Source organism: Umezawaea sp. (assembly GCF_036375055.1).
Taxonomy (GTDB): Bacteria; Actinomycetota; Actinomycetes; order Mycobacteriales; family Pseudonocardiaceae; genus Umezawaea.
In genome coordinates, this window is sequence record NZ_DASUSQ010000038.1 from 114,066 (window position 1) to 158,376 (window position 44,311).

Annotated in this window: 46 protein-coding genes (1 of these 46 running past the window's edge); 15 read left to right on the top strand and 31 right to left on the bottom strand. The window is 71.4% G+C overall.

Annotated features, from left to right (window positions below; genetic code table 11):
• A protein-coding gene (locus VFZ92_RS11880) for an efflux RND transporter permease subunit (RefSeq protein ID WP_330875913.1) crosses the window boundary here: on the bottom strand, positions 1–2,149 show its 5' portion. Its footprint begins 917 nt before the window's first position; the window shows 2,149 of its 3,066 coding nt (coding positions 1–2,149); its start codon is at positions 2,147–2,149; the stop codon falls past the left edge of the window.
• 92 nt (positions 2,150–2,241) lie between these two features.
• On the opposite strand from VFZ92_RS11880, the gene VFZ92_RS11885 reads away from it, so the two are divergent.
• Positions 2,242–2,700 carry a MarR family transcriptional regulator gene (locus VFZ92_RS11885; protein ID WP_330875914.1) on the top strand — a complete coding sequence of 153 codons (459 nt, stop codon included), beginning with the start codon at positions 2,242–2,244 and terminating at the stop codon, positions 2,698–2,700.
• A 246-nt stretch (positions 2,701–2,946) separates the two neighbouring features.
• Here the strand turns inward: VFZ92_RS11885 and VFZ92_RS11890 are convergent, their stop codons facing one another.
• From VFZ92_RS11890 to thyX, 6 genes are all read right to left on the bottom strand, one after another.
• Positions 2,947–4,626, bottom strand: coding sequence for a ribonuclease J (locus VFZ92_RS11890; protein WP_330875915.1), 1,680 nt, complete (start codon positions 4,624–4,626; stop codon positions 2,947–2,949).
• Entirely contained in the window at positions 4,623–5,540 is a 918-nt protein-coding gene (gene dapA / locus VFZ92_RS11895) for a 4-hydroxy-tetrahydrodipicolinate synthase (RefSeq protein ID WP_330875916.1), read from the bottom strand. The genes VFZ92_RS11890 and dapA overlap by 4 nt, the downstream gene beginning before the upstream one ends.
• Before the next feature lie 94 nt (positions 5,541–5,634).
• Entirely contained in the window at positions 5,635–6,255 is a 621-nt protein-coding gene (locus VFZ92_RS11900) for a TIGR03085 family metal-binding protein (protein ID WP_330875917.1), read from the bottom strand.
• A gap of 28 nt (positions 6,256–6,283) precedes the next feature.
• On the bottom strand, positions 6,284–7,738 hold the full coding sequence (locus VFZ92_RS11905; protein ID WP_330875918.1) for a serine/threonine-protein kinase: 1,455 nt from the start codon (positions 7,736–7,738) through the stop codon (positions 6,284–6,286).
• 120 nt (positions 7,739–7,858) lie between these two features.
• Complete coding sequence (locus VFZ92_RS11910) at positions 7,859–8,248, bottom strand: ACT domain-containing protein (protein WP_330875919.1); 390 nt, start codon at positions 8,246–8,248, stop codon at positions 7,859–7,861.
• An 8-nt stretch (positions 8,249–8,256) separates the two neighbouring features.
• Positions 8,257–9,009 carry an FAD-dependent thymidylate synthase gene (gene thyX, locus VFZ92_RS11915; protein WP_330875920.1) on the bottom strand — a complete coding sequence of 251 codons (753 nt, stop codon included), beginning with the start codon at positions 9,007–9,009 and terminating at the stop codon, positions 8,257–8,259.
• 151 nt (positions 9,010–9,160) lie between these two features.
• On the opposite strand from thyX, the gene VFZ92_RS11920 reads away from it, so the two are divergent.
• Positions 9,161–9,736 carry a toxin-antitoxin system HicB family antitoxin gene (locus tag VFZ92_RS11920; RefSeq protein ID WP_330875921.1) on the top strand — a complete coding sequence of 192 codons (576 nt, stop codon included), beginning with the start codon at positions 9,161–9,163 and terminating at the stop codon, positions 9,734–9,736.
• Positions 9,737–9,753: 17 nt separating this feature from the next.
• Positions 9,754–10,647 carry a DUF4097 family beta strand repeat-containing protein gene (locus tag VFZ92_RS11925; protein WP_330875922.1) on the top strand — a complete coding sequence of 298 codons (894 nt, stop codon included), beginning with the start codon at positions 9,754–9,756 and terminating at the stop codon, positions 10,645–10,647.
• A gap of 296 nt (positions 10,648–10,943) precedes the next feature.
• Here VFZ92_RS11925 and VFZ92_RS11930 read toward each other — a convergent pair whose 3' ends face one another.
• Positions 10,944–12,146: a winged helix-turn-helix domain-containing protein gene (locus VFZ92_RS11930; protein ID WP_330875923.1), complete on the bottom strand. Its 1,203-nt coding sequence runs from the start codon at positions 12,144–12,146 to the stop codon at positions 10,944–10,946.
• Positions 12,147–12,307: 161 nt separating this feature from the next.
• On the bottom strand, positions 12,308–13,228 hold the full coding sequence (locus VFZ92_RS11935; RefSeq protein ID WP_330875924.1) for an EamA family transporter: 921 nt from the start codon (positions 13,226–13,228) through the stop codon (positions 12,308–12,310).
• A gap of 64 nt (positions 13,229–13,292) precedes the next feature.
• On the opposite strand from VFZ92_RS11935, the gene VFZ92_RS11940 reads away from it, so the two are divergent.
• The 3 genes from VFZ92_RS11940 (at position 13,293) to VFZ92_RS11950 (ending at position 15,371) form a co-directional block, all read left to right on the top strand.
• Positions 13,293–13,847 carry a GNAT family N-acetyltransferase gene (locus VFZ92_RS11940; protein ID WP_330875925.1) on the top strand — a complete coding sequence of 185 codons (555 nt, stop codon included), beginning with the start codon at positions 13,293–13,295 and terminating at the stop codon, positions 13,845–13,847.
• 21 nt (positions 13,848–13,868) lie between these two features.
• Positions 13,869–14,369 carry a hypothetical protein gene (locus tag VFZ92_RS11945; RefSeq protein WP_330875926.1) on the top strand — a complete coding sequence of 167 codons (501 nt, stop codon included), beginning with the start codon at positions 13,869–13,871 and terminating at the stop codon, positions 14,367–14,369.
• 102 nt (positions 14,370–14,471) lie between these two features.
• Positions 14,472–15,371 carry a helix-turn-helix transcriptional regulator gene (locus tag VFZ92_RS11950; RefSeq protein ID WP_330875927.1) on the top strand — a complete coding sequence of 300 codons (900 nt, stop codon included), beginning with the start codon at positions 14,472–14,474 and terminating at the stop codon, positions 15,369–15,371.
• Positions 15,372–15,779: 408 nt separating this feature from the next.
• Here the strand turns inward: VFZ92_RS11950 and VFZ92_RS11955 are convergent, their stop codons facing one another.
• From VFZ92_RS11955 to rimP, 18 genes are all read right to left on the bottom strand, one after another.
• Positions 15,780–16,217, bottom strand: a complete 438-nt coding sequence (locus tag VFZ92_RS11955; protein ID WP_330875928.1) for a tetratricopeptide repeat protein — start codon at positions 16,215–16,217, stop codon at positions 15,780–15,782.
• A gap of 7 nt (positions 16,218–16,224) precedes the next feature.
• Complete coding sequence (gene dapB, locus VFZ92_RS11960; protein ID WP_330875929.1) at positions 16,225–16,995, bottom strand: 4-hydroxy-tetrahydrodipicolinate reductase; 771 nt, start codon at positions 16,993–16,995, stop codon at positions 16,225–16,227.
• Positions 16,992–18,383 (bottom strand): pitrilysin family protein, encoded by a 1,392-nt coding sequence (locus VFZ92_RS11965; protein WP_330875961.1) that lies wholly within the window; start codon positions 18,381–18,383, stop codon positions 16,992–16,994. Before VFZ92_RS11965 ends, dapB begins: the two co-directional genes overlap by 4 nt.
• An 11-nt stretch (positions 18,384–18,394) precedes the next feature.
• Complete coding sequence (locus tag VFZ92_RS11970) at positions 18,395–20,635, bottom strand: polyribonucleotide nucleotidyltransferase (RefSeq protein WP_330875930.1); 2,241 nt, start codon at positions 20,633–20,635, stop codon at positions 18,395–18,397.
• A 305-nt stretch (positions 20,636–20,940) separates the two neighbouring features.
• Positions 20,941–21,210, bottom strand: a complete 270-nt coding sequence (rpsO, locus tag VFZ92_RS11975) for a 30S ribosomal protein S15 (RefSeq protein ID WP_106187937.1) — start codon at positions 21,208–21,210, stop codon at positions 20,941–20,943.
• A gap of 214 nt (positions 21,211–21,424) precedes the next feature.
• A complete protein-coding gene (locus VFZ92_RS11980; protein ID WP_330875962.1) occupies positions 21,425–21,904 on the bottom strand; it encodes a helix-turn-helix transcriptional regulator in 480 nt (159 codons plus the stop codon).
• A gap of 83 nt (positions 21,905–21,987) precedes the next feature.
• Positions 21,988–22,947, bottom strand: a complete 960-nt coding sequence (locus VFZ92_RS11985; RefSeq protein ID WP_330875931.1) for a bifunctional riboflavin kinase/FAD synthetase — start codon at positions 22,945–22,947, stop codon at positions 21,988–21,990.
• Between the two features lie 464 nt (positions 22,948–23,411).
• Positions 23,412–23,759: a hypothetical protein gene (locus VFZ92_RS11990; protein ID WP_330875932.1), complete on the bottom strand. Its 348-nt coding sequence runs from the start codon at positions 23,757–23,759 to the stop codon at positions 23,412–23,414.
• 15 nt (positions 23,760–23,774) lie between these two features.
• A complete protein-coding gene (gene truB / locus VFZ92_RS11995; protein ID WP_330875933.1) occupies positions 23,775–24,683 on the bottom strand; it encodes a tRNA pseudouridine(55) synthase TruB in 909 nt (302 codons plus the stop codon).
• A gap of 11 nt (positions 24,684–24,694) precedes the next feature.
• Entirely contained in the window at positions 24,695–26,050 is a 1,356-nt protein-coding gene (locus tag VFZ92_RS12000; RefSeq protein WP_330875934.1) for an MFS transporter, read from the bottom strand.
• 56 nt (positions 26,051–26,106) lie between these two features.
• On the bottom strand, positions 26,107–27,411 hold the full coding sequence (locus tag VFZ92_RS12005; RefSeq protein WP_330875935.1) for an MATE family efflux transporter: 1,305 nt from the start codon (positions 27,409–27,411) through the stop codon (positions 26,107–26,109).
• On the bottom strand, positions 27,408–28,397 hold the full coding sequence (locus VFZ92_RS12010) for a DHH family phosphoesterase (RefSeq protein ID WP_330875936.1): 990 nt from the start codon (positions 28,395–28,397) through the stop codon (positions 27,408–27,410). Before VFZ92_RS12010 ends, VFZ92_RS12005 begins: the two co-directional genes overlap by 4 nt.
• A 111-nt stretch (positions 28,398–28,508) precedes the next feature.
• The gene (rbfA, locus tag VFZ92_RS12015) at positions 28,509–28,985 is read right to left on the bottom strand and encodes a 30S ribosome-binding factor RbfA (protein ID WP_330875937.1); all 477 of its coding nucleotides are present in this window, start codon (positions 28,983–28,985) and stop codon (positions 28,509–28,511) included.
• 14 nt (positions 28,986–28,999) lie between these two features.
• Positions 29,000–29,296 (bottom strand): DUF503 domain-containing protein, encoded by a 297-nt coding sequence (locus tag VFZ92_RS12020; RefSeq protein WP_330875963.1) that lies wholly within the window; start codon positions 29,294–29,296, stop codon positions 29,000–29,002.
• An 83-nt stretch (positions 29,297–29,379) separates the two neighbouring features.
• Positions 29,380–32,502, bottom strand: coding sequence for a translation initiation factor IF-2 (gene infB / locus VFZ92_RS12025; RefSeq protein WP_330875938.1), 3,123 nt, complete (start codon positions 32,500–32,502; stop codon positions 29,380–29,382).
• 109 nt (positions 32,503–32,611) lie between these two features.
• A complete protein-coding gene (locus VFZ92_RS12030; RefSeq protein WP_330875939.1) occupies positions 32,612–33,013 on the bottom strand; it encodes a YlxR family protein in 402 nt (133 codons plus the stop codon).
• Positions 32,955–33,977: a transcription termination factor NusA gene (gene nusA, locus VFZ92_RS12035; protein ID WP_330875940.1), complete on the bottom strand. Its 1,023-nt coding sequence runs from the start codon at positions 33,975–33,977 to the stop codon at positions 32,955–32,957. Before nusA ends, VFZ92_RS12030 begins: the two co-directional genes overlap by 59 nt.
• Positions 33,974–34,516: a ribosome maturation factor RimP gene (rimP, locus tag VFZ92_RS12040; protein WP_330875941.1), complete on the bottom strand. Its 543-nt coding sequence runs from the start codon at positions 34,514–34,516 to the stop codon at positions 33,974–33,976. Before rimP ends, nusA begins: the two co-directional genes overlap by 4 nt.
• Before the next feature lie 151 nt (positions 34,517–34,667).
• Between rimP and VFZ92_RS12045 the strand changes: the two genes are divergently transcribed.
• Both VFZ92_RS12045 and VFZ92_RS12050 read left to right on the top strand, forming a co-directional pair.
• A complete protein-coding gene (locus VFZ92_RS12045; RefSeq protein WP_330875942.1) occupies positions 34,668–35,120 on the top strand; it encodes a hypothetical protein in 453 nt (150 codons plus the stop codon).
• Positions 35,117–35,593 carry a ferritin-like domain-containing protein gene (locus VFZ92_RS12050; RefSeq protein ID WP_330875943.1) on the top strand — a complete coding sequence of 159 codons (477 nt, stop codon included), beginning with the start codon at positions 35,117–35,119 and terminating at the stop codon, positions 35,591–35,593. Before VFZ92_RS12045 ends, VFZ92_RS12050 begins: the two co-directional genes overlap by 4 nt.
• Here the strand turns inward: VFZ92_RS12050 and VFZ92_RS12055 are convergent.
• The 3 genes from VFZ92_RS12055 to VFZ92_RS12065 are packed head-to-tail and all read right to left on the bottom strand — an operon-like array spanning position 35,590 to position 38,196.
• Entirely contained in the window at positions 35,590–36,333 is a 744-nt protein-coding gene (locus VFZ92_RS12055) for a hypothetical protein (RefSeq protein ID WP_330875944.1), read from the bottom strand. The two genes, VFZ92_RS12050 and VFZ92_RS12055, sit on opposite strands and share 4 nt — an antisense overlap.
• A 55-nt stretch (positions 36,334–36,388) precedes the next feature.
• Entirely contained in the window at positions 36,389–37,396 is a 1,008-nt protein-coding gene (locus VFZ92_RS12060) for an aminotransferase class V-fold PLP-dependent enzyme (RefSeq protein WP_330875945.1), read from the bottom strand.
• 23 nt (positions 37,397–37,419) lie between these two features.
• The gene (locus tag VFZ92_RS12065) at positions 37,420–38,196 is read right to left on the bottom strand and encodes an SDR family NAD(P)-dependent oxidoreductase (protein ID WP_330875946.1); all 777 of its coding nucleotides are present in this window, start codon (positions 38,194–38,196) and stop codon (positions 37,420–37,422) included.
• A 59-nt stretch (positions 38,197–38,255) separates the two neighbouring features.
• On the opposite strand from VFZ92_RS12065, the gene VFZ92_RS12070 reads away from it, so the two are divergent.
• From VFZ92_RS12070 to VFZ92_RS12090, 5 genes are read left to right on the top strand one after another with little or no spacing between them, the layout of a single operon-like run.
• Positions 38,256–38,663, top strand: coding sequence for a YjbQ family protein (locus VFZ92_RS12070; RefSeq protein ID WP_330875947.1), 408 nt, complete (start codon positions 38,256–38,258; stop codon positions 38,661–38,663).
• Positions 38,664–38,717: 54 nt separating this feature from the next.
• Positions 38,718–39,599: a hypothetical protein gene (locus tag VFZ92_RS12075; protein WP_330875948.1), complete on the top strand. Its 882-nt coding sequence runs from the start codon at positions 38,718–38,720 to the stop codon at positions 39,597–39,599.
• A gap of 2 nt (positions 39,600–39,601) precedes the next feature.
• The gene (locus VFZ92_RS12080; protein WP_330875949.1) at positions 39,602–40,294 is read left to right on the top strand and encodes an HAD family hydrolase; all 693 of its coding nucleotides are present in this window, start codon (positions 39,602–39,604) and stop codon (positions 40,292–40,294) included.
• Positions 40,291–41,067 (top strand): class I SAM-dependent methyltransferase, encoded by a 777-nt coding sequence (locus VFZ92_RS12085; protein WP_330875950.1) that lies wholly within the window; start codon positions 40,291–40,293, stop codon positions 41,065–41,067. Before VFZ92_RS12080 ends, VFZ92_RS12085 begins: the two co-directional genes overlap by 4 nt.
• A gap of 13 nt (positions 41,068–41,080) precedes the next feature.
• Positions 41,081–41,560, top strand: a complete 480-nt coding sequence (locus VFZ92_RS12090; RefSeq protein ID WP_330875951.1) for a DinB family protein — start codon at positions 41,081–41,083, stop codon at positions 41,558–41,560.
• 43 nt (positions 41,561–41,603) lie between these two features.
• Here VFZ92_RS12090 and VFZ92_RS12095 read toward each other — a convergent pair whose 3' ends face one another.
• Positions 41,604–43,355: a proline--tRNA ligase gene (locus tag VFZ92_RS12095; RefSeq protein ID WP_330875952.1), complete on the bottom strand. Its 1,752-nt coding sequence runs from the start codon at positions 43,353–43,355 to the stop codon at positions 41,604–41,606.
• Positions 43,356–43,516: 161 nt separating this feature from the next.
• Between VFZ92_RS12095 and VFZ92_RS12100 the strand changes: the two genes are divergently transcribed.
• Positions 43,517–43,867, top strand: a complete 351-nt coding sequence (locus VFZ92_RS12100) for a VOC family protein (RefSeq protein WP_330875953.1) — start codon at positions 43,517–43,519, stop codon at positions 43,865–43,867.
• Positions 43,868–43,900: 33 nt separating this feature from the next.
• Positions 43,901–44,212 carry a hypothetical protein gene (locus tag VFZ92_RS12105; RefSeq protein WP_330875954.1) on the top strand — a complete coding sequence of 104 codons (312 nt, stop codon included), beginning with the start codon at positions 43,901–43,903 and terminating at the stop codon, positions 44,210–44,212.
• The last annotated feature ends 99 nt before the right edge of the window (positions 44,213–44,311 follow it).

Here is a 44,311-nt window from a genome sequence, read left to right on the forward strand (position 1 = left end):
CGGCGTCGGTGAGACCGGTCGGGGCCGCCGCCGCGCGGTCGAGCGTGATCTGGACGCGCGGCGCGCTGTCGCCGAGGTCGCTGGTCACGTCGGTGAGGCCCGCCGTGCCCTGCACCGCGTCGCGGACCTGGTCGGACGCCCGGCGCAGCACGTCGGTGTCGGCCGCCGTGACGGACACGGCCACGGTGTTGGCGTTGAACCCGCCGCCACCGCCGCCCGCGCCGACGGTGATGTCACCGGCGTCGGCGAGGGACCTGGTGCGCTCGCGGAGGTCCGCCTCGACGGCGGGCGTGTCGGTGCCCTCCCGCAAGGTGATCGAGAACGACGCGGTGGCCGAGTTCCCTCCGCCGCCGAAGGCCGCGAAGCCCTGCTGCGAGCCGATGGTGACCTGGTAGGTCTCGACGGCTTCGACCTCGCCGAGCACGTCCTCGACCTTCTTGGCCGCCGCGTCGGTGGCCGCGAGGCTGGTGCCGACGGGCATCTCCTGCTTGAGGCTCAGGGTGTTCTGGCCGGAGGAGTCGATGAAGTTGGTCTGGAGCAGCGGAACCAGGCCGAGCGTGCCGACGAACACGACCACGGCGATGAGCACCGTGGTCAGGCGCCTGCGCGTGGCGAACCTCAGGATCGGGACGTAGATCCGCTGGAGGACGTTCTTCCGCTCGCGCTCGGCGGCCTCGGGGCCGTCGTCCTTGCCCGGCTTGAGGAACCAGAACGCCAGCACGGGGATCACGGTCAGCGACACCAGCAGCGAGGCGACCAGCGCGACCGTGACGGTGATGGCGAACGCGGAGAACAGCTGGCCGATCAGACCGCCGACGACGGCGATCGGCAGGAACACCGCGACCGTCGTCAACGTCGACGCGGTCACCGCCCCCGCGACCTCGCGGACGCCGTCGAGCACGGCCCTGCGCTTGTCCTCGCCGTAGGACAGGTGTCGTTTGATGTTCTCCAGCACCACGATCGAGTCGTCGACGACGCGGCCGATGGCGATGGTCAGGCCGCCGAGCGTGAGGACGTTCAGCGAGTAGTCGCCGATCCACAGGGCGATCAGCGCGACCAGCACGGACAGCGGGATGGAGACCGCCGTGACGAGCGTGGAGCGGACGGAGAACAGGAAGACCAGGATCACCAGGACGGCGAACAGCAGTCCCAGCGCGCCCTCGGAGGTGAGGCCCTCGATGGACTTCTCCACGAACGGCGCCTGGTCGAACACGATCGTCAGCGCCGCGCCACCGCCGAGCGCGGAGGCGAGCTGCGGCAGCCTGTCGCGCACCTCGTGGGAGAGCGCGACGGCGTTGCCGTCCGGCGCCAGCGTCATCGAGATGCCGAGGCTGTCCTTGCCGTTGGTGCGGGTGATGGACGTGGCGGGCGCCGGCGTCCGCTCGATCGTCGCGACGTCGCCGAGGCGGGCACCGGACACGCGCAGCTCGCGCACCTGGTCCACAGTGGACAGCTTGCCGCCGACCTGGACGCTCAGGCTCTTGTCGCCCTCGGTCAGCGTGCCCGCCGGGATGGAGACACCGTTGGCGCGCAACGCTTCCGGGATGGCCGTGGGCGCGATCTTCGCCGCCGCCAGCTTGGCCGGGTCCGGGGTGATGGACAGGTTCTGCTTGCGGGCACCGGTCACGGCGGCTTCGCGGACACCGGTCAGCGCCTGGAGTTCCGGGAGGACGGTCTTGGAGACCTCGTCCGCCAGCTCGCGCTGGTCGGTGTCGGCGCTGACCGCGAGGACGACGGCCGGGAGGTTGTCGGTGCTGCCCGCGACGACCTGCGGGTCGACACCTTCGGGGAGCTGGGTGCGGATGCGGGTCAACGCCTGCTGGAGGTCGTTCACCACGTCCGCCACGGGCAGGCCGAAGTCGAACTGCACCTGGACGGTGGCGGCGCCGTCGCGGGACGTGGACGTCACGTCGGTGACGCCCGCCACGCCGCGGACGGCGGTCTCGATCGGCTTCGCGACCTGTTCCTCGACCAGCTCCGGGTTGGCGCCCTGGAAGGGGGCGATGACCACGGCGGCCGGGAACTCCAGCGAGGGCAGCAGTTCCTGCTTGAGGGACGGGATCGCGTAGATCCCGAACGCGGTGGCGATGATCGCCACCAGCGCTACCAGGGCGCGGTTGGCGAGGCTCAGTCTGGCCAACGAGGTCATGCGGCGACTCCAGCTAGACGTTTAGCCTGGGACAGATATTTAGCGCGAGGCGAAATATTATCCGACGTTGGTCGAGCTGTTACCTTCAGGTGGTGCGGGACGCGGCGAAGGCTCAACTGGTTGACCGGGTGGTACTGGCCCAGCAGCGGTTGCAGAGACTCGTCGCCTCTACCCACACGAACCCGTTGTTGCAGGTCAACCTGACCATGCAGCAGTTGAAGGTGCTGTTGATGCTGTCGATGGGCGGGGCTCGGTCGAGCCAGGAACTGGTGCGGGGACTCGGCGTCGGGTCCGCGACGGTGACCGGGTTGGTCGACCGGTTGGTCGCGCAGGGCCTCGTCGGCCGGCGGGAGGATCCGAGCGATCGACGGGTTCGGCTGGTTGAGCCTACCGAGGACGGGCGGGCTCTGGTGGCTCGGTTGGAAGCTGCCGGGACTGAGCACTTCCGGGGGTTGCTGGGGACGTTGGAGGGGGAGGACCTGCTGGCCCTGGAGCGGATCGTGAATCGGCTGGCTGAGGCTGCCGCCGATGAAGCTGCTCGGTGTGGGTGAGGTTGCTTCTGGCGTGCAGGGCTGGGCGGGACCCTTGTTTTGGGTATTCGACTGGGACGGGCCCAAAGGGCAGGAACGGGGCCTCGGGCCCGACCAATTTCAAGGGTCGAATCCCCCGAGCAAAATCGGCCACTGCTTCAGGACACTCGTCCCGCCCAGGTTGGCGAATGGCATCCGTTCAGCCGGAAAATGCCACTGGGGCCACCCTCAGGTGGCCCCAGTTTTGGCTTGTCTTGGTTTGTTTTCTCAGACCGGGATGATCGTGGGGACGATCATCGGCCTGCGCCTGTAGGTTTCCGCTACCCAGCGGCCCACCACGCGGCGCACCGCCTGGGCGATGCGGTGGGTGTCCGTGATGCCTTCCGCCTCTGTCCTCGACAGTTCCATTTCGACCAAGGACACCGCCTGGTCCAGTGCTTTCGGGTCGTCGGAGAAGCCTCGGCCGGAGACGGTGGGAGGGCTTACCGCGCGACCGTTGTTGCTGTCGATCGCGACGCTGATGGAGATGAAGCCGCCCTCGCCCAGGACCAGCCTGTCCGACAACGTCGACTCGCCCACGTCGCCCACCGAGAGGCCGTCGACGTAGACGTGGCCCACCACCACTCGACCCGCCACCGACGCTTTGCCGTCGATGAGGTCCACCACCACGCCGTCCTCGGCGATGACCACGTGTTCCGGGTCCACGCCGGTGCTGACGGCCAGTGCCGCGTTGGCGCGGAGGTGGCGCCATTCGCCGTGGACCGGCATGACGTTGCTCGGGCGGACCGCGTTGTAGAGGAACAGCAGTTCGCCCGCGGGCGAGTGGCCGGAGACGTGGACCTTGGCGTTGCCCTGGTGCACGACCGTGGCACCGAGCCTGGCCAGGCCGTTGACGACTCCGAAAACGGCGTTCTCGTTGCCGGGGATGAGGGAGCTGGCCAGGACGATGGTGTCGCCCGCCTGGATGGAGATCTGGCGGTGCTCGCCCCTGGCCATCCTCGACAGCGCCGACAGGGGCTCGCCCTGGGAGCCGGTGGAGACGAAGAGGACCTCGTTCTCCGGGAGGCGCATGGCCTCGTCCAGGTCGACGAAGAGGCCGTTGGGGACCTTGAGCAGGCCCAGCTCCGCCGCGATGCCCATGTTGCGGACCATCGAGCGGCCCACCAGGGCGACGCGGCGGCCGTGGGCGACCGCCACGTCCAGGACCTGCTGGACGCGGTGCACGTGGCTGGCGAAGCAGGCGACTATGACGCGCTGGCTCGCCTTGCGGATGACGTTGTCGAGGACCGGGCCGATCTCCCGTTCCGGGACCACGAAGCCGGGGACCTCGGCGTTCGTGGAGTCCACCAGGAACAGGTCGACGCCCTCGTCGCCCAGGCGGGAGAAGCCCGCGAGGTCGGTGAGCCTGCCGTCGAGCGGGAGCTGGTCGAGCTTGATGTCGCCGGTGTGCAGGACCAGGCCTGCCGGGGTGCGGATGGCCACTGCCAGTGCGTCCGGGATGGAGTGGTTGACAGCGAAGAACTCCAGGTCGAACGGGCCGTAGGAGCGGAGTTCGCCCTCCTTGACCTCGACGACCTTGGGGACCTGGCGGTGTTCGCGGCACTTGGCGGTGAGCAGCGCGAGGGTGAAGCGGGAGCCGACGACCGGGAGGTCGGGGCGGAGCTTCAGCAGGAACGGGACCGCGCCGATGTGGTCCTCGTGACCGTGGGTGAGGACGAGGGCGTCGATGTCCTCCAGGCGGTCCTCGATGGCGCGGAAGTCCGGAAGGATCAGGTCGACGCCCGGCTGGTCGTCCTCCGGGAAGAGCACGCCGCAGTCCACGATGAGCAGCCGTCCGGCGTGCTCGAACACGGTCATGTTGCGGCCGACCTCGCCGATGCCACCGAGGGCGACGATGCGGAGACCGCCCTCGGGCAGCACGGGCGGAGGCTGGGTGGGAACGTTCATGCAGAAACCCCAAGGGAAATGGCGGCGGCTGCGAGGTCGGCGGAGATGGAACCGATCTCGTCCGGCGTGGATGGCACCAACGGCAGCCTCGGGTCGCCCACGTCGACACCGCGCAGCCGCAGCCCCGCCTTCGCGTAGGTGACCCCCGGCATCCGGGTGAAGGGCTGGAGCAACGGCAGCAGGCCGTGGCTGATCGCCCGCGCTCCCGCCACGTCGCCCGCTTCGAAGGCGTCGATCATCGTGCGAATGCGGTCAGCGGCGAGGTGGCCGATCACGCTCACCACCCCGACGGCACCGACCGAGAGCCACGGCAGGTTCAACGGGTCGTCACCGGAGTAGTACGCCAGGTCGGTCGTGGCCATCACGCGCTGGCCAGCGTGCAGGTCGCCCTTGGCGTCCTTCACGGCGACGATGCGCGGGTGCTGCGCCAGTTCCTGGAGGGTGGCGACCTCGATGGGCACGATGGAGCGCGGCGGGATGTCGTACAGCATCACGGGCATGTCGACGGCGTCCGCGACCGCGGAGAAGTGCGCGACGAGGCCGCGCTGCGTGGGCCGCGAGTAGTACGGCGTGACCACGAGGAGGCCGTGCGCACCAGCGGCCTCGGCCCGCTGGGCCGCCAGGACGCTGTGCGCGGTGTCGTACGAGCCTGCTCCGCTGACGACGGTCGCGCGGTCACCCACGGCGTCGACGACGGCGCGGATCAGGTCCGTCTTCTCGCCCTCGTTGGTCGTGGGGCTCTCGCCCGTGGTGCCGTTGATCACGAGACCGTCGTTGCCCAGCTCGACCAGGTATTTGGCGAGCTGCTGCGCCTTGTCCAGGTCCACCGCCCCGTGGGCGTCGAACGGTGTGACCATGGCGGTGAGCACGCGGCCGAAAGGGCGGCCGGGTGAGGCGGTCGGGCATCCGGTCATGGGGCAAACGCTACCTCCAGTGCGCCCGCCCGTAACCACCGAGGTGGACGGTGGTGGTCGCCCCACGTGACCGACTTCACGCGGAGCGTTCGCCTCACATGCCCGTGTCGAGCCCCCGCACCGCCGCCACGGCCGCCTCGTCGCCGTCGAACTCGACCCGAACGGCCTTGCGACCCGACGCGAGCAGCACCAGTTCACCGGGCTCGCCGGTCACCACGACGGGCGTCGGGCCCTGCTTGAGGGTGACCGAGTCCCCGTTCGGGCGGCGGAACACGAGCCCGACGGGGCTGCTCCGGTAGGCGAACTTGCCGGTGAACCTGAGCATCTTCCACAACGCGGCGTCGCGGATCGGGTCGGGCGACCTCGGCTCCCACCCCTCGCGGGCGCGGCGGACGTCCTCGTGGTGGATGAAGTACTCCCCCGCGTTGACCAGCTCGTCGGCCAGCTTGTACGGCGAGAAGACCGGCGGTCCGGTGCGGACCAGGTCGACCAGCTCCGGCCACGGCTTCGCGGCGTAGCCGTCCTGCACCTTCCGCGTGTAGCCGGAGAGCGGCTTCAGGGCGATGCCGGGCGCGGCGTCCAGCCGCCGTTCGCGGATGACCAGGTGGGCGGCCAGGTCCTTCGTCGTCCACGGCGAGCACAGCGTCGGCGCCTCCGGCCCCACCTGCTCGAACAGATCGCTCAACTGCTTGCGCTCATCGCGTGCGAGACCCATGGGGGTGAACGCTACTCCTGGGTACCGATCAGGATTCCTCGACGACGATCGACTTGTCGATCTTGGCGCCGTCCGACCGCCACGCCAGGCAGAACACCTTGCGGTCGCCGGTGCCCCTGTCGGGGTCCCACGCCTTCGCGGTCGGCACGAGCGCGCCGAACTTGAGGTCGGACTTGTCGGTGTAGGAGACCCGGCCCGAGTTGAAGAACATCGCGCAGTAGTTCTCCGCGTACCCGCCCAGCGCCTCGACGCCGGGGTAGGTCAGGTCCTTCTTGGCGCCGAGCGTCTCGGAGTCGGCGAAGACCTGGATGTTGTGCGACGACGTGCACTCGACCTGGCTGCCGCTCTTGAACTGGGCGTCCTTCGCGAACCTGCCGTCCGAGCAGTACTTGTCGTACAGCTCGAACACCGGGATGTCGCCGGTCTCGCCGTAGGTCAGCGTCGGCTCGGCGGCACCGCCGCCCGCGGCCGTGGTGGTGAAGAACTTGTGCGTGTAGACGCCCCCGGTGAACACGGCGGCCGCGGCGACGGAGGCGGCGGCGATGAGCGCGACCTTGTGGGCGGTGCTCTTCCCCGGCGCGGCGCCCGGCGAGTTCGGGTAGTGCGCGGTCGTCGCCTGGGTGGGTGTGAAGCCGTGCGGCGGTGTCGGGTTGGCGGCGTGCCGTTCGAGCATGGCGCGCGCCTGCGGGCCGTTGAGGCGGGCGTTCGGGTCGCCCATCAGCAAGCCGGTGATGACGGCGGCCAGCACACCGTGCGCCCTGGTCAGGCGGGGTGTCTCGTTCATGATGGCGTGCAGCGTGGACGCCGTGGAGGCCCGCTCGTACGGGCTGACGCCCTCGATGGCGTAGCAGAGGGTCGCGCCGAGGGCCCACAGGTCGGAGGCGGGTGAGGCCTCGTTGCCGTGGATGCGCTCGGGCGCCATGTACGCGGGGGAGCCGATGAGGCTGCCGCTGGTGGTCAGGCGCGGGTCGTCCACGGCCTGGGCGATGCCGAAGTCCGTCAGCTTCACCCGGCCGTCGGGGCGGACCATGATGTTGCCGGGCTTCACGTCGCGGTGCACGATGCCCGCCGCGTGCGCCGCCTCCAGCGCGGACAGCAGCTGCTGCGCCATCGACGACACGCGCTCGGGCGGCATCGGGCCCTGCCGGTTGATGAGGGTCGACAGCGTCGCCGCCTCGACCAGCTCCATCACGATGTAGGTCATCCGGTTCTCGACGACCACGTCGAACACCGTCACCACGGCCGGGTCGTTCAGCCTGCCCGCCGCGCGCGCCTCGCGGAGCACGCGCTCCTCCAGGACGTGGCGCTCCTCGGTGGGCACGCCGTCGGGGAGGTGCAGTTCCTTGATGGCGACGTGCCTGCCGATGACGTTGTCCTGCGCCCGCCACACGACGCCCATGCCGCCGCGGCCCAGCTCCACGAGCAGGGTGTACCTACCCGCGATGACCCTGGGCTGCGCGGACACGCCTTGCTGTGGGTTCACCGACGCGACTCCTCAACCGAACGGACCAGCCGGACCCTAGCTGAGACCGTCCGGAGGGCCGCCGGGTTTCACGGATTCGTGATTTGTTGCTTCTATCGGCCGCGGCGGCTCCCGCGTTGCTCAGACCCCGACGACGTCGTGGCCCGCTTCGCTGAGGGCGAGCGCCGCCCGCTCCAGGTTCTCGCCCTTCACCAGCAGGTGGTCGGTGTCGTAGGTGGACAGCGCGAACAGGCTCACGCCCGCCGCCGCCAGCTCGCCGGACAGCGCGGCCATGATGCCGGTCAGCGTGAACTCCAGCGGTCCGCGGACCGTCAGCAGCCGCCAGCCGTGGTCGTCGGTGTCGGACACGGGCACGACCTCCGTCGGGCACACGATCGACAGCTCGTCCGGCGTCCGCGTGACCGACACCAGACCGGGCGCGTCCAGGAGGCCGGCGGGCACGGGTGCGTCCGGCGCCAGTCGGGCGACGCTGTAGTCACCCGGCCGGACGTCGACGACCAACCGCCTCACCGCGGCCCTCAGCCTTCGCTGACGAGCGGGCTGGACGCGACCTCGCTGCCGTCGGGCAGCGACGAGATGACGAAGTCGGCGAACGCGTTCGGCGCGGCCTTCTGGAGCTGGCGCAGGCACTCCACGGCCAGGTCGCGGATCTCCACGTCGGCGTGCTCCGAGGCCCGCATCGCGATGAAGTGCCGCCACGCCCGGTAGTTGCCGGTGACGACGATCCGGGTCTCGGTCGCGTTGGGGAGCACCGAACGGGCGGCCTGGCGGGCCTGCTTGCGGCGCAGGGTCGCGCTCGGCACGTCGGCGAACTTCTCCTCCAGGCCCTTGAGGAGGTCGTTGTACGCGGACACGCTGGCCTCGGCCGCGGCCAGGAAGCGGGCGTGCAGCTCGGGGTCGTTCGCGATGGCCTCGGGCTCGACCATGGCGGCGTCGCGCTCGGGCACGTAGCGCTGCGAGAGCTGCGAGTACGAGAAGTGGCGGTGCCTGATCAGCTCGTGGGTGAGCGACCGGGAGATTCCGGAGATGTAGAAGCTGACCGTGCCGTGCTCCAGCACCGACAGGTGGCCGACCTCGAGGATGTGCCGGAGGTAGCCCTCGTTCGTGGCCGTCGCCGGGTTCGGCTTCTTCCACGACTGGTAGCACGCGCGACCCGCGAACTCGGCCAGCGCCTCACCACCGTCGGTGTCCGTGGACCAGGGGACATCCGCGGGTGGGATGAACTCCGTCTTCGCGATCAACTGCACCTTCGGCGACACCGTCTCGGTCACGACAACGGACCCTCTCTCCAGCTTCGATTACGCCGGGAAGCCTAGCCGCGCGACTGCCCGCGTTCGACCACGGGAAGTGACACCGGAGGCGACATCACGGATGACATCACAACTCCTTGACTGACATCACCAATGACGTCATAGTGGTGTCATGGATCTCTCGCCGTACATCGCATCGCTGCGCGAGGACCTCGCGACCGCCGCGTCCGCCGGGGACGACAACACCCGACGCACGGCCGCCGCGCTGTCCGGCGCGCTGGAGCCAGCCGCGCGGCTGGCCATCATGAACGCACTGTCCGACCTCGCCGCCGAGGTCACGGCCTCGCTGGACGACCGCGTGGTCGAGGTCCGGCTGGACGGCCGGGACGTGCAGGTCGTCGTGACCGGCGGCTCCGACGACTCCTCCCAGGAGGACGAACCGCGGCAGCAGGAAGTTCCGCCGCGCGGCTTCGGTGACGCCACGGGTGACATCAGCCGCATCACGCTGCGCCTGCTGGACGAGCTGAAGTCGAAGGCCGAGCAGGCCGCGTCGACCCAGGGTGTCTCGCTCAACACGTTCGTGTCGCAGGCGGTGGCAGGCGCGCTGAACTCGTCGCGCGGCGGCCACGGCCGCAAGGGCCAGTGGGGCCAGGGCGGCCCGTGGGGCGGCCACCAGGAATCGACCAAGGACCGCGAGGACAAGGGCGGCGGCGGCAAGTCGCAGGTCCGCGGCTGGGTACAGGGCTGAAGGGGAGATCGGTGGTCATGACCGAGTCAGATGTGGTGCGGCAGCAGAGTTTCGACGTGGACGGCGTGGTGGAGATCGACATCGCGCTGATCTCCGGCCGCGTGCAGGTGCACCTGGTGGACGAGCCGGGCGTGCACGTGGAGGTCCGCTACGACCCGTCCGCTGGCGAGTCCTGGACGGCGGGCCTGGGCGGCCTGCTGAGCTGGGTCAACGACCAGTTCGGCGGGGGCAGCCAGAAGCCGCCGCCGGTGGGCCCGGCCGAGGCGGTCCGCGACGCGCGGATCGACCTCGTGGGCCAGCGCTTGAAGGTGCAGTCCTCGAAGGCGCTGCCGCTGCGAGCGGTTCCGCTGTCGGTGGTCGTGCGCGCCCCGTCCGGCTCGCACGTGACGAGCAAGACCGGCTCGGCCGACGTGGCCGTCACCGGCGCCGCGGGCAGGCTGGACATCACCACGGGCACCGGCGACATCAACGCCGACCGCGCCGACGCGGCGGCCGAGGTCAACTCCGGCTCCGGCGACCTGCGCCTCGGCCCCATGCTGGCAGGTCTGCGGGCCAAGACCGGCAGCGGCGACGTGGAGGTGTCGTCGATCGGCGGCAACACGATCCTCTACACGGGCACCGGCGACGTCTGGCTGGGCGCGGTCCAGCACGACGTGCAGATCCGCACGGGCAGCGGCGACGTCACCGTCGCCGACGCGGCGTCGGGCCGCATCACCCTGGCCACCGGCTCGGGCGCCATCCGCATCGGCGTCCGCGCGGGCGTCAAGGCCCAGGTGGACCTCTCCTCCCGCTCGGGCAAGGCCCGAAGCGACCTCGACGTCTCGACCCAGGCTCCAGCGGAGGAGCCCAGCCTGTTCGTGACGGGCAGGACGGGCAGCGGCGACGCGCTGATCACCACGGCCAGCACCTGACCACACCCCGAGAAGCCAACGGCGTGCGCACCCCCGATGCGCACGCCGTTCCTTCATGAGGGCACAAAGCCCTGCACAGCAGCACAAGTCCTCACGCCGCACGACGAGAGCCGCCCTCAAGGGAAGCACTCAACCCGCCCCCGCGGGCTCCCGAGCACACCCTCCCCACCCGACCCGACCATCACCAACCCCAACGACACCAACGAATCCCCGCCAGCCAACCCTCACCCCACCGGCAGCACCACCAAATCCCCACCCACCGGCAGCACCACCAGACCCCCACCGGCACACCGACCTCACCGCACGACGGCGGCCAGCGCACCCGCCAGATCCCCCCGAGGCATCACCTCGACCCCCTCCAAACCCAGCCACTCGGCCATGTGCCTCAACTCCGCGGCCAGTTCCACCGCCACCCGCCCGCTCTCCCGGCCGGGCTCCGCGAACGCCCCCTGCACCCGCAGCACCCCCACCCCCCGGTCGGCCTTCAGGTCCACCCTGGCCACCAGCTCACCGTCCAACAGGAACGGGAACACGTAGTACCCGTGCACCCGCTTCTCCTCGGGCACGTAGATCTCGATGCGGTACCTGAACCCGAAGATCCGCTCCGTCCGGGCCCTCTCCCAGATCAGCGGGTCGAACGGGCACAGCAGCGCCCGCCCCGACACCTTCCTCGGCACCTTCGCCTCGACGTGCCGGTACGCCGGAGCCGCCCACCCCTCCACCGCGACGGGTTCGAGCACACCGGACTCCACGAGTTCGACCACCGCCCGCTGGCTGGCGCGCGGCGCCAACCGGTAGTAGTCCCGCAGGTCCGGTTCGGTCGCCACGCCCAGCGCCACGGCGGACCGCGTGACCAACCGCCGCGCCCCCTCGGCCGCGTCGACGCGCTGGGCCAGCACGGAGGCCGGGATCACCCGCTCCGGCAGGTCGTAGAGCCGCTCGAAGCTCTTGCGGGTCCCGGTCGTCAGCTCCCCCAGCCCGAACAGGTACTCGCACAGCTGCTTGACCTCCGACCGCCCCCACCACGGGCCGGTGGACCGGGGCCCCTCGCCGAGCAGCTCCCGCTCGATGGCACCGGCGCCGATCGGCCCCCGCTCCTTCACCACCCTCATGATCCCGTCGACCAGGCCGGGCGCCCGCTCGGCGATGGGGCGGTAGTTGGCCCACCACCCTGCGCGCTTCGCGCCGGAGTGCAGCAGCGGCCAGTCCTCCACCGGGATCAGGCTCGCCTCGTGCGCCCAGTACTCCACCAGCATCCGGGGCTTGCGCGCCGAGTGCGACCAGGCGGCGTCGTCGACCAGCTCCGGCGCGTACGACCCGAGCCTGCTGAACAGCGGCATGTAGTGCGCGCGCACGGCGACGTTCACCGAGTCGAGCTGGAGCAGCTGGACCCGCGACAGCACGCGGGACAGGTGCCGCCTCCCGGGTGGTGAGGCGGGCCGGGGGTCGGTGAACCCCTGCGCCCCCAAGGCGATCCGACGGGCCACGTCCGCTCTCATCGTCTGCACGGTCGAGATGCTCCCACCGACCACCGACAAGAACCGACGGAGGTCGGCGGGGCCTCGGTGAACCGGGTGGAGGTGCCGGTGCGGCTCGCGGGCCGAACCGCGTCAGGTCGCGATCGGTTGGCCGCGGGCAGGCACCGGTCGGCCGGACGGGGTCACCGGACGAGCCGGTGGTCGTCGACGCCCACCTCGGCGGGGCGACGTCCGGTCCGCTCCGCGTTCACCACCAGCACCACGGCGACCACGACCAGCGCGCCGCCGAGGAACTGGACCGCGCCGAAGTGCTCGCCCGCGACGACCACCCCGAGCACCACCGCGATCACCGGGTTCACGTAGGCGTAGGTCGCGACCGTCGACAGCGGCAGCCCGCCCAGCACGTAGACGTAGGAGCTGAACGCGAGCAGCGACCCGAACACGACCAGGTACCCCCAGGCCAGCCACGACGAGGTGGTGACCGAGCCGAAGTCGACCCGCTCCCCCGCCACGAGCCCGACCGCGGTCATCACCGCGCCGCCCACCAGCATCTCCACGGCGGACAGCGCGAACGGGTTGGCCGGGGTCGGCAGCCTGCCGCTCAGGAACGACCCGACCGACCAGCCGAGCGACGCGAGCAGCACCAGCCACGGGCCCCACCAGGCCGACCCGTGCGTGCCGCCGTCGGAGCGGCCGAGCAGGACCAGCACCGACAGACCGACCAGTCCCAGGCCGACGCCGAGGAACGTGACCGGTGGCGGCCGTTCGCCGAACGCCCTCCGCAGCACCACGACGTAGAGCGGGACGGACGCGATGAGCAGCGCGGCCAGCCCGGACGACACCTGCTGCTCGGCGACCACGACCAGGCCGTTGCCCCACGCGGGCAGCAGGAAGCCCAGCAGCGCGGCGGTGCCGAACTGGGCCCGCGTCATCCGCAGCGCCCCTCGGGACACCACGGCCACGACGGCCGCCAGCACGGCTCCGGCCAGCAGGAAGCGGACGCCGCCGGACAGCAGCGGCGGCAGGGACTCGATGGTCAGCCGGATCGCGAGGTAGGTGGAACCCCACACCACGTACACGACCCCCAGCGCGGCGTACTTCACCCGCTCACCGTGCCACGCGGCACCGGAGCGGACCCGCGGGCACCCCGCCCACTAGGTTTCCCCCATGGCCGAAGCCGCGGTGCGCCCCGCACAGCCCGACGACGTCGCGGTGATCACCCGCATCCACTTCGACACCTGGCGCACGGCCTACGAGGGCCTGCTGCCGCCGGAGGTGTTCGAGCACTTCGACTTCCCCGAGGCGGAACGGGCCTGGGCGGACGCCGTCGAGCACGCGCACGTGTTCCTCGCGACCGAGGGCGAGTGGGTCGTCGGGTTCGTCGTCGCGGGCTCCGCGCCGGACCAGGAGGTCCAGAACGCCGACGGTTCGCTGCCCGCCGACGCGGAGACGACCGCGCTGGTCAGCAGCCTGCTGGTCGAGCCGAGGTGGGGTCGGCGAGGGCACGGCGGGCGGCTCGTCGCCACGGCCGCGCACGCGCTGCGCGACCAGGGCGCGACCCGCGCGGTGGTGTGGGTGCCGGAGGCGGACGCGGCCTCGACGTCGTTCTACACGCGCATCGGCTGGGCTCCGGACGGCACCGTGCGCACGCTGGACGCCGGTGGGCGTCCGCTGCGCGAAATCCGGATGACAGGGGGCCTGGCCCTACTGCTGAGCCACTGATCTGCCGCTACCCTCGACCGAGTGGTCCTAGCCTGGTTGTGCCTCACGTTCGGTGTCGCGGTGGGATCGGCGATCCTCCCCGTCATCAGCATCGAACTGTTCGTGATCGGCCTGGTGACCCAGCAGCCCCACATCTCGTGCTGGTGGATCGGCCTCGCGGTGGGGGTCGGTCAGGTGCTCGGCAAGCTGGTGTACTTCCTCGCCGCGCGCGGGTCGCTGCACCTGCCCGCGTTCCTGCGGCGCGGGGAGAGGGCCGAGCGGCCCGCGTCGGAGTTCAGGCTCCGCTGGAAGGCTCGGCTGGAGGTCGTGCGGGTCCGCTGCCACCGGCACCCGCACTGGATGTTCGGCACGCACGCCGTCAGCTCCGTCGTCGGCCTGCCGCCGTTCATGTTCACCACCGTGCTGGCGGGTCTGGCAGGCATGTCGACGGCGCTGTTCGTGACGACCGGCGCGCTGGGCCGCTTCGCCAGGTTCACGGTCCTGGCGGCCTCCCCCGCGATGATGGCGGGCTGGCTGCACTGACTCGGACCTGCGGCCAACATGGTCCGAAATGTACTTCCTTGGGGCGGAATCCCTTGCCTGGTAGGCCCTTCCACCCCGTCGAGGGCACTACCTTCGAGCGTCATGGAGACGGATGACAAGCCTCCCGCGCGCCTCACCACCGCGCGGAGCCGGGAGCTCGGGCAGGAACTGCGCCAGGCGCGCAAGCACGCTGGCTTGGGGGGCACCGCTTTCTGCGAGGAGCTGGAGTGGTCGACCGCGAAGCTGAGCAAGCTGGAGATGGGCTGGCGCGGCACCAGCGACTGGGAGATCGGCACGTTCCTCGGCAAGAGCGGCGCGGACAAGGCGACCCGCGAGCGCATCATGCGGCTCGCGCAGGAACCGGACCTCGGCTACTTCGTGCGGCGCCACGCGGGAGCGACGTCGGACGGCCTGCTGTGCCTGGTGATGCACCAGCGATCGGCGTTGACGCTCACCAGCTACGACACCATGGTGGTCCCCGGCCTCCTCCAGTCCGTGGCGTACGCGAAGGCGCTGCTGGAGACGACGGGCGCGAACGGGTTCGACGACGTGGACGACCTGATGGTGGCGCGGCTCGACCGCCAGGAGCACCTGAGGGCGCGGGAGGACTCCCGGTCCACGTTCTACCTCCACGAGGCGGCGCTCCGGCTCGTCGTGGGCGGCCCGCGGACCATGCACGACCAGATGATGCGGCTCGCGTTCATGTGCGAGTGGCCGCACCTGACCCTGCGCGTCGTCCCGTTCACGGCTCCGGGGCACCCGGCCCTGCGGTACTCCTCGGCGCTGATGACGTTCCCCCGCCACGCGAAACCGCTGGTGTACGCGGAATCCGACCTCACGACGGTGTTCCTGGAGGAGGAGCGCGCCATCGCGTTCTACGAGGAGAAGCAGTCGGTGCTGGACGCGCTCGCGTTGAGCGCGGAGCAGTCGCACGCGGTCTTCCGGCACTGGGCGAACGTGTACGACCTCGCCGACGGCCGGGAAGCCGCGACCTCGAACTGAAGCGGTGTCAGGTCAACACGATCGACGTTCCGAAAGCCGTCGCGATGACCAGGAACGCGACCAGCAGCCGCACTCGGGTACCCACGGTGATGCCCTTCCATCGAAAGCCAACACCGTTACGATACGAACTGTCCACCGGACAAACCAAGTCGCAAAAGAGTGAAGGCCGGATGAACAAGAATTCATCCGGCTTTCAAACACGGGATCTTTCGGGATTTTCCACTCTGCGTGATGGAGCGATATCGCAGCGGGACGACCGCGGCGCGGTGTGACGACCCACAGCCGCTCCGTGACCGGTCAGACGGGGTGCGGCGACACCGCACCCACCTGTCCGCAGCCGACCGGCTCCACCGGACGAGTTCCGAAAAGGGGCGATCGGGACAATTCCACATGAGACGAGTTGCCCGATCAGCCGTAGAGCGAGATCGCTTTGCGCATCGTTTCGCGTGCCCGGCCCCGGTCGCCCGCGAGGTCGTAGGCCTGCGCCAGCCGGAACCACGAGCGCCAGTCGTCCGGCTCGGCCTCGGTCTCCACCCGGCGCTCCTCGAACCACGCGTCGGCCGCGTCCCGGTCGACGCGGCCGGACGGCCTGCGCGGCAACGCGCTCGTGTCCGGCAGCCCGCCCTCGTCGGCGAGCTGCCGGGCCATCTTCTCCGTCTTCAGGCCGAACCGCAGGTTCGTCCAGGCGATCCACGCGCCGACGAGCGGCAGGATCAGCACGCCGATGCCGAGCCCGACGCCCACCGGGTCGCCGGTGCCGATCAGCAGCACGCCCTTGCCGCCGAGCAGGACGAAGTAGACCACCAGCACGGCGGTCAGCAGCAGGGCGACGGACCGGGTCCTCATGCGGTCGTCACAGGTCCATGTACTCGTCGAGCCCCACGGCCAGGCCGGGGTGGTCGTGGATCGACCGCAGGGCCAGCAGGACGCCGGGCATGAACGACTTGCGGTCCAGCGAGTCGTGCCGGAGCGTCAGCGTCTCGCCCTCGGTGCCGAACACGACCTCCTGGTGGGCGATCAGGCCGGAGATGCGCAGCGAGTGCACCCGCACGTCCCCCACGAGGTTCCCGCGGGCCCCGTCGGCCTCCTGGGTCGTGGCGTCCGGCATCGGGGCCATCCCGGCGGCCTGGCGGGCCTGGGTGATGAGCCGGGCCGTGTGCGCGGCGGTGCCCGACGGGGCGTCCGCCTTGCGCGGGTGGTGCAGCTCGACCACCTCGGCCGACTCGTAGTACTTCGCGGCGATCTCGGCGAACCGCATGGACAGCACGGCGCCGATGGCGAAGTTCGGGGCGATGAGCACACCCAGCTCCGGCTTGCCCTCCAGCCACTCCGCGAGCGTCTGGAGCCGCGCCGCGTCGAACCCGGAGGTGCCGACGACGGCGTGGACGTCGTTGTCCACGCAGAAGCGCAGCGTGTCCATGACGACGTCGGGGTGGGTGAAGTCGACGACCACCTCGGCACGGGCGTCGACCAGCGTCGACAGCTCGTCGCCCGCGTCGATCCTGGCGACCAGCTCCATGTCGCCGCTCACCTCGACCGCGGCGCACACCTCGGCGCCGACCCGGCCAAGTGCGCCGATCACGCCGACGCGCAGCGGCCCGTCGGACTCGGAACGCTTCGTCAAGAGATCACCTCGTGTACCTGGGAGGGCAGGTCGTCCGCGTGGTCGAACGGGCCGACCACGGCGGCCGCGACCGGCCGTCGGAGCAGTTCCTTCGCCAGCTGGGCCACGTCGGCGGCCGTCACCTGGTCGATCCTCGCGAGGGTGTCGTCCACCGACAGGTAGTCGCTGTAGTTCAGCTCCCCCTTGCCGATGCGGGACATCCGCGAGCTGGTGTCCTCCAGGCCGAGCACGAGCCCGCCGCGCAGCTGGCCCTTGCCCCTGGCCACCTCCGCGTCCGACAGGCCCTCGTCGGCGACCTGGTGCAGCACCTCGCGGATCACGCCCGCGACGTCGCCGAGCCGGTCCGGCTGGCAGCCCGCGTAGACGGACAGGCTGCCGGTGTCCGCGTAGGAACCGATCGACGAGTACACCTGGTACGCCAGGCCCCGCCGTTCGCGGACCTCCTGGAACAGCCGGGAACTCATGCCGCCGCCGAGCGCCGCGTTGAGCACGTTGAGCGCGAACCGCCGCTCGTCGTGCCGGTCCAGCGCGCGGACGCCCAGCATCAGGTGCGCCTGCTCGGTGTCGTCGGTGTGCAGCACCAGCTTCTTCGCCTGCGCGATGCGCGCCCGCCCCGCGCGCGGTGCGACCGGGCTGCTCTCCCGCCGCAGCCGGTCGCCCAACGCCTTGCGCGCCAAGCGCATCACCTGGTTGTGCTCGACGTTGCCCGCGACCGCGAGCACCATCTTCGGCAGCGTGTAGCGGCGCTTGTAGAACGTGAACAGCGCGTCGCGGCTCATCGCGCCGATGGACTCCTCGGTGCCGAGCACCGGCTTGCCCAGGACGTGACCGCCCATCAGGGCCTCGGAGAACGCGTCGTGCAGCAGGTCCTCCGGGTCGTCGTCGCGCATCGCGATCTCTTCGAGGACGACACCGCGCTCGGTCTCGAAGTCACGTTCCTCGCACAGCGCCTCGAAGACGACGTCGGACACGAGGTCCATCGCCAGCGGCAGGTCCTCGTCGATGACGTGGGCGTAGTAGCAGGTGTGCTCCTTCGCGGTGAACGCGTTGAGCTCACCCCCGACCGCGTCGATCTCCTCGGCGATGGCCGCCGCCGTGCGGTTCGCGGTTCCCTTGAACAGCAGGTGTTCCAGGTAGTGCGCGGCGCCCGCGACCTCGGGGCGCTCGTCGCGCGAGCCGACCTGCACCCACAGGCCGACCGACGCCGAGCGCACCGTGGGGATCTGCTCGGTGATCACGCGCAGGCCCGACGGCAGCACGCTCCGGCGCACCGACGGTTCGAGCTGACGCGTCGTCCCCGGCTTCTGGAGGTGGCCGGGGGTTGCCCGGTTCGACGGACTCAGACGCGGACGGCCGCGAGTGCCAGAAGCACTCGCGGCCGCCGCCATGTCGCTGATCGTCACTGCGCCGCGGACTCCGCGGGCACGGGGGCGTCGGCGCCGTCGGCCGGAGCGGCCTCGGGAGCGGCGGTCTCCTCGGAGACCACGATGAGGCTGATCTTGCCGCGCTGGTCGATGTCGGCGATCTCCACGCGGAGCTTGTCGCCCACCTTGACGACGTCCTCCACCTTGCCGATGCGCTTGCCGCCACCGAGCTTGGAGATGTGGACCAGACCGTCACGACCCGGCAGCAGGGAGACGAACGCGCCGAACGCCGCGGTCTTCACCACGGTGCCCAGGAAGCGCTCGCCGACCTTCGGGAGCTGCGGGTTGGCGATCGCGTTGATCATGTCGATCGCCGCTTCGGCCGAGGGGCCGTCCGCAGCGCCGACGTAGATCGTGCCGTCGTCCTCGATCGAGATGTCGGCACCGGTCTGCTCGGTGATCGAGTTGATCATCTTGCCCTTCGGGCCGATGACCTCGCCGATCTTGTCCGTCGGGATCTTGACCGACGTCACGCGCGGCGAGAACGGGCTCATCTCGTCCGGGGCGTCGATGGCCTCGGCCATGACCTCCAGGATGGTGAGCCGCGCGTCGCGCGCCTGGCCGAGCGCCTTGCGCAGCACCTCGGACGGGATGCCGTCCAGCTTGGTGTCGAGCTGGAGCGCGGTCACGAACTCCTTGGTGCCCGCGACCTTGAAGTCCATGTCGCCGAACGCGTCCTCGGCGCCGAGGATGTCGGTGATGGCGACGTAGCGCGTCTCACCGTCGACCTCGTCGGAGACGAGACCCATCGCGATGCCGGACACCGGCGCCTTGAGGGGCACACCGGCGTTCAGCAGCGACATGGTCGACGCGCAGACCGAGCCCATCGAGGTGGAGCCGTTGGAGCTCAGCGCCTCGGAGACCTGGCGGATCGCGTAGGGGAACTCGTCGCGCTTGGGCAGCACCGGCATCAACGCCCGCTCGGCGAGCGCGCCGTGGCCGATCTCGCGGCGCTTCGGCGACCCGACCCGGCCGGTCTCACCGGTCGAGTAGGGCGGGAAGTTGTAGTGGTGCAGGTAGCGCTTGTGCGTCTCCGGCGTCAGGGAGTCGATCTGCTGCTCCATGCGGAGCATGTTCAGCGTGGTGACACCCAGGATCTGGGTCTCGCCGCGCTCGAACAGCGCCGAACCGTGCGCCCTGGGGATCAGCGCGACCTCGGCACCCAGCGAGCGGATGTCGGTCAGGCCGCGGCCGTCGATGCGCACGTTGTCGCGCAGGATGCGCTGGCGGACCAGCTTCTTGTTCAGCGAGCGGAACGCCGCGCCGATCTCCTTCTCGCGGCCCTCGAACTGCTCCGCGAGCTTCTCCAGCGTGGCGGCCTTGACCTCGTCGATGCGCGACTCGCGGTCGGCCTTGCCCGCCACGGTCAGCGCGGCGGCGAGGTCGCTGGACGCGGCCTCCTCGACGGCGGCGAACGCGTCCGGCTGGTAGGCCGGGTACGTCGGGAACACGCCGGTCTCCTTCGCCGCGACGCGGGCCAGCTCGGCCTGTGCCTCGACGAGGACCTTGATGAACGGCTTCGCGGCTTCGAGACCCGCGGCCACGACCTCCTCGGTGGGGGCGGTCGCGCCCTCGCCGATCAGGTCGATCACGTTGTCGGTGGCCTCGGCCTCGACCATCATGATCGCGACGTCGTCACCGACGACGCGGCCGGCGACGACCATGTCGAACACGGCCTTCTCCAGCTGCTCGTAGGTCGGGAACGCGACCCACTGGCCCTCGATGAGGGCGACGCGGACGCCACCGATCGGGCCGGAGAACGGCAGGCCCGCGAGCTGCGTCGACGCGGACGCGGCGTTGATCGCCACGACGTCGTACAGGTCCTGCGGGTTCAGGCTCATCACCGTGATGACGACCTGGATCTCGTTGCGGAGGCCGTCCACGAAGGACGGACGCAGCGGCCGGTCGATCAGGCGGCAGGTCAGGATCGCGTCGGTCGACGGGCGACCTTCGCGGCGGAAGAACGAGCCGGGGATGCGGCCCGCGGCGTACATGCGCTCCTCGACGTCCACCGTGAGGGGGAAGAAGTCGAAGTGCTCCTTGGGGTGCTTCGACGCCGTCGTGGCCGACATGAGCATCGTCTCGTCGTCCAGGTAGGCGACGACGCTGCCCGCGGCCTGCCGCGCGAAGCGGCCGGTCTCGAAGCGGATGGTGCGGGTGCCGAACTTGCCGTTGTCGATCACGGCGGCGGTCTCGTGGACCTCTACTTCAGTCATGCAGTGAACTCCTCGTTCGTCTTTTGGCCGCAGCGCGCTCGGGCGCGGGATCGCGGTTCGGACGAGGCCGGTCTTCGATCGAAGTCCCCTGGCGTTACGCGAGCGCCCCTTGGCGCTCAGCCCGTCCAGGGAACCACTACCGAGGACCGGCGAACTGGTCGTCCCGTTTCGCGGCGTGCTGGCCCTGTTGGTTCCTCTTTGGATCTACCCGGTCCTGGTTCTCGCCCTGTAGTGGGTTCTACACCGAAACCGGGTCGTACGCCGAGGGGGAGCGACCGAAGCCGGCCACTCCCCCTCGGTGCGTGTCAACGACGCAGACCGAGACGCCCGATGAGCGAGCGGTAGCGGTTGATGTCCACCTTCGCGAGGTAGTTGAGCAGCCGGCGGCGGCGGCCGACCAGCAGCAGCAGCCCGCGACGCGAGTGGTGGTCGTGCTTGTGGGTCCTGAGGTGCCCGGTCAGGTCGCTGATGCGCTTGCTCAGCAGCGCGATCTGGGCCTCGGCGGAGCCGGTGTCCGTGTCGTGGACGCCGTACTCGGTCAGGATGGTCTTCTTCTGGTCAGTGGTCAGTGCCACTAGGTGGGTCTCCTTGTGCGTGTTCGGTTCCGTGCGGCCCCACCAGGGAAACGGATGGGGTTAGTCGGTACTGGCCGCCACGGAACGCAGCCAGACCCAACTGTCGAGGTTACCAGGCGTGTACCCGACCGGAGTGCCCGGCGTGCTCGACCGCACTGCGGCTGCACGGCACGACGTGATCGTGGAACGGAGGGTGACGCCAAGTCCACCCGATTCAGCGACCCTTGCCGGCTCGCCGGAGCAGTTCGGCCAGCGCGGGGAAGTCCTCGCCGAGCACGTCGGCCGCCTGCGACAGCTCGCGGCGGTCCGCGATGCGGCGCAGGCTCGACAGCACGACGGCCTCGGTGTCCACGCCGTTGACCGGCAGCGAGTCGCGGCTCACGGTCGGCTTGGAGAGCCGCACGTCCTCCAGCGCGCGCTGGAGCGCCTCGGGGGCCCCGGTCGCCACGTCGGGCGTGAGCACCTTGCGTTCGAGCATGATCATCCGGGCCAGCACGGACGGGTTGCCGATCTTGGCCCGCCGCCCGGACATGACCTGGCTGAGCATGGGCGCGCTGATCCCCAGCACGTCGGCGAGCTGGGCCTGCGACACGCGGAAGGCGACCACCAGCCGGCGCACCCGGTCACCCAGGGGCTCCCCGTACCACTCGCGCTGCAACGCGATGTTGCGCTGGACGATCTTGTGGTCCTCCACCTGCCGCGCCTCTCCCCGTCCCAGCGTCCGCATCATTCCCTGCCGGGCATCTTGCCAGGTCTGACCGTGCCGCAAGTGCGCTTTCAGGCTTGTGCCCCGCCCAGGCCGAGCAGCGCCCCCACCTTGTCCACGTCGCGGTGCATCTCCACCACGAGCGCCTCACCGCTGTCGAACGTCAACTGGCCGCGGACCCTGCTGACGAAGTCGAGCGCCACGCGCTGGCCGTAGAAGTCCTCCTGGACGTCGAGCACGAACGCCTCCACGCGCCGTTCCCGCCCGGAGAACGTGGGGTTCGTGCCGACCGACACGGCGGCCGGGAGCTTGCGGCCGTCGGAGTGGATGAACCAGCAGGCGTAGACCCCGTCGGCCGGCACGGCGGCGAACCTGGTCATGGACAGGTTGGCGGTGGGGAAGCCCAGTTCACGACCCCTGCCGTCACCCCTCACCACGATGCCGTCGAGCCGGTGGGGCCGTCCGAGCGCCGCCGCCGCGGCGGCCACGTCGCCCGCGTCGATGCAGGCTCGGATGTAGGTGGAGGAGAAGGTCACCGCGTCGTCGCCCGACTGCGTGTCTGTCACTAGGTCCGCTCCTTCGGTGACGAAACCGAACCGCTGGCCGAGGTGGCGCAGGAGGTCGACGTTGCCAGCGGCCTTCTGCCCGAACGTGAAGTTCTCGCCCACGACCACGGCCGCCACGTGGAGCTGGTCCACCAGGACCTCGTGGACGAACTCGTTGGCGGGCATCCTGGAGAGCTCCACCGTGAAGGGGAGGACGCAGAACACGTCCACGCCGAGCTGTTCGACCAGCTCGGCGCGCCTGCGGAGGGTGGTGAGCTGCGCGGGGTGGCTGCCGGGGCGGACGACCTCGGACGGGTGGGGGTCGAAGGTCATCAGGACGCTGGGGACGCCCCGCTGGTGCGCGAGTTCGACGGCTCGGGCGATGAGCGCCTGGTGCCCCTCGTGGACCCCGTCGAAGACGCCGATGGTGACGACGCAGCGGCCCCAGCCGCCCGGTAGGTGATCTAGTCCTCGCCAGCGTTGCACGGGTGGGAGCGTACGGCGCGAGGTGGGTGGGGGTCGGGTGTGGGGTTGGGTGGGTGCCGCCGAGGTGGGAAGACGGTTCGCCGTAGGTGGTCGGCCGTGCGGCCGATATGACTCGGGGACCCCTCGTTCACCCCTTTGACCGGGACAGGGGGCAGCCTCGAAAACCTGCCCGATCACCAGTTTCAAGGCTCAAATCGCCAGGTAGAGTCAACCGCTGCTCCACCTCCAGCCCATGACCACAAGTCGGTCGACAAGCTCTAGAACTAGGCCCCCACCTGCTCGAACACGCCTGCTCTTTCCGGCAGCACCCAAGCGCGGTCGATTTCCCCTGGGGGATCTGCCCCGTGAAATTTGTCGGCTCAGGGCTTCCCACCTGCCCTTTTCGGCCCGACGAAGGGGCAAATCGAGGGGGCCCGGGTCACATCGACCGCACCCACGACGACCAAGCCCCCGACACCCGGACGTCACTCCGACCGAACATCCCGCCCAGCCTGGATGATCGTGCTCCGATCCCCGGCCGTGGCGGTCTGGGTCACCGACCGGTCGACGTACGACCCACCGATCGTCCCGACCTGCACCACGTGCCCGACCGACCCGAGCACGCTGTTCCGCACCCCGTCGGACTCGGTCCCGGCCTCGACGGCGGCGGGCGCCGACCGGACCTTCATCGCCACCCCGACCCCCACCCCGGTGAGCGCCACGACACCCACCCAGGCCCAGGGTTCCGTCATCAGGTCCGTGGCCACGTTGACGAGCACACCCGTCGCCGACGTCACCACTCCGGCCGCGGTCGGCCACACCCACCTCGCCATGAGGACCAACGGTAGCTACCCGGCGGGGGAGAGGACTACCACCGACCTGGCGACACCGCCCTCGTCCTTCGCCAGCGCCACGACGTGGCCGTCGGGCCCGAAAACACCGTAGGTGCCGTCGAACCCCCCTGCCGGGAGCCGCTGGCCGTGCGACAGGGCGACCACCTCGGCCGGTTCGATCTCCCGGCGCGGGAACGCGGTGGCGACCGCCGAGTCCAGGTCCAGGGACAGACCGGGGTCGGTCTCCAGCTTCTCCAGCGTCCTGGCCACCCTCAGGTCGAACGGGCCCACGCGGGTGCGGCGGAGCGCCGCGAGGTGGCCGCCGACACCGAGGTCCGCGCCCAGGTCGCGGGCCAGCGCCCGGACGTAGGTCCCGGAGGAGCACTCGACCATGACGTCCAGCTCGGTCGTGGTGCCCTCGCGGCGGATGGACAGGATGTCGAAGCGGTGGACGGTGACCGGGCGCGGGGGCAGGTCGACCTGTTCGCCGTCGCGGACCCTGGCGTAGGCGCGCTTGCCGTCGACCTTGACCGCGCTGACGGCGCTGGGCACCTGCTGGATCGGGCCGGTCAGCTTCGCGACGCCCGCGCGGACGGCGTCCTCCGACACGGTCGAGGCGTCCACTGTGGACAGCACCTCGCCCTCGGCGTCGTCGGTGGTGGTCGACGAGCCGAGGCTGATCGTGGACAGGTAGGCCTTGCTGTCCAGGGCGAGGTGGCCGAGGAGCTTGGTGGCGCGCTCGATGCCGAGCACGAGGACACCGGTGGCCATCGGGTCCAGCGTGCCCGCGTGGCCGACCTTGCGGGTGCCGAGGATCCGGCGGACGCGCGCGACCACGTCGTGGGAGGTCATGCCGTCCGGCTTGTCGATGACGACCAGACCGGGCGGGACGGAGGGGCGGGACTGGCGAGGAGTTGCGGACACGAGCGAGGATCTTAGGCTGCGGTGTAGGCGTCCCAACGCCTGCGCCGCAACTGGACCGGTACGTCCTCGCCCCTGGCCTCCGCCTCGAAGACCGCCGTGCGCGCTCGACGCCACCAGACGGCCGTGCGCCACACCCCGACGACCAGCACCACCGCGAGCGCCAGGAAGGCGATCCGGTAGGCCTGGGCGGGCGGCAGCCAGTCGAACAGGTCGAGCAGCACACCGACGGCGAGCGCGGACGCGGTGACCGCCGCGAAGCCTCCGACGTTGACGACACCCGTGGCCGTGCTGACCCGGTGCATCGGGTTGTAGTCGCGGGCGAGCGCGAACGCGATGCCGGAGATCGGGCCGCCGAGCGACAGCACCAGGAACGCCGCCGGCACGACCGGCGCGGGCACGACGCCGCCCGGCCAGGCCAGCAGCACCGTCCAGACGACCAGCGCCGCCGCGAGGAACCAGCCCGCGATCGGCATGCGCAGTTCCGGCTTGCGGGCGATGACCGAACCGAGCACCGGACCCGCCGCGATGGCGCCGATGACGAGCAGGCCGAGGGTGGAACTGGCCGCGGAGCGCGACATCCCCTGCGCCTCCACGAGGTACGGGAATCCCCACAGCAGGCCGAGCACGGCGGGCGTGGACATCGTGGAGAAGTGCGTCCAGAAGCCGAGGCGGGTGCCGGGGACGCGCCACGCGTGGACGACCTTGCGCAGCACGGTGCCGAGCGGTTCCGGTTGCAGCACCGGGACGACGACGCCCGCCGGGACGTCGCGCAGCCGCCAGAACGCCACCGCGGCGTACGCGGCGGTCACCAGGCCGGCGACGAGGAACGTCCACGTCCAGCCCGCGCCGCCGAGGAGCAGGGTGAGCGGGACGGTGGCCGCGAGGTTGCCCGCGCCGCCGAGCGCGGCGGAGATCGAGACGATCACCGGGAAGCGCCGGGCCGGGAAGTGGGCGGCGGCCAGGCGCAGCAGGCTGACCCACGTCATGGCGTCGCCGACGCCGAGGACGGCGCGCGAGGCGAGGCCGAGCGGGTAGGAGTCCGCGATGGCGAACAGGACCTGGCCGGTGCCCATCAGGAGGGCGGCGGCGGTGAGGACGCGGCGCGGGCCGAAGCGGTCCACGAGGAGGCCGGTGGGGATCTGCATCAGGGCGTAGAGCCCGATCTGGAGCACCGTGAAGGTGCCCAGTGCGGCGGGGCCGACCCCGAACCGCTCGCTCGCTTCCAGGCCCGCGACGCCGAGCGACGTGCGGTGGAACAGTGCGGCGACGTAGACGACGATGGCGGTGGTCCAGATCAGCCACGCTTGCTTCGTGGCGCGATCGACCGGCAAGGCACGCTCCTCGGGTAGTGGGTTCACCCAGTACATCGAAAACACTTGCCTGCTGGTAACGATTCCGGGTCGTGCCGTCCGACACATCCCACCTATCGGACGGCGCCCACCACCGACCAGTGCTCGGACCTGGTCCGCACGACCAGCGTGACCAGGCGCAGCAGCATGAACAGCGACAGGCCGGTCCAGATCCCCACCAGGCCCCAGCCGAACGCGAGCGACGCCCAGATCATCGGCAGGAAGCCGATCCCCGCCGACAGCAGCGTCGCCGTGCGCAGGAACGCGGCGTCGCCCGCGCCGAGCAGGACGCCGTCCAGCGCGAACACCACACCCGCGACGGGTTGCAGGGCCACGAAGAACCACCAGGCGTGCGGGATCTCGGCGAGGACGCCCGCGTCGGTGGTGAAGACCTTCGGCAGCACGCCCGCCAGCGCGGCGAAGACGACGCCGAGACCGATGCCGAAGACGAGCCCGTAACCGGTGATCTGCCAGGCGAACCGGCGCGCCTTGACCCGCTCCCCCGCGCCGAGCGCGGCGCCGACGATGGACTGGGCGGCGATGGCGAGCGAGTCCAGCACCAGCGCGAGGAACATCCACAGCTGGAGGACGACCTGGTGCGCGCCGACGGCGGCGATGGACGTGCGGGCGGCCACCGAGGCGGCGGACACGAAGCAGGCCTGGAAGGCGAGGCTGCGGACGATCAGGTCGCGGCCGAGGCCGAGCTGGGCGCGCATGAGGGCCGGGACCGGTCGCAGCGCCACGTCCTCGGCGAACAGGGCGCGGAAGAACAGGCACGCCGACACGACCTGGGCGACGACGTTCGCGATGGCCGACCCCTCCAGGCCCAGACCGGCCGGGTAGACGAGCAGCGGGCACAGGACCGCGGACAGGCCGTTGCCGAGCAGCACGTACCGCAGCGGGCGGGCGGTCTCCTGCACGCCGCGCATCCAGCCGTTGCCCGCCAGCGTGACGAGGATGAACGGGGCGCCGAAGAGGGCGATCCTGATCCAGCTCACGGCCGCCGAGGCGATCTCGCCGTCGCCCGCCAGCAGCCGGGCCAGCGGGGCGGCGAAGAGCTGCCCCAGGCCGATCAGCAGGACGCCGACGCCCAGCGCCAGCCAGGTGGCCTGGACACCCTCCGCGACGGCCTCCTGGCGGCGACCGGCGCCGTGCAGGCGGGCGGCGCGGGACGTGGTGCCGTAGGCGAGGAACGTGAGCTGGGCGGCCACCTGGGACAGAAGCACCCCGCCCAGCGCCAGGCCCGCGAGCGGCAGGGCGCCGAGGTGGCCCACCACCGCGGTGTCCACGAGCACGTAGAGGGGTTCGGCGGCGAGGACTCCGAGCGCGGGCACGGCGAGGCCCAGCACCCGCCGCGGCGGGACGCGGTCGTCGGTCACGAGCGGGCGAGGGCTTCCACGAGGTCGGTCAGCACCTGCTCGGCCGGGCCCTTGGCGGTGAAGCCCGCGGCGTGGCGGTGGCCGCCGCCACCGAGCAGCTGGGCGACCTCACGCACGTCGACCTCGCTCACCGAGCGCAGCGACACCGACCAGGTGGACGGGCGGAGCTCCTTCAGCACGGCCGCGACCTCCGCCTCCTGGGCGGTGCGGATGAGGTCCACGACGCTCTCCACCTCCTCCGGGCGCAGCCCCTCGGAGTCCTCCAGCGTGACGACCGCGTGCACCAGGCCGAGACCGCCCGCCGCCTCCCGGTCCAGGGTGGCGCGGCTCAGGACGGAGGCGAGCATGTTCAGGTAGCCGAACGGGTGGCTGTCCATCAGCGGCCGGGCGACGGCCTCGGCGTCCACGCCCGCGTCGATCAGGCGGGCGGCCACGAGGTGGGTGGCGGCGCTGGCGTGGCGGAAGGACCGGGTGTCGGTGACCAGGCCCGCGTAGACGCAGCGGGCGATCGGCTCGTCGACCTCGACGCCCATGACGTCCAGGAGCCGCAGCACGACCAGCGCGGTCGCCTCGGCGCGGTCGTCCACGACGTTCACCGTGCCGAAGCCGGGGTTGGAGACGTGGTGGTCCAGGACCACGACCTCGCCGCCCGCCTCGATCGTGGCGGCCACGCGGTTGCCCAGCGGTCCGAGCCTGCCGACGCTGCCCGCGTCCAGCGCCACCAGCACGGGCGGCGCGGCGGGGATGTCGCCCGCGGGCACCAGCAGGCCCGCGACGTCCAGCCCCCGCAGGGTCTCCGGGACGTCGGCGGGTGCCCCGAAGGAGACGCGGACCGCGACGCCGCGGCGGTGCAGGGCCAACCCGAGCGCGAGCGCGCTGCCGAGCGCGTCGGCGTCGGGGTTGACGTGGGCGAGCAGCGTGACGTCGGTGGCGGTCGCGAGCACGGCGGCGGCCGCGGCCAGCTCGGCGGTCAGGTCTTGGGGCACTGCGACACGTTAACTCCGCCGAGCGGATCGGTGCTGCTGAAAATTGTGCAGGTGGTCACTCCAACCACGAACGGGCCGACCCCCGGAGGGATCGGCCCGTTCGTCGGACGGTCAGCTCTTCGACGGGTCGTCGCCGTCCTCGTCGTCGTCGGCGTCCTCGCGAGGCGCCTTGTACGGGTCCGCCTCGCCCGCGGGCTCGGCGCCGATGGCGATCTTGGCGACCTTCTCGTCGCGGTGACGAGCCCTGGCCAGCAGCTCCTCCATCCGCCGCGCCTCGTCCGGCACGGTGTCCGTCATGAACGCCAGCGTGGGCGTGAACCGCACACCGGTCTGCGCCCCGACCATGCTCCGCAGCACGCCCTTGGCGCTCTCCAGCGCCATGGCCGCACCCGCGTAGTCCGGCTCGGAGTCGAGCTTCTCGCCGAGGACGGTGTAGTAGACGACGGCGTCGTGCAGGTCACCCGTCACCTTGGTGTCGGTGATGGTCACCCTGGCGAGCCGCGGGTCCTTGACCTCGTGTTCGATCGCCGACGCGACGATCTGCGAGATCCGCTTGGCGAGCTTGCGAGCCCGTGCCTGATCGGCCACGGTGTTCTCCTCTTTTACTCGTCCTCCGGACCAAGCAGGCGATGCCTGGCGGAGAGCAGTTCGACTTCGGGTCGACCGGCCACCAGGCGTTCGCAGGAGGCCAGCAGATCCCTGACATGGTCGGCGTCCGCGGCAACGGCCGCCACCCCGATCAACGCGCGGCGGTGCAGGTCGAGATGACCCGCCTCGGCCGCGGAAACCTCGAATTTGCGCCGCAGCTCCGCCACGACGGGGCGGACCACGGAACGCTTTTCCTTCAACGAGTGGACGTCGCCGAGCAACAGGTCCAACTCGAGCGAACCGACGAACACAGGCATCACCGTGGGGTGCAGCGGTAGCGGGCAAAGGTGCGGGGCCGCCCGGAAGGACGGCCCCGCACCTGCACCCTCGACTATCAGGCGCGGGGCTTCTCGCGCATCTCGAAGGTCTCGACGACGTCGCCGACCTTCAAGTCGCTGTAGTTGCCCAGCGTCAGACCACACTCGAAGCCCTCGCGGACCTCGGTCGCGTCGTCCTTGAACCGCCGCAGCGAGCTGATCGGCAGGTTCTCCTGGATGACGTTGTTGTCGCGCAGCAGGCGGGCCCGCGCGTTGCGGCGGATCTCGCCCGACAGCACCATACAACCGGCGATCGTGCCGACCTTGGAGGACTTGAACACGTCGCGGATCTCCGCGCGGCCAAGCTGGACCTCTTCGTACTCCGGCTTGAGCATGCCCTTGAGGGCCGCTTCGATCTCGTCGATCGCCTGGTAGATCACCGTGTAGTAGCGGACGTCGATGCCCTCGCGGTTGGCCAGCTCGGTGGCCTTGCCCTCCGCACGGACGTTGAAGCCCAACACGATGACGTTGTCGGCGATGGCGAGGTTGATGTCGCCCTCGGTCACGCCACCGACACCGCGGTGGATGACCCGCAGCTCGACGTCGTCGCCCACCTCGATCTTCATGAGCGCGTCCTCGAGTGCCTCGACGGTACCCGAGTTGTCGCCCTTGATGATCAGGTTGAGCTGGTTCGTCTCCTTCAGAGCCGCGTCCAGGTCCTCCAGGCTGACCCGCTTGCGCTTGGAGGCGTTCATGGCGTTGCGCTGACGTGCCTGGCGGCGCTCGGCGATCTGGCGGGCGACCCGGTCCTCGTCCACGACGAGGAACGTGTCACCGGCGCCGGGCACCGAGGTGAGGCCGATGACCTGCACCGGACGGGACGGGGTCGCCTCGATGACGTCCACGTTGTGCTCGTCGACCATCCGACGGACACGGCCGTAGGCGCCACCGGCGACGATCGAGTCGCCGACGCGGAGCGTGCCGCGCTGGACCAGGACGGTCGCCACCGGGCCACGGCCGCGGTCGAGGTGCGCCTCGATGGCGACGCCCTGCGCTTCCATGTTCGGGTTGGCCCGCAGGTCGAGCGAGGCGTCGGCGGTCAACAGGATGGCCTCCAGGAGGCCGTCGATGTTGATGCCCTGCTTCGCCGAGATGTCGACGAACATGGTGTCGCCACCGTATTCCTCGGCCACCAGGTTGTACTCGGTGAGCTGCTGCCGGATCTTGTCCGGGTTCGCGCCCTCCTTGTCGATCTTGTTCACCGCGACCACGATCGGCGCGTTCGCCGCCTGGGCGTGGTTGATCGCCTCGACCGTCTGCGGCATGACGCCGTCGTCGGCCGCGACCACGATCACCGCGATGTCCGTGGACGTCGCGCCACGGGCACGCATGGCGGTGAACGCCTCGTGACCGGGGGTGTCGATGAAGGTGATCAGGCGTTCGTTGCCCTCGAGCTCGGTCCGCACCTGGTACGCGCCGATGTGCTGCGTGATGCCACCGGCTTCGCCCTCGTGCACCTTCGTCTTGCGGATGGTGTCGAGGAGGCGCGTCTTGCCGTGGTCGACGTGACCCATGACGGTGACGACCGGCGGTCGGATGACCAGGTCCTCCTCGCCACCGGCGTCGTCGCCGTAGGTGATGTCGAACGTGCCGAGCAGGTCGCGGTCCTCTTCCTCGGGGGAGACGACCTGGACCTGGTAGTTCATCTCGGAGCCGAGCAGCTCCAGGATCTCGTCCGACACGGACTGCGTGGCCGTGACCATCTCACCGAGGTGGAACAGCACCTGCACCAGCGAGGCCGGGTTGGCGTTGATCTTGTCGGCGAAGTCGGTCAGCGAAGCGCCGCGCGGGAGGCGGACGACCTCGCCGGAACCCTTCGGCAGGCGAACGCCGCCGACCGAGGGGGCCTGCATGTTGTCCATGTACTCCTGGCGCTTCTGGCGCTTGGACTTGCGTCCACGACGCGCAGGGCCACCGGGACGGCCGAAGGCACCAGCGGTGCCACCACGACCGGCGCCACCACCACCGGGACGACCGCGGAAACCGCCGCCACCACCGGCCGGGGCACCGCCGCCACCACCGGGGCGGAAGCCGCCACCAGCGCCACCGCCGCCGCCACCAGCGCCGCCGGGACGGAAGCCACCGCCACCGCCACCGCCGCCACCGGGACGGAAGCCGCCACCGGCACCGCCGCCGCCACCGGGACGACCGCCACCGCCACCGCCACCACCGGGACGGCCACCGCCGCCACCGGGGCCGGGACGACCGCCGCCGCCACCGGGACGGGGAGCGGGCGCCGGGCGACCGGGCATCATGCCGGGGTTCGGGCGAGGAGGCATCGAGCCGGGGTTCGGACGCGGGCCGCCGGAACCGGCGGAACCGCCGGGACGGGGACCGGCCGGACGGCTGTCACCGGGCTTGGACGACGGACGGCGGTCGCCGCCGTCGCGCTCACCCTGGTTGCCGCCGCCGCCACCGGGCTGGCCGCCACCGGGCTGGCCACCGGGACGCGGGCCGGACGGACGCGGCGCGGGAGCGCCACCGCCGACACCGAAGGGGTTGTTGCCGGGCCGCGGCGGACGGGGTCCGGCGGGCTTCGGCGACTGCGGCTTCGGCGGAACCACGGACGGGCTCTGCTGGGCCGCGGGCTGTGCGGGCTGCTGCGGCTGCGGCGCGACGCGCGGCCCCGGACGGGGACCGGCGGGGCGCTGCGGCTGCGAGGTCGGCGCGGGCGCCGACGGGGCGGCGGCCGCCGCGGGGGCGACCGGGGCCTGGGGCTGCGCGACCTTGGGCGCGGGGGCCACCGGAGCGGGCGCGGGGGCAGCGGCAGCGGGCTGCTGCTGCGGCGCGGGCTTCGGGGCGGGCGGCTTCGGGCCGGGCATCGGGCCGGGACGGCCGGGGACCGGACCGGGGCGACCGGTCACGGCGGGCTTGGGTTCGGACCTGGTCTCAGGTGCCGACGACTGGACGGACGGGGCCGGTGCGGGGGCAGACGGCTTCGGCGGGCCGGGACGGCCTGCCGGCTTCGGCTTCGCATCGGTCTTCGAGTAGGCGTCCCTCAGACGGCGGGCCACCGGGGCCTCGACCGTGGAGGACGCGGACTTCACGTACTCGCCCTGGTCGGCGAGCTTCGTGAGTACTTCCTTGCTGGTGACGCCGAGCTCTTTCGCGAGCTCGTGCACACGGGCCTTCCCTGCCACTGCACTCCTCTGGTGATGAGGCCGGCGGCAGTCCCGTCGACCTCGTCTTAACGTCGCGCGTTCATGTCTTCAGCTTCACGGCTGACTCATGACGGGTCGACCTGCTTCCCTACTCCTGCTGGTCGCGGGGCGATCCCGCGACCGTCTTCACATGCTGCTCGACGTGATCACGCACGTGATCGACGGCGAGCGGCCCCTGGACCCGCAGGGCCCTGGGGAACGCTCGTCGCCGTTCGGCGTTCGTGAGGCAATCGAGATCAAGGTGCAACCAAGCGCCCCGACCCGGCAACCGGCGGCGGGTGTCCGGAACAAGAGTCCCGTCCGCCACCACCACGCGCAGCAGCTCGGAGGGCGACGTCCGAGCGCGGCATCCAATGCACGTACGAGCTGGGCCGATGTGCGTTGCTACCGATCCCCGACGGTCAACCACTGAGTAGTCTATCCCCTGCTGCTCATTCAACCGAACCGGATGCGGTCGCCCCGGCCGGTGCGGCACCCGCCGCTTCCGCATCACTGCGGATGTCGATGCGCCATCCGGTCAGCCGCGCGGCGAGCCGGGCGTTCTGACCCTCCTTGCCGATGGCGAGCGACAACTGGAAGTCCGGCACCACGACGCGCGCCGTCTTGGCGCGTTCGTCGAGCACCGTGACAGACACAACCTTGGCCGGTGACAAGGCATTCCCGACGAACGTGGCCGGGTCGTCGGAGTGGTCGATGATGTCGATCTTCTCACCGGCCAGCTCGCTCATGACGTTGCGGACGCGCGCCCCCATGGGCCCGATGCAGGCGCCCTTGGCGTTGACACCGGACACGGTCGACTTCACCGCGATCTTCGAACGGTGACCCGCCTCACGTGCCACCGCGGGGATCTCCACGGTGCCGTCCGCGATCTCCGGGACCTCCAGCGCGAAGAGCCTGCGCACGAGGTTCGGGTGCGTCCGGGACAGGGTGATCTGCGGGCCGCGCGCGCCGCGCGAGACGCCGACGACGTAGCACTTGAGCCGCGAGCCGTGCTCGTAGGTCTCGCCGGACACCTGCTCGGCCGGGGGCAGCACGCCCTCGGTGTCGCCCACCTGGACGACGACCATCCCGCGGGCGTTGGCCCGCGCGTCGCGCTGGACGACGCCGCCGATGATCTCGCCCTCCTTCGCGGAGAACTCGCCGAAGGTGCGCTCGTGCTCGGCGTCGCGCAGGCGCTGGAGGATGACCTGCCGGGCCGTGGTCGCGGCGATCCGGCCGAAGCCCTCGGGGGTGTCGTCCCACTCCTCGGCGACGGTGCCGTCGGGAGCGAGGTCCTGGGCCAGCACGCGGACGGCGCCGGTCTTCTTGTCGATCTCCACGCGCGAGTGGGCGTGGTGGCCCTCGGTGTGCTTGTAGGCCGTCAGGAGCGCGGTCTCGATGGCTTCCAGCACGACCTCGAAGGGGATGTCCTTGTCCCGTTCGATCGCGCGGAGAGCAGCGATGTCGACGTTCACCTCGACTCCTCCTTCGATTCGTTGTTGTCGTCGTGCTGCCCCGGTTCGAGGAGGGACAGCTCCGCGACGGGGGCGGGCTTGAACTCGATCTCCACGACGGCGCGCTCGATCGTGCTGTACTCGACCCGGCGCAGCTCGCCCTTGACCAGCAGCACGACACCGGTGTCGTCGGACTGCCCGACGCGGCCGAACCACTCGACCGAATCGGGCTGCTTGACCTTGACGAGCCGGAGCTTCGCGCGCCGCCAGTGGCGCGGCTTCGTCAGCGGGCGGTCGGCGCCTGGCGACGTGACTTCGAGCGTGTACGGACCTGCCATCAGGTGGTCGACTTCGTCGAGGGCGGCGGCGACGGCGCGGCTGGCCTGGGCCACCTCGTCCAGTCCGATGCCGTGCTCGGCGTCAACGACCACCTTGACCAGCCTGCGACGCCCAGCCTGATGCACGTCGAGCAGTTCGAGGTCGAAGCCGATGGCCCCGACCGCCTCCTGCACGACGGGTTCTAGCTGCGCGGCGAGGTCTCCGCGCGGCGGGCTGGACATTTGGTTACTCCCACAAGTCTCAGGTGCAGTACACGGGCATGGGAACCCCGGCCGACGCTGCACTCGCCGGTCGTGGTCGCCCAGACTATCTCGTTCGGAGACCTTCCACGGCCACCGTCGATCACGGGCGGCTCTGGCAGGATCGGTACACGTGATCGCCGAATCCCGTGGTCCGCTGCTCAGCCGACGCCGGGTGCTGCTCGCCGCAGCGTCCGCGCCGTTGGCAGTCGCGTGCACCACACCGCCGCCCGCCCCACCGCCACCCGACCCGCTGGCCGACCTGGTGGTTCAAGCACGCGCGGACGCGGCGCTGGCGACCGCCGCGGGGGCGACCGAGGTGGCCGAGGCCCGCACCGAGCACGCGAGGCTGCTCCAGGCCGAGGTGGACCGCGCGCGGCCGAGCGGGCCGTCGTCGTCCCCAGCTCCCTCCAGCACGTCCGCCGCTCCCCCGCCGTCGAGCGGCACGCCGGAGCAGGTCGTCGAGGCGCTGCGGGCCGCTCAGCAGGCGGGCGCGGAGCTGGTGGCGACCGCGCCCCCGTACCGGGCGGGTCTGCTCGGTTCCGTCGTCGCGGGCTGCGCCAGCCTGGTGGAGGTCCTGTCATGACCCAGCCGTCGTCCGCCATCGCCCCGGCGAGCGGCAAGCCGACCGGGGACGCCGTGCAGGCCGTGCAGGACGCGCTGGCGGCGGAGCACGCCGCCGTGTGGACCCACGGTCTGGTCAGCGCGTTCGTCGAGGAGGCGCAGCAGGTCGCGGAGGGCGCGAACGCCCACCGGGCCCGCCGCGACGCGACCGAGCGGCTGCTGCGGGACGTGTCGGCCCAGCCGGTGCCGCCCGCGCCCGCCTACCTGCCGCCCGCGCCGGTGACCGACGCGCCGTCGTCGATCGCGGCGCTGGTCGCGGTGGAGGTCGACGCGTGCGTCGCGTGGCGCGGGGTGCTGGAGCGGACCGAGGACCCCGACCTGCGGCGCACCGCGCTGGACGCGCTCACCGCGAGCGCCGTGCGGGCCACCCGCTGGCGCAAGACGGGCGGTCTGCTGCCCGCGGCGCTGGTCCTGCCCGGCACCGCGGTCGGCTAGCCCGCCAGGTCGGCGGCCAGGCGGAAGGCGTCCGCGCTGATCCGCTTCATGAGCTTGTTGTGCTCGGCCTCGTCCGGCCCGTGCTTGACGGTGTCGGACTCGACGATGACGACCTCGCGGTCCTGGAGCTTCGAGGCGAAGCCGCCGGACGCGAGGGTCTTCAGCTCGGGGACCTTCGCGACGCCCTCGCGGACGAGGTCGTTCACGTTGCCGGTGCCGTCGGCGCTGGTCAGCTCCTTGAACTTGGCCGCGTCCTGCGCGTTGCGCAGGGTCACGACGGACACCGAGGTGTAGGCGGTGCGGCCGTCGTCCAGCGTGGTCGTGTAGAGCTGGCGGACCAGCTTCTCGCACGGGTTCGCGGTCAGGAAGTCCTTGGTCGGGCCGTAGGCGTGCTCGGCGCACCCGGTGACCTTGAGCGGCACCGGGACCTGCTCGGACTTGGTGAACCGGAACTCGCCCTCGGGCGCGGTGGACGTGGTCGCGGCGGGTGTCGTCCTGTTGTCGCCGGTCATGGAGTCGATCAGCAGCCACACCAGCGCGGCCACCAGCGCGACGGCGACGAGGCCGAGCGCCTTGAACGGCAGGTTGCGCTGCGCGGGGGGACGCGGTGGCGGGGGTGGGGGCTGGTGGCCGATGACGTTGGTCGCCATCAACGAGTCCAGCTTGCCGATCTCCGAACGCCACAGCGGCGCGGTCTCCGACGCCCCCGGAGGGTGAATCCGGGGTAGCTGCTGCGTCACCTCTTCGGGTGACTCCTTGGGGGCCGACACAGGACGAAACGGTAACCGACGGCGGTCACCTGAGCGCTTTGAGCACGAGGTCGACGTCGTCGCGGGTGGTGTAGAGGTGGCACGCGAGCCGGACCTTCCCGGCCCGGACGCTGGCCTTCACACCCGCTTCCACCAGGCGTTCCTCCGCGCCTGGGCGATCAACGGTGACGATCGCCGAGTTCGAGGGGGGCAGGCCGAGACCGGCGAGGAGTTCATTCGCGATCCCGATGTCGTGGTCGCGCACGGCCGCCAGGTCCAGTGACGCCAGCCACGGCAGGGCGACGGCCGCACCGACGTGCGCCAGCCAGACGGGTGATGTGTCGAGCGCTCGCGCGGAGGACGCCAGGCGGAGCGGGAGGTCGTAGGTCGTCGCCCACCGGTCCTCCCCCGCGTACCAGTTCGCCGTGATCGGGACGGCCGACGCGAGCGCCTCCGGCCGTCCGGCCAGCCACGCCGACCCGCGCGGCGACAGCAGCCACTTGTAGCCCGCGGCGACCACCCAGTGCGCCCACCCGACGTCCAGCGGGAGCCAGCCGAGGGCCTGCGTCGCGTCCAGCAGCACCGGGACGCCCGCGGCGCGGAGCCCGTCGAGGTCGGCGACGCGCCCGTCGGCGGACTGCACGACGCTGACCGCCACCAGGTCGTACCCGCTCGCGGCGTCCACCAGCTCGTCCGGCCCGACCTCGGTGACGGCGTGCCCGGCGGCGGCGAAGGGGAACGTCAGGCTGGTGAACTCGCCGCGCACGGTGAGCACCCGCGAGCCCTTCGGCAGGCTCGCCGCCACGATCGCCACGAGCTGCGACACCGAGGCGCCGATGGCCACCTGCTCGGTCGGCATCCCCACCAGCCGCCCGAACGCCTCGCGCCCGGCGGCCACGGCGGCGTCGAACAGCGGCGGCTGGTCGAGGCCGCCCGCCCACCGCCGCACCGCGTCGCCCACCGCGTCGGCCACCGCCCTGGGCGGGACGCCGATGCTCGCGGTGTTGAGGTACCCGAGAGGGACGTCGAACTCCCCGCCGAAAGCGCTGCGCACGACCCCGACGGTACCCACGCCGCTCACGACATCCGCAGCACGTTCCGCGTGACCCGCCCGGCCTCGTCCGAGCAGAGGAACGCGATCACGTCCGCCACCTCGCCCGCCTCGGCGACGCTGAAGCGGGCCCGCACCTCGTCGTTGACCCAGCCGGTGTCGGTGACGGGCGGGTGCACGACGTTGGACGTGATGCCGTGGTCCCGCAGCTCGGCGGCGGCGGACATGGCGTAGTTCTCCAGCGCCGCCTTGGCCGCGCCGTAGGACACCTCGCCGGGGAAGCCCCGCGGGCTCCCGGACGTGAGGCTGACGATCCGGCCCCAGTTGCCGCCGCGGGCGACGTGCCGCCGGGCGAACTCGGCGATCAGCAGGGCCGCGGCGCGGGCGTCGACGGCGAACTGCGCGTCGAACGTGCTCGCGGTGACGGGGTGCTGGACGCGGCCGAACTGGTCGGTGTCGTCGGTGAGGAACGTGTCCTGCACCCAGCCCGAGGCGTTGTTCACCAGCACGTCGACGGGCCCGAAGACCCGCTCGGCCTCGTCGAACAGCTCGGCGGCGGTCTCGGGCCTGGCCAGGTCGGCCTCCACGGCGTGCGCGCGGCCGCCCAGCGCGGTGATCGCCTCGACGACCTCGTCGGCCCCGGAGCCGCGGCTGGTGAAGTAGGCCTCGGGGATGCTCGGGTCGGGTTCCGGGTCGAGGCGCAGGAACGCGACCAGGACGTTCACCCCCCGGCCTGCCAGCGCCTTCGCGGTGGCGGCTCCGATTCCCTGGTTCGCGCCGGTGACGACGGCGGTGTGGATCACGTGGGCGATCGTGCCCCACCGATGTGCCGCGCGCACCCGAATTGCCTACCGTGGTCGGGGTGCGCAGCGAAGAGATCGAGATCAGGACCGGGTCTGACGAGGTCGTGCACGACCTGACCTCGGCGGCCGAGCGGTTCCTGGCCGACGTGGACGGCGACGGCCTGCTGCACGTGTGGGTGCCGCACGCGACCGCGGGCCTCGCGGTGCTGGAGACCGGGGCGGGCAGCGACGACGACCTGCTGGCGGCGCTGCGGGAGCTGCTGCCCGCCGACGGCCGCTGGCGGCACCGGCACGGCACCCCCGGCCACGGCCGCGACCACGTGCTGCCCGCGCTCGTGCCGCCGTACGCGACGATCCCCGTGCTCGGCGGGGTGCTGGTGCTCGGCACGTGGCAATCCATCTGCCTGGTCGACACCAACGTGGACAACCCCGTCCGCAAGGTCAGGTTCAGCTTCCTGGCCGGGTAGGGCCGCCGTTCGGAGAATTCCGTGGCCGTCGGTGCCGCAAGGTAGGTTCGGTCCGTGACGCATCCAGGGGACGGGCAGGGCGGTTGGGGAGGCCAGCAGGGCGGCTGGGGGCAGCCCCAGTACCCGCCCACCGGCGGTTTCCCCGCGCAGCAGTCGCAGTACGGCGGTCTCGGGGTGTTCTCCGGCGGTCCGCCCGAGCAGCCGAAGCGCCCCCGCTGGCCGATCATCGCCGCCGTCGTCGTCCTCGTGCTGGCCGCGGGCGGACTGACGACGTACTTCGTGACCCGCGGGTCGGACGACCGGGCCGTGACCACGTCGTCCACCGGGAGCGCCCCGTCGACGTCGTCGAGCGCGCCCACGTCGTCCTCCAAGGCCGCCGCGAAGTGCGAGCCGCACGCCGACGGGTGGACCTGCGTGGCCGTGCCCGCGCTGGCCTACAGCTACGACATCCCGAAGGCGTGGAAGTCCACGAAGGCCACCGGCTCGATCGAGGGCCTGCCGGACGTGAAGCTGACCGGCGTCTCGACCTACGGCGACTACGAGTGCGGCGGCAAGACCTACAACCGGGGCAACACCGGTGGCGTCGTGCTGCCCCAGACCGACGCGGGCGCGACGGCGAAGGACGTCGCCGCGAAGCTGAGCGCCCAGTACTACCAGTCCGGCGCCGCCACGGTCGCGGTGAGCGAGCCGCGCCCGGTGACCGTCCCGAACACGAAGGTGACGGGCGTCCTGGTCGACTCGGTGATCACCACGACCGGCAACGAGTGCCTGGCGTCGAAGGGCGCGATCAAGGTGCTCGTGTTGCAGGGCAACAAGAACCTGCACCTGTTCATGGCGAACGGCGACCTGGAGGGCGGTCCGTCGAGCGCGCCCGCGCCGCTCACCGACGCCGACCTCCAGGCCATGGTCGACTCCGTCAAGCCGTTGGAGGGCTGAGCGTGAAGACGCTGGTGCTGTGGGACATCGACCAGACCCTCATCGACGCCAAGGGCCTCGGCCACAGCTGGTACCAGGTCGCGCTGCACGCCGCGACCGGCCTCGAACTGCGCCACGTGCCGAGCTTCCCCGGCCGCACCGAGATGGCGATCTCGCGCGAACTCCTGACGCTGCACGACCTCGACCCCACGGACGAGCTGATCGCCGTGCTGCACAGGGAGCTCATCGCCGTGGCGGAGCGCGAACACCCGCTCCTCGCGACCCGCGGCCGGGCGCTCGCGGGTGCGGCGGAGGTGCTGGAGGCGTTGGCGCGCAGGGCCGACGTGGTGCAGAGCGTCGTCACCGGCAACCTGGTGGAGATCGCCAGGCACAAGCTCGCGGCGTACGGCCTCGACTCGCACGTCGACTTCGACATCGGCGGCTACGGCTCGGTCTCCGACCAGCGGCCCGCGCTGGTCGTGGAGGCCATCCGGCTGGCGACCGAGAAGCACGGCCACGACTTCCCCGTCGACTCGGTCGTCGTCCTCGGCGACACCCCGCACGACATCACCGCCGCGCTGCACCACGGGGCGGTCGCGATCGGCGTGGCCACCGGCCGCTTCACCGCCGCCGAACTGGAGGAGGCGGGCGCGCGGGCCGTGCTCGCCGACCTGTCCGACACCGAGGCCGTGCTGGCGGCCGTCCTGCCGTCGTGACGCAGCCGAACCGCGAGTTCCTGCGCACCACGTTCGGCGAGGACCCGGAGCGCTACGACCGCGTCCGCCCCACCTACCCGCCCGCCCTGTTCACCGACCTCGCCCCCGGCGGGCGCGTGCTGGAGATCGGCCCCGGCACCGCCCAGGCCACCCTCCCCCTAGCCCTGCTGGGCTGCGAGGTCACCGCGGTGGAGCTGAGCCCCGCCCTGGCCGCCGTGGCCGCCCGCAACCTGTCCGACTTCCCCGCCGCGGAGGTGGTCGTCGCGGCCTTCGAGGACTGGCCCCTGCCCGCCCGGCCCTTCGACCTCGTCCTGTCGGCGACGGCGTTCCACTGGCTCGACCCGGCCGTCCGCACCGCGAAGGCCGCCGACGCCCTCCGCCTGGGCGGCAGGCTGGCGATCATCTCGACCCACCACGTGCGGGGCGGCACCGAGGCGTTCTTCGCGGACGCCCAGCGCTGCTACGAGCGCTTCGACCCGGACACCCCGCCGAACCTGCGGTTGCGGGAGGCGGCCGACATCCCCAGGGACACGGCGGAGTTCGACGAGGCCCCCCGCTTCGGGCCGGTGTCGTTCCACGACCACACGTGGGAGCGGACCTACACCAGGGCCGACTACCTCGACCTGCTGCTGACCTACTCGAACCACCGCGCCCTGCGCCCCGACCTCCGGGCGGGGCTGCTGGCGTGCATCGGTGGCCTGGTCGACGGCTACGGCGGCAGCATCACCAAGCGCTACCTGACCCGGTTGGCCGTGGCGCGGCGCACGACCTGACAGGAGGTTCCCGATGGGTCCGTTCGACGTGCCGCTGGACGACGAGCGCACACAGCTCGACGCGTTCGTCGAGGAGTACCGCCGGGCCGTCGAGGCGACCCTCGACGGCCTCACCGAGGAGCAGGCCCGCCGAGGGCTCGTCCCGTCGGCGACGACGCTGCTCGGGCTGCTCAAGCACGTCACGTGGATGCAGCGGGTGTGGTTCGAGGAGTGCGTCGGCGGCACGTCCCGCCGGGAACTCGGCCTGGTGCGGGACCCGGACGAGTCCTTCCGGCTCTCCGCCGACGACACGATCGCCTCGGTCACGGCGGCCCACCGGGAGGCGTGCGCCACGGCCAGGACCACGGTCGCGGACCTGCCGCTGGACACCGTCGTGACCGGCCACCGGTCCGGGCCGCGCACGCTCCGCTGGGTGTACCTCCAGGTGCTGCGCGAGCTGGCCCACCACTGCGGGCACGCCGACGTCCTGCGCGAGCAGGTGCTCGCCGGTTGATCGAACCCGCCCCGCCCGCGAACGGGCGGGGCGAGCCGGACGATCAGCCGCGCGCCAGCTCCACGAGGTGCTGCACGACGGCGTCGACGGCGACGTCGGTGCGGTCGCCCGACCGGCGGTCCTTGACCTCGACGACCCCGTCCGCCAGGCCTCGCCCGACGACCAGGATCGTCGGCACGCCGATCAGCTCGGCGTCCTTGAACTTCACGCCGGGGCTCACCTTGGGACGGTCGTCCAGCAGCACGTCGAGGCCTGCGGCGTGCAGTTGCCGCGCCAGCTCCTCGCCACCGGCGAGCAGCGCCTCGTCCTTGCCCGCGACGACGAGGTGCACGTCGGCGGGGGCGACGTTGCGGGGCCAGATGATGCCCTTGTCGTCGTAGCTCTGCTCCACGATGGCCGCGACCAGCCGCGAGACGCCGATGCCGTAGGACCCCATGGTGATCCGGATCGGCTTGTTGTTCGCGTCGAGCGCGTCGAGCCCGAACGCGTCCGCGTACTTGCGGCCGAGCTGGAAGATGTGGCCGATCTCGATGCCGCGCGCGGCCTCCAGCACGCCGTGGCCGTCGGGCGAGGGGTCGCCCGCGCGGACCTCGGCGACGTCGATGACGCCGTCGGCGGTGAAGTCGCGGCCCGCGACGAGGTCGACCACGTGGTGGTCGGCCTTGTCCGCACCCGTCACCCAGGCCGTGCCGCGCACGACGCGCGGGTCGACCAGGAAGCGGACGCCGTTCGCGAGCAGCGCGCCCGGCCCGATGTAGCCCTTGACCAGGAACCCGTTGCGGGTGAAGTCGACGTCTTCGAGCAGCGCCACCTCGGCGGGCTCCAGCGCGGCTTCGAGGCGCTTGAGGTCGACCTCGCGGTCGCCGGGCAGGCCGATCGCGAGCAGAGACCAGTCCTTCTCGCCCGGCTTGCGGGTCTTCACGAGCACGTTCTTCAACGTGTCCGCGGCCGTGAACGTGCGACCGAGGTCGGCGGCGTTCAGGTGGTCGACCAGGGTCTGGATGGTCGGCGTGTTCGGCGTGTGGTGCACCTGCGCGCCGGGCTTGTCCTCAATGGACTGCTCGGGCGGCGCGGGGGTCGTGACGGCCTCGACGTTCGCGGCGTAGCCGGACTCCGTGCTGCGCACGAACGTGTCCTCGCCGGTCTCCGCGACCGCGAGGAACTCCTCGGACGCCGAGCCGCCCATCGCGCCGGACGTCGCCGACACGATGACGTACTCCATGCCGAGGCGTTCGAAGATCCTGATGTACGCGTCGCGGTGCGCCTGGTACGACGCCGACAGGCCCTCGTCGGTGAGGTCGAACGAGTACGAGTCCTTCATCAGGAACTCGCGACCGCGCAGGATGCCCGCGCGGGGGCGCGCCTCGTCCCGGTACTTCGTCTGGATCTGGTAGAGCGTGACCGGGTAGTCCTTGTACGAGTTGTACTCGCCCTTCACGGTGAGGGCGAACAGCTCCTCGTGCGTGGGCCCGAGCAGGTAGTCGGCGCCCTTGCGGTCCTTGAGGCGGAACAGGTTCGGCCCGTACTCGGTCCACCGGTTCGTCGCCTCGTAGGGCTCCTTCGGCAGCAGCGCGGGGAACTGGATCTCCTGCGCGCCGAAGGCGTCCATCTCCTCGCGCACGACGTTCTCGATGTTGCGCAGCACGCGCAGACCCAGCGGCAGCCAGGTGTACCCGCCCGGTGCGACGCGGCGGACGTAGCCGGCGCGGACCAGCAGCTTGTGGCTGGGTACTTCGGCGTCAGCCGGATCCTCGCGCAGGGTGCGGAGGAACAGCGACGACATCCTGGTGATCACGATGGGTACTCCTCGTGGAGAACGGTGTCCGAACAGAGTAGTGAAGACCGTTGCCCCAGTTCCAACGGGTAACGCGTTGGGCCCCCGTCGGGCCCCGCGGTTCGCACTGGTCGTGGGCCGCGCGACGAAAAATGTCGGACCCCGCGCCTACCGTCTCGGGCATGACGCTCACCATCGGCATGGTCACGATCGACACCAGCGACCCGCACAAGCTCGCGGAGTTCTGGACCAAGGCGCTCCGCACCACGGTCCAGCACGACTGGGGCGAGTTCCTCGTCCTCGCGCCCGCCTCGGAGGGCGCGGTCCAGCTCGGCCTGCAACGGGTCGACACCGTCGCGCCCGGCAAGAACCGGGTCCACTTCGACATGCACGTCGAAGACCGCCCGGCCGAGGTGCTCCGGCTGGTCGAGCTGGGTGCCTCGGAGGTCGCCGAGCACACCGTTCCGGGGCTCACCTGGACGGTGCTGGCCGACCCGGACGGCAACCAGTTCTGCGTCGGCCAGCCCGGTTGACGCCACCGACGGGTAACCGCTGCCCCTCGACGCGTGGAGTTTCCGGCCGAGGCCGCACGCCGTGAGCGCGCCGCCGTCCTGGCCACCGTCGAGGGGGTGACGGACGCGGAGTTCGACTCCGCGCCGACGCTGTGCGCGGGCCGGGCGCCCGGGGACGTGCCGGCCCACGTCATCGGCACCGACCGGGCCACCTACCGGGAGGGAGTGGTCATCAGCCTGCAACTGAACCGGAGAGTCCCGCACCGCCGCCTGGTGCCCGAGGCGGGGAGGGCGTCCGGGCGGGGTCCTGCGGTGAGCGGACCCCGTGAGGCGCTCGGGTGTGGCTGGCGAGCCGGGACGGGGTAGCGGCTGCTGGTGTTCGGCCGGTAGGCGACCCGCTGGTGGGTGGGTCTGACGGGCCGGGCCAGCCGAGTCGGGTCGGGCTGGGCCAGATCGGGCCAGGCC

Excerpts from the sequence above, each read along its gene's own strand:
- VFZ92_RS11890 (WP_330875915.1), bottom strand. The coding sequence starts at position 4,626 with ATGAACGTTCCCACCCAGCCTCCGCCCGTGCTGCCCGAGGGCGGTCTC.
- dapA (WP_330875916.1), bottom strand. The coding sequence starts at position 5,540 with ATGACCGGATGCCCGACCGCCTCACCCGGCCGCCCTTTCGGCCGCGTG.
- VFZ92_RS11900 (WP_330875917.1), bottom strand. The coding sequence starts at position 6,255 with ATGGGTCTCGCACGCGATGAGCGCAAGCAGTTGAGCGATCTGTTCGAG.
- VFZ92_RS11920 (WP_330875921.1), top strand. The coding sequence starts at position 9,161 with ATGGATCTCTCGCCGTACATCGCATCGCTGCGCGAGGACCTCGCGACC.
- VFZ92_RS11925 (WP_330875922.1), top strand. The coding sequence starts at position 9,754 with ATGACCGAGTCAGATGTGGTGCGGCAGCAGAGTTTCGACGTGGACGGC.
- VFZ92_RS11930 (WP_330875923.1), bottom strand. The coding sequence starts at position 12,146 with ATGAGAGCGGACGTGGCCCGTCGGATCGCCTTGGGGGCGCAGGGGTTC.
- VFZ92_RS11940 (WP_330875925.1), top strand. The coding sequence starts at position 13,293 with ATGGCCGAAGCCGCGGTGCGCCCCGCACAGCCCGACGACGTCGCGGTG.
- VFZ92_RS11950 (WP_330875927.1), top strand. The coding sequence starts at position 14,472 with ATGGAGACGGATGACAAGCCTCCCGCGCGCCTCACCACCGCGCGGAGC.
- VFZ92_RS11955 (WP_330875928.1), bottom strand. The coding sequence starts at position 16,217 with ATGAGGACCCGGTCCGTCGCCCTGCTGCTGACCGCCGTGCTGGTGGTC.
- VFZ92_RS11965 (WP_330875961.1), bottom strand. The coding sequence starts at position 18,383 with ATGGCGGCGGCCGCGAGTGCTTCTGGCACTCGCGGCCGTCCGCGTCTG.
- VFZ92_RS11970 (WP_330875930.1), bottom strand. The coding sequence starts at position 20,635 with ATGACTGAAGTAGAGGTCCACGAGACCGCCGCCGTGATCGACAACGGC.
- VFZ92_RS11990 (WP_330875932.1), bottom strand. The coding sequence starts at position 23,759 with ATGGCGAGGTGGGTGTGGCCGACCGCGGCCGGAGTGGTGACGTCGGCG.
- VFZ92_RS12000 (WP_330875934.1), bottom strand. The coding sequence starts at position 26,050 with ATGTACTGGGTGAACCCACTACCCGAGGAGCGTGCCTTGCCGGTCGAT.
- VFZ92_RS12030 (WP_330875939.1), bottom strand. The coding sequence starts at position 33,013 with ATGCGGAAGCGGCGGGTGCCGCACCGGCCGGGGCGACCGCATCCGGTT.
- rimP (WP_330875941.1), bottom strand. The coding sequence starts at position 34,516 with ATGTCCAGCCCGCCGCGCGGAGACCTCGCCGCGCAGCTAGAACCCGTC.
- VFZ92_RS12050 (WP_330875943.1), top strand. The coding sequence starts at position 35,117 with ATGACCCAGCCGTCGTCCGCCATCGCCCCGGCGAGCGGCAAGCCGACC.
- VFZ92_RS12090 (WP_330875951.1), top strand. The coding sequence starts at position 41,081 with ATGGGTCCGTTCGACGTGCCGCTGGACGACGAGCGCACACAGCTCGAC.
- VFZ92_RS12100 (WP_330875953.1), top strand. The coding sequence starts at position 43,517 with ATGACGCTCACCATCGGCATGGTCACGATCGACACCAGCGACCCGCAC.